Here is a 57,671-nt window from a genome sequence, read left to right as displayed (position 1 = left end):
AATTTGTCCAAATGATTAGCGGAAAAATATAGTTCCCAAACGGAATTATATATTGACTTAAAGTACTCAAATGAGTAAATGATGCTGTATTCTTTTCTGATGTTTTTTCCATGATGAGTGGTGTTGTTGTTTCCATGATTAAAAGTATATAGTAATTTCTTATGCAAATATATGTCTAAAAGACAGTATCTTGTTTTGCATAGTACCAAATATTAACAAAAAATTAACAATTTTAAACTTTTAAAATGCGGTTTAAATTGTTGAAAATCATCTCTAAGTATTGATTTTATTGAGGTTTTTTTCATATTTGAAGAATATATTGTGCGTGCATAGTTTTTTTGTATTTTTACATAAAAAATATATCACATGGCAGTTTCAGTTTCCAAACTCAACAAATTTGTATTATTCAAATTACCATCTGCATACATTTGTGGTGTACGTGTAAAAGCAATCGACAAAGACCGATGTGTGGTTAGTGTTAAGCACAGATGGATCAATCAGAATCCGTTTAATTCTATGTACTTTGCTGTTCAGGCAATGGCGGCAGAATTGACAACTGGAGCTTTGGTGATCTCACAGATTCAACAAAGTGGTAAAAAGATCTCGATGTTGGTGGCTAACAACAAAGGAAACTTCACAAAAAAAGCAACTGGCAGAATTACATTTGTCTGCAATGACGGACATTTAATTGCGGATGCCATTAAAAAAACAATTGAAACAGGAGAAGGGCAGACTTTCTGGATGAAATCTATTGGAACTAATGAAGAAGGAGTTCAAGTTTCTGAGATGGATTTTGAGTGGAGTGTAAGATTGAAATAGTTTTAAAACTTTGTCACGAATTTGCATGAATTATTTTTACAAATGCATTAAGCATTTCTAATTCGTGAAAATTCGTGGCGAAAGAAGACCATAAAAAAAGGCCTCAAATATTTGAGGCCTTTTTCTTTGAAATTGAGTTTCAATTATTTTTTCGCACAACAAGATTTTTTGTCTTTTTTATCTGTTGTTTTTTTACAGCACGATTCTTTTTTAGCTTTTTCTTTTGCTGCTGGTTTTGTTTCTTGAGCGGTTACTCCAATTGAAAATAAAGCAACAGTCAAAATTGTAATTACTTTTGTCATTTTGTTTAAAATGTTTATGTTAGAAAGATTATAATTGGTAAGTCAAATATAAATTGATTTTCTTCCTGTAAGAATAGTTTTAATGTTAATGTTTTTGTAAAATGAATACTAATCTTCAGAATAAAACTGAGAAACCCAATTATCAAAATCCGCTTTGTATTTTTCCTGCGCATTTTCTATAATAGATTCTGTTTCTTCTATTGCCTCAAGATTGAAGTTTTCTTTTAACCAGCTAATATACTCTTGTAGATTTTCGCTTTCTTCATAATCTTCATCTTTATAAAAGTAAGCTTCTTCGTGATCAACGCTGATTTCAGTATCAAAAGTTAGTAGTTGCATAAAATCAAAAATGTTTTTTGCAACAATATGATAACCGCCTTCGTCACCAAAAACCACTACAGGTAATTCGTTTAAAGATTTGTTCGAGTCATTATTCCATAAAACGTACATAGAACCCGATCCGTTTGCTTGTGCAAAAGGCATTAGTTTATCTAAAAAAGCTTCATCTTCAGACCAGCTTGAAATTCCAGATTTATCATCTTCATAAAGACCGAAACCTTGAGAATAATTTTCATATCCTAGTTCGTCGTTTATTTCGAAAAATAGTGCTAATTCGTTTGTAATTTGGTTGTTGAAATTCTTTTTGAAATCTTCTAAAGTCATAGTTGGTTTTTGTAGATTAATTTATGTTTATTAGCTGTTTTTATTTGAAAAAATCGTCATCAATTTTAATGTTTAACGATTTCATGATGATGCCTTTATAATTTTCTTTCAGCAAATGATTTATTGCACTTTGTGATTTATAAATGATTTTATAGTTATCATTTTCTATTTCAATGCTTCTTATAGATTTGCTGATTTCACTAATGTTTTCATCATTCCATCTTCCTCTTCCAAAATAAATATGTCCGACTCTTTCTTCTGGATTATGGTGAATTAAATTAAAAACAATTGAATCTCCTTTTTTCATTTCATCCAATTGCTCGTTTTTAACTTGTGGATTTATAATGAGTTTTACTTTTACATTGCTTTCACTTTTGTTAGTAAAAAGAATGCCTTGCGAAGGATCGCAGCTTGTTAAGAATATGCAACAGAAAAAGAGCAGTATAAAATATAGTTTTCTCATATGTTATATCCAAATTATTGATTTTTGAAAACGAAGATATAATTTATTTTATTGCTAAAATGCTTTAAATGAAGTTAAATAAATTACATGTTTTAAAATCAATAATTCAAATTAATCCCAAACCCAATTCCCATATCGCTGTCATAATGTGTTGTAATTCCGAAATTTCGGGCAACTATATATTTTAATCCAGCCATATATTCTTTATCCGTATTCCACATTAAATTCATTCGCAGTCTTTGCGAAAGTGGAATATCTTTTCGTTCAAATTGCAAACGAACATTTCCATCGGTATAAACTTCAACTTGTGCTTTTATAAGCATTGGCAGCGTATATTCTACACCCGCACTAAAAACCGAACGATTGTCTTTGGTGTTTTTTTGACCAAAAATATTTTGTTCCTGTTCGTCCATTCCCATTTTGCGATAACGCCAGTCAAAACCTATAAAAGGCATTAACCATTGATTCTTTCCAATGTAACGTCCAATATGTGTTTCAGTTTCATAACCATGTTTGTCGTTGTATCCTAATCTCCATTCCGTTCCGATGCTCCAACGTGTGTTACTGAACATCGCTTCACCATCATTTCCGTTACTGGCAAAATCATTTTCTGCCATAAAATGAAACATACGATCGTCCATTTTCAACATTTTGAAAGCCATTTCAGGATGATGAATCAACGGATTTGGTGCTGAATTTTCGTAACTGAAAATTCTACCCATTCCAGCCATCATATGATATAAAATATGACAGTGGAAAAACCAGTCACCATCAGCATTTGCCTGAAACTCGATTGTGTCGGTTTCCATCGGCATAATATCGATGACATTTTTTAGCGGTGAATAATCGCCATGTTCGTTCAATATTCTAAAATCATGTCCGTGTAAATGCATCGGGTGGCGCATCATCGAACCATTGTACAGCACAATTCGAACGTTTTCTCCTTTTTTAATTAAAATCTTATCCGTTTCAGAAACTACTTTATTATCCAAACTCCATACATAACGATTCATATTTCCAGAGAGCGTAAATCGTAATTCTTTTACTGGCGCATCTTTTGGTAGATTGGTTTTAAAAGGCGATTTCAGCATTCCGTAATTCAAAGTCACAATTTCGGAGGTTTCAGTGCTGTCACTTTTCATTTCCATCCCTTCCATATTATGACCAGAATGATTCATGGGTTTAGAATTTTCGTCTTCGCCCGAAATTTCGGGATACATTACGGCATTCATGTCCATTTTATTCAAAGACATATTCATACCCATATCGTTCATTTCACCGTTAATTTTCATCATATCATTCATCATTTTCATGCCTTCAAAATATTTAAGTTTTGAAAGATGATGAATGGGCTGTTTTTCTCCATTTCCTAAAAATAAAGAAGCAGATCCTGTTCGATCTTCGGCTGTAGCCAAAAAAGCAAAAGATTTATGATCTTCTGGAATTGTAACCACAACATCATAGGTTTCAGAAACGGCAATAATCAAACGATCGACTTGTACAGGTTCAACATCATTTCCGTCACTAGCGACAACGGTGATTTTTCCTCCACCATAAGTCAGCCAGAAATAACTGGAAGCGCCTCCATTGGCAATTCTTAAACGTACTTTTGAGCCGGGTTTAAAATCAGAAAGCTGTTGCTCGTTTTTACCATTAAGAAGAAACTTTTCATAATAAACATCGCTAACATCCATGGCATTCATTCTCTTCCATTCGTTGGTAACCTTGGTTGAAAAATGTCCTTGTTTTACCGCTTCGGCGTAACTTTGTGTTGTTCCTTTTTTGATAGCAAACCAATCGTTGGCATTGTGCAGCATTCGCTGAATATTTTCAGGTTTCAAATCCGACCACTCGCTTAAAATAACTGGAATTGTCGGTAAATCGTCGATTCCCTTTCTGATTGTTGAATCATCTTTTTTCTTATTGATAATAAAAAGTCCGTACAAACCAATTTGTTCCTGAAGACCAGAATGGCTGTGATACCAATAGGTTCCGTTCTGAATAATCGGAAATGTATATTTATGAGTTGTTCCAGGCTCAATCGGCATTTGAGTTAAATATGGAACACCATCTTCTTTATTGGGAAGAAATAACCCGTGCCAATGCATCGAAGTACTTTCTTTTTTGAGATCGTTATGAACATAAATTTCTGCAATATCACCTTCGGTAAAAGTTAGAGTTGGCATTGGAATTTGCCCGTTAACAGCAATCGCTCGTTTTTCTTTACCCGAAAAATTGACAATTGTATCGCGAACGTATAAATCGTATCGCACCACTTTTTGTGCTTTTAGCTGAAAAGCAATTAAAAAAAGTACAAGTATATATTTGATCTTACTCATAAATTATAATTTTAAATTTCTTAATCGCAGAGCATTTACGATTACCGAGACAGAACTCAAACTCATTGCAACCGCGGCTAACATTGGCGAAAGCAAAATCCCTAAAAATGGATATAAAATTCCTGCTGCAATTGGCACGCCCAAAGTGTTATATATAAAAGCAAAAAATAAATTCTGTTTGATGTTTGACATTACAGCATGACTGAGGTTTTTTGCTTTTACAATTCCGTTTAAATCGCCTTTTACTAAAGTAATTTTGGCACTTTCAATCGCAACATCAGTTCCTGTTCCCATCGCAATTCCAATGTTGGATTGCGCCAAAGCAGGAGCATCATTAATTCCGTCACCTGCCATTGCCACAATTTTTCCTTGTGCTTGAAGGCGTTCGATTTCTTTCAATTTATCTTCCGGAAGGCAATCGGCTTTAAAGGAACTTAAATGTAAATGTTCAGCAACGGCTTTTGCGGTATTGTGATTATCGCCCGTCATCATGATAACTTCAACACCTTGAGCGATTAATTCTTTAATTGCTTTTGCACTATTTTCTTTGATGGCATCGGTAATGGCAACATAGCCTAAAACTTCTTTTTCAATAGCAATATATGAAATGGTTTTTCCAAGATTTTGCTCGGCAGTTACTTTACTTTCTAAATCATCAGCAACAGAAGCGCCTATTTCTTCCATTAATTTTTTATTTCCTAAAGCGACTTTTTTGTTTTCGATCGTTCCAATAACTCCTTTTCCAGCAATGGTTTCAAAACCCTGAACTTCTTTTAGAGAACTGTTTTTTGCTTTCGCGAAAGAAACTACGGCCTGCGCCAAAGGATGTTCGCTATGTTGATTTAAAGAGGCAATATTTTGAAGCAGAAAATCTTCGTCATTATGAATTGCAAATATTTTTTCTACAGATGGTTTTCCTTCGGTAATGGTTCCTGTTTTATCGGTAATTAAAACATCAATTTTATTCATGTTTTCTAAGGCTTCGGCATTTTTGATTAAGATTCCGTTTTGAGCGCCTTTTCCAACACCAACCATAACCGACATTGGAGTTGCTAATCCGAGTGCACAAGGACAGGCAATAATTAAAACCGCAATGGCATTGATTAATCCGTAAACGTAAGCGGGTTCTGGACCAAATTTTGCCCATGCAAAAAAGGTTACAATCGAAATAATAACAACTGTAGGAACAAAATATTTAGAAACACGATCGGCTAATTTCTGAATGGGAGCGCGAGATCTGCTGGCATCATTTACCATTTGAATAATTTGCGACAACATGGTTTCTGATCCTACTTTTTCTGCAAGCATTACAAACGATTTTGTACCGTTTATAGTTCCAGAAATTACCGCATCGCCCGTTTTTTTATCTACTGGAATAGGTTCGCCAGTAATCATCGATTCGTCGATGCTGCTTTCGCCAGAAGTTATTTTTCCGTCAACCGGAATTTTTTCTCCAGGTTTCACACGAAGTAAATCGCCTTTTTTAATATTGTGAATAGAAATTACTTTATCATTTCCATTTTCGACTAAAGTGGCTTCGGTTGGCGCTAATTTCAATAATTCTTTTATGGCTCCATTAGTTTGTCCGTGTGCTTTGGCTTCTAATAATTGTCCCAATAAAACTAAAGTGATAATTACGGTCGCAGCTTCAAAATACAAATGAATCGTTCCGTGATGCGATTTGAACTCTGCTGGAAAAATATCTGGGAAAAGCATTCCAACAATACTAAAGATAAAAGCAACGCTGGTTCCTATTCCAATTAAAGTAAACATATTTAAGTTCCAAGTCACAATAGATTTGTAAGCGCGAACGAAAAACATCCATCCTGCATAAAACAAAACAGGAATCGAAAATAAAAGCTGAACCCAATTCCACTTTTCGATGGACATTATATTGTAAAGTGGATTATTCGGAATCATTTCTGACATAGAGATAATGAATATTGGAAGCGTAAACAAAATCGCAATTTTCATTTTTTTCAATAAATCAGAATAAGTTTTGTTTTCTTCACTTTCAGAAGCCTGCATCGGAACCAAATCCATTCCGCAGATCGGACAATCGCCAGGTTCGCTTGAAACAATTTCAGGATGCATTGGACAAGTAAATTGTGTTGCTGTTATGGCAACTTGTGGTACTAAATCCATTCCGCAGACTGGGCAGTCTCCGGGTTTATTATACGTTTTGTCGCCTTCGCAATGCATTGGACAGTAATAAATACCATTTGCACTGGGCTGATGTACTTTTTTTGTATGATCGTGATTTTCTTTTTTATGACCAGAACAGCAAGATTTAGCAGCTTCGCCATGATTTTTAGGAGAATCCATTTCAATAGTATAATTTCCCGCCGCAGTTAAAACTTCTTGGAATTTTTCGGTTGGAACATGTTTGTCCATTGTTATGGTTGCAGTTGGTGGATTCAGAGTTACTTCTGCCTGAACGCCTTCAACTTCATTTAAAGTTTTTTCTACTTTGGTTCGGCATCCATTGCAAGACATTCCTGAAATTATATATTGATGAGTCATTGTATTGGTTTTTAAGTATTACAATGCAAATTTCCAAACTATTGACGAGTTCGGTTTGTAAAATTTTGAGAATGATTTGTAATATTTACTAAATGCTGTTTTTTTAACGCAAAGAGCGCAAAGGTTTACGCAAAGCACGCGAAGGGTTATTTTTTTAAGATTTAAAAGTTCTCAAAGCTTTAGCTTTATGAACTTTGCGCATAAAAGTTAGCCACAGATTAAAAAGATTAACACAGATTTGAAAATCCTTTTAATCTTTTTAATCTGTGGCTAATAAACTTTGTGTAAACCTTTGCGCTCTTTGCGGTTAAATAACTACAAGTTCTCGATCTGGATACGCTTTTTATCTTTCAATTGTTTGAACGAAGTAGGAGTAAAGCCCGTAATTTTTTTGAATTGATTGCTCAAATGTGCCACATTACTGTAATTTAAAATATCAGCAATTTCACTGAGAGAAAGCTCATTGTAAATCAACAATTCTTTCACTTTTTCGATTTTCTGACTAATGAAATACTTTTCAATCGTCGTATTTTCAATTTCCGAAAATAAGTTGCTCAGCGAATTATAATCCTGATTTAGATTTTCGGCTAAATAATCGGACAAGTTGATTTTTAAATCATTGTTTTTATGATGAACCAAATCGATGATTAGATTTTTTATTCTTTCGACGGTTTTTGTTTTTTTATCGTCAATTAAATCAAAACCTAAAACTTGAAGGTTTTCTAATAGAACTTCTTTTTGCTCGTCGCTGATTTCTTTTTCCAGTTCGACTTCACCCAATTCAACAGCAATAGTTTGAAGTCCGAGTTTTTCGAACTCAGACTTCACAACCATTTTGCATCGGCTGCACACCATATTTTTGATGTAAAGCTTCATATTATTTAATCGTTTCTACCACATTTCCGCAAGTCAGCATAGAAGAACCATAATATGGGTTTTTAACTGCTTTTTCTTTGCTCAACCAATCAGCATCTGCCATTGGGCAGTATTGTTTGTAAATTGGCTGTTCTGGACTAGAAACTTTTATAAGGTCATATGTGTTTTTAGATAAAGATTTAAAAGTCTCACGTTGTTTTTTAAGATCTGTTGTTGCCGAAATATTTTTGGCATCAGCAGTAAGTTTTTTTACAACTTTCATCCAAACCGTGTGCTCATTACTTTTTAATTTATCCATTTTTACCGCAGTAATGGCATTTAGTAAATCTTTGGCTTTCGCCGAAGTTAATTTGCTGTCACTTTTTATAAGTGCATCCTTTACGGTAAAATAAGCGTCATACACATTTTGCAATTGAGAATCTACAGCTTCAATTGCTGTTATTTCAGATTTAGCTGTGTTAGCTTGAATGTTATTTGCAGAAAATAATAGAGTGACTGCTGCTGTGATAGCTATGATAGATTTTTTCATTGTTGTTATGTTTTAAAAAGGATTAAGAATGTCCATTTGTTAAAAATTCGTTTTAAAAAAGACCCAATATGGGCTGTCAAAAATAGAATAGTTATATTTTCGGCTTCAGCCAAATAGAAGTAAAGCCAGAAGAAATAGTTACTTCAGGATAAAATGAAAAAGTATTTTTTAGAGAAAAATTAAATACATCGTTAGGTAAATTAAAATCATTTGAATTTAAAATAATGTATTGTAATGCTGAGGTATTGCAGCCTGTGTGAGTGCATTTTCCGTTGCAATTGTGTTTTTCTTTTTTGGTGTTTTTGTTTTCACAGCATTTTTTAGAACAGATGTTTTCCTTTTTAGAAGTCATTTCCATGTTGTGACCACTATTGCATGCATAATTAAAACTCGGAGTTAAAAGGAAACTGAGTGTCATTAAAAACATGAATATGTGGATTTTTCTAGGCAAGGAAATTATTTTTTGAAATACAAATTTAACTAAAAATACTCGAGTAAATCATTTTTTAAGATTTTGATAACTAGAGTTTTTTAAAATCAGTTGGTTTCATGTTTTTGCGTTTTTTAAAATAATTAGTTAGATGACTTTCATCGGTAAAACCAAATTCATATGCAATTTGTTTGATCGGTAATTGATTGTTATGGAACCTTTTCTCGATTAAAGTTGTTCTCAGATTATGAATGTACTCGCGATAACTGATACTGAAAGTCCTTTTAAAATAAGCACTGAAATAAGTCTGGGCAATATTAAAATGATCTGCAATAACTTTTATCTGCACCAATTTGGGCTGGTAAATATTTTGATGAATATAATTGGCAATCTGTTCATTGTCTAAATGCGTCGACTTCATCTGCAGATTCATACCGCGAATCGTTTCTTTAATCAAACCAAAAATGGAAAGGATCTGGTAAAAAACAATCGGCGAAGAGGTGACATCTATATATTTACCATAGGTAACGATGTTTTCAACAGTATTTTTCAGGATAGTTTTACAGGGTTCGTCAAACTTCAAAACCGTTTCTTTGAGAATTTTATCCCGCATAAAACTTTCTGGTGTATTCACGAGGAATTCATCGCAGGTTAGATTTTGTTTGGAGTTGAAATAATTATCTGTGAATTTGATAAAAGTAAATTTGGTGCTCTTTTTAATATCAAAATAGTGTTTGTCGTCTGGCGAAATTACAAATAGATCTCCCGCTTTATAGGGTAGTAGGTTGTTATTTAGGTGATGAATTCCGCTTCCTTTTTTGATATAAATAATCTCATAATAGGTATGAGTATGCGGAGGCAGATGAAACTTTTCTTCCTCAAATTCATCCAGAACAAGGGTTTTAAATTGATTTAATTTTGGCATAACTTAAATATACAATTTTATATCACAAATATACAATTTCTATCACTGCTAATGATGTTAATTTTGCAAAGTAGAAATTTATTCCTTTCTACTTTTAATGAAATGAAAAAAAGTCTTATTGCACTCTCTTTAGGAGGGTTAACTATTGGAATCACAGAATTTGTAATGATGGGCTTGCTGCCTGATATTGCTTCGGATATGAAAGTTTCAATTCCGGTGGCAGGATATCTAATTTCCTCTTACGCTCTTGGAGTTGTTATTGGCGCTCCCTTATTAGTAATCGCAGGAAGAAATTATGCACCTAAAAAAATGCTTTTAATATTAGCTTTAATGCTGGCTGTTTTTAATGCTTTGTCTATTATTGCTCCAGATTATAATTTTCTATTTGCCTCTCGATTTCTTTCTGGTCTGCCGCACGGAGCATTTTTTGGAGTAGGAGCGGTAGTCGCAAGCCGTTTGGCAGATAAAGGAAAAGAAGCGCAGGCAATTTCTATCATGTTTGCCGGATTGACTATCGCGAATTTAATAGGTGTCCCAATCGGAACTTATATTGGTCATCACTTTATTTGGCGTTATACCTTTGTATTAATTGCTTTTGTTGGTTTGCTGACCTTTTTAGCTATTTATTTATGGATGCCGAATCTTGAAAAGGGTGAAAGTGTGAATATGAAAACACAACTCCAATTTTTTAAGAAAACAGAAGCATGGTTAATTATCGGAATTACAGCGATTGGTTTTGGCGGTTTATTTGCTTGGATCAGCTATATTGCCCCGCTATTAATTAATGTGTCAAAATTTTCGCCAGAAGATGTTTCTTATATTCTGATTTTAGCCGGATTAGGAATGGTAGTTGGAAATTTTGCAGGTGGTAAACTAGCAGATAGATTTTCTCCAGCGCCAACAACGCTAGCATTGCTTCTGGTTATGTCAGTTGACTTGGTTTTGGTTTACTTTTTCTCCTTTAACCAATATTTTTCATTATTTCTAACTTTCCTAACAGGAGCGATATCATTTTCGGTTATTGCGCCAATTCAAATGCTGATGATTCGTACTGCAAAAGGCGCAGAGATGATTGCTTCGGCATCGCTTCAAGGAAGTTTTAATATTGGAAATGCATTAGGAGCTTTTTTAGGCGGACTACCTTTGGCTGCAGGACTAAGTTATTCTTCTCCCAATTTAATTGGAGTAGGAATGTCAATTATCGGAATGATTATAACGTTCATTTTGATGAAGCTACATCGTAAGCAATTAGCTGTACAGCACATTTAATAAATCTTTATAATTTTTTAAAGCCCTTAACTTTTGTTTAAGGGCTTTTTTTTGCTTTAAACGCACTGGTCTTAAATGAGAATTTTATTTCTAACCCTTTTACAATGCGTTTAAGTCAGAAAATACATTTTAAATTCTAAAGGGTTTTCGATTAAAAATTAATTTTTTTTTCGCCTTAGGCTCAATTTTAAGTGTAAAAATAACACCTAATAATTTCATAATTAATATTCATGTAATCGATTGTTTTTTTTATAAAAATCGAATCAAATGAACGATTAATAATAATATATTTAATATTTTATATTGGTTAAAATTATATATACCACATAAAAAATCAATAAAATTTTTGATATGTAATTTTTTTTAGGAATTTTTTATGACTTTTTATTTTTCGTTTAAAAAAAATATCTATGTTTGTGTAATCGATTACAACAATTTTTTTTAAGATACGAAATCGATTAAGTAATAAAGGCTGAAAAAAGATAAACAGGACACTATTATTGAATATTAAAAAATTCTCCTTCAAAAAAAAATCTGTAATAAATAAAATAGAATGAATTGAACGTAACCACAAAAAACCACTTAAACTAAAACGAAAAAAAATTAATTAACTTAAACAATCAACCATGAACTTTAAAGAACTATTAAACAAAGGAGCAGATTTTTGCTTTAAACTTGTTTTCTTACTGTGCTTATTGATCGGCAGTCAACTACACGCGCAGGGCACAACGATAGAGGGAACCGTGAAAGATGCTGCAGGACTTTCTTTACCAGGCGTAAACGTTTTGGAGAAAGGAACTAAGAACGGAACTTCTACTGACTTTGACGGTCACTATAAAATAAAATTAACCAACCCAAAAGCTGTCTTAAGTTTTTCTTTTATAGGATTTAAAAGCATTGATGTTTCTACAGAAGGAAAATCTAAAGTAAATGCAACTTTGACTGAAGATTCTAATAACTTAAATGAGGTTGTTGTAATTGGATACGGAACATCTAAAAAATCTGATTTAACTGGAGCTGTTGCTACTTTTTCAGGAAGTGAAGTTAGAAAGATTCCAGTTCCAAACGTGGCAGAGGCTCTAACAGGCCGTATAGCTGGGGTTCAAGTAACTTCTTCTGAAGGATCGCCTGATTCTGAAGTTAGAATTAGAATTAGAGGAAACGGTTCTCTTACACAGGATGCATCTCCTTTGTATATAGTAGATGGTTTTCCAGTAAATAGTATAAATGATATTTCTTCTTCTGATATTGAGAATATGACAATATTAAAAGATGCTTCATCTACAGCGATTTATGGTTCAAGAGGTGCTTATGGGGTAATTATTATTACAACTAAAAAAGGTAAAGACGGAAAGATTGCTGTGAACTATAATATGTTTTATGGCATGAAAAAAATCGCAAATACTTTTGATGTTTTATCTCCGGAAGATTATGTTAAATGGAATTACGAATATGCTTTGCTTAAAGATAATACTGATTTAAGTTCTTATGAAAAATACTTTGGTAATTGGCAGGATTACGATATGTATAAAGGGATGAAAGGAAACAATTGGCAGAAACAAACTTTTGGACGTACTGGAGAGGTTCAAAGCCGTGATTTGTCTATAAGAGGGGGTACAGAAAAAATGAACTTCAATTTTAATTATGCTCATTATGACGAAGATGCTATAATGATTGGTTCAGGATATAAAAGAAACAATTTGTCTCTTTCGTTAAATTCTAAAGCTTCTGATAAAATTGATCTTTCTTTCACGGTACGTTATTCAGATACCGAGATTGATGGTGGAGGTTTAAACGAACAAAATGAAGTTTCTTCTGCAGATTCACGTTTAAAACATAGCGTGGGTTATGCGCCAATTCCACTTCCTGGTTTAACTACAGATGATACTGATGAAGCAGTTTCTGGTTATTTAGTCAATCCATTTGTAGCTATTGCAGATACAGATCGTCAGCAATTTAGAAAGAACTTTAATACTCTAGGTAGTTTTTCATGGAAGTTAACTGATAAACTGGTATTTAAAAGTGAGCTTGGTTTAGATAATTATAATTATCAAGATTATCGTTTTTTCGGACGCTCTACTTATTATGTTAATAATAATCCTGCAGCCGAAAGACAAGGTATGCCAGCCTTAATGATGGGAGATAGAAAAGATACTCGTTTCAGAAATGCTAATACATTAAATTACGACTTCAAAAAATCCCTCGGTGAAGATCATAGCTTGAGAATTCTATTAGGAGAAGAGTCTATTAATTACGAAAGAAATGATGTTAGTAGTGTTATACAAGGCTTTCCATTGTTCTTTAACTTTGATCAAGCTCAAAAGTTAACAACTCAAGGAACTCCAATATCTGTTGACAATTACTATGCACCAGATGATAAATTACTTTCTTTCTTTGGTCGTGTAAATTATGACATTAAAGATCGTTACCTTTTTACAGCAACTTATCGTGCAGATGGTTCTAGTAAATTCTTAGGTGACAATAAATGGGGATTCTTTCCTGCAGCAGCAGCAGCTTGGAAAATTTCTGGGGAAGAATTTATGAAAAATGCTTCGTGGGTTAATTTACTTAAATTGAGAGTAAGTTATGGTGAAGCAGGTAACAATAATATTCCAACTGGACAAATGGTGCAGAGTTTCTTTTCATCTACCTCAACTTGGATTAATGGAGTTGATAATTATTGGGCTGCTTCTAAAACAATGGCAAATCCTGATTTGAAATGGGAGACAACCGTAACGCAGAATTTAGGATTAGATTTTGACTTGTTTAAAAATAAGGTAACCGGATCTGTTGAGATCTATAAAAATATCACAAAAGATTTATTAATGAATTTTCCAACTCCAGGAAGCGGTTATGATTTTCAATACAGAAACATGGGAGAAATTCAAAATTCTGGTGTAGAGGCGACTTTAAACTTAAATCTTATAGAAAAACCAAAGTATGGATTAAGTCTATCTTTTAATGCTGGATTTAATAAAAACCGTATCAATTCTATTGGTGTAATGGATAATTATGGATTTCCTTCAGGTTGGGCCTCTACTGCAATTGGAAATGATTATTTAGTGAATGTTGGACAACCTGTCGGTATTATGTACGGATATAAAAGTGCAGGACGTTATGAAGTATCTGATTTTACATATGATGGAACAAAATACACTTTAAAACCGTATTTCTTGCCAGATGGTGTTACAAGAAATCCAGAAGGAGTTGCAAGCGCATCAACAGTTGTAGGGACAATAGCACCAGGTTCTATGAAATTACAAGATGTTAATAATGATGGTGTCGTTGATGTAAACGACCGCACAATTATTGGAAATGCAAATCCAAAAAGTACCGGAGGTATAGTTTTAAATGCAAATGCGTATGGATTTGATCTTTCGGCAGCATTCAATTGGAGTATTGGGAATGACGTTTACAACGCTAATAAAGTTGAATTTACTACTTCAAACCCGAATGGACAATATAGAAATTTAACTTCAGAAATGGCAGATGGACAAAGATGGACAAATTTAGATCCTGCAACAGGACAATTAGTAACAGATCCAGCAGCATTAACCGCGCTTAATGCTAATACAACCATGTGGTCTCCATATATGGCTAGATATGTTTTTAGTGACTGGGCAGTAGAAGATGGTTCATTCTTAAGATTAAATACATTGACTTTAGGATATACCTCTCCAAGTTCCTTAACTTCTGCATTAGGAATATCTAAATTGAGATTTTATTTTACTGCAAGTAATGTTTTCACTATTACGGGTTATTCTGGACCAGATCCAGAAGCTTCTACAAGAAGAAGTTCGGCTCTTACACCGGGTGTAGATTACTCTGCATACCCGAGAAGCAGACAATTGATTTTTGGTTTAAACCTTAATTTTTAATTAAACAAAATTTCACAAGATGAAACATAAAATATTTATAGCAGGATTAATTTTAGCAAGTATTTTTACTTCCTGTTCAGACGATTATTTAGATGGAGAGGCAAAATCAACATTAAATGAAGCTTTAATTTTTTCTACCCCTGGATTAGCTGAAGGTGCAATAGATGGAATTAAAATTCCATTTGCAGAAACTAACTCTTACAGAGGTCGTTTTCTTCCTTTTTATGGTTTAAATACAGATGTTGAATGGTATAACTCTTCTCAGACTGTTAGTGATGCATCAGATTTATGTACTTATGATCCAAAACCAGAGAATTCTCAAATGAATACCACAAATAATGCCTGGGCAATGATGTACTCGGGAATTGAGCGTGCTAATGTTTGTATTCGTGGTTTGCGTGCATATGGTGATCCTCGTCCAGGTACTGAGTTAGGGTATTTGCTGGGAGAAGCATTAACGTTAAGAGCGATCTATTACGCAGATTTAGTAAAAGCTTGGGGAGATGTTCCTGCTCGTTTTGAGCCTATTGAATCAGCAACGATTTATATTCCTAAATCTAGTCGTGATGTTGTTTATAAACAAATTATTGCCGATTTAGGAGAAGCATCAACTTTAGTTCCTTGGCCTGGAGAAACTCCAGCTACAAGTAGTGTAGAAAGAATTAATAAGGCATTTGTAAAAGGTTTTCGTGCACGTTTAGCACTAGCCGCTAGTGGTTATCAGCAATATCCAGACGGTATAAGAAGAAGTACAGATCCAGAATTATCTGTTGCAAATATGTATGCATTGGCTTTATCAGAAGCTCGTTCTGTTATTTCAAGTGGAAAGGCTCATTTAGAATCTTCATTTGAAACATTTTGGAAAAAATACAATCAAGAATATTTAGTAGCGGGAGGAGAATCTTTATGGGAACTTCCTTTTTCAGATGGTAGAGGCCGTATGTTATTTACTTTTGCTGTTCGTCACACCACAAACGATCAATTCCATGCTAATGGAGCTAATCGTGGAGGAACTGCAGGACCGCTTCCTACTGTATTTTATGATTACGATCAAGCAGATACAAGAAGAGACGTAACTTGTGTTCCGTACAAATATGGAACAGCTGTAAACAACATTGCTAAGCAAGAATTAGGAGCGCTAAACACTTGGTATTTTGGAAAATATCGTTACGAGTGGATGACTCGTTTTGTTACTTCAACAAACGATGATGGAGTGAATAAAATTTACATGCGTTATGCAGAAGTTCTTTTGATTGCCGCTGAAGCAGCAAACGAATTAGAAGGCCCAGGTGCAGCAGCTCCATACTTAAAGGAAATAAGAAGAAGAGCTTTTCCTGCTGCAGTTCAATCAGTAAAAGTTGATAATTATGTAGATCAATTGACCAGCAAAGAAGCAATGTTTAATGCGTTGGTTGAAGAAAATAAATTTGAATTTACAGGTGAAATGGAGCGTAAGCAAGCGCTTATTCGTTGGAATTTGTTAAAAGTAAAATTAGACGAAGCTAAAGTAAATATGAAAAATTTAGCTGATCGTACTGGACGATATGCTGATGTCCCTGCCACTCTTTATTATAGATATAAAGCAGATAATGTAAGCTTGGAGATTTATGGTCTTAATCGTGGTGAAAGTACTAACCCTGGTACAGGTTATTCATCTATTCCGTGGACTTGGACGGGCGCAACTGCAGATACTAAGATAAATACTTTGTATAAACCGGGTATGAATCCAAATGATAGACAATTCTGGCCAATCTGGCAGGTTTTTATTGAATCTAGTAATGGAAAATTAGTTAACGATTACAATTATACTAAGTAAATCTCAAGAAAGAGTATCATTAATTTATTAAGACATTATGTTTATGAAAACAAAATATATATTTAAAGGATTAATAGTTATGCTATTGCTGGCACTGTCTTTTTCAAGCTGTGAAAGTTATAACGAAGCTTTAATAAATGAATTGGATGTAAGCAGAGAATTTTCACCAATTGGACTGAAGGCTACAGTTAGAAATCAAACTACAGTAGAATTAAATTGGACTGTTAAAGAAGATGCAGATCATTATGTAGTAGAATTTAGCGCAGATGATCCAGATTTTAAAACGATTTTTAAAACAGTAAATGTTGCTCCAACAGAATTGCCTGTTAAAGTAGCGCTAGAAGGAGAAACAGTTTATTCTATTAGAGTGAAAGCAGTAAGTGCTGCAGGTTTAGAAGATTCTAAATGGTCTATTACTTCAGCGACGACTTTATCTGAACAGCTTTTCTTGGCTTCGATTGATGGTGATATTGAAGCAAAACAAGTTACTTTAAGATGGACACCAAACAGCAACGTTACACAAATTGTTGTTAACCCTGGAGCAATAACACATGTTATTACACCAGCTGAAAAAACTAGCGGTATAGCAGTAGTAACGGGATTAAGTGGAGAGACTTCTTATACAGCAGATTTGTTTAATGGCACTAAGAAAAGAGGAAATAAAACCTTTACAACTGCAATTGATATCGGAACTGGTATTTTAGTTAAGAAAACAGATGATTTAATGCAAAAAATTGCAGATGCAGCTTCTGGAGCAGTTCTAGTTTTAGAGCCAGGAGATTACACAGCCGATAATCAAACGGGAGCAATTACGTTAAATAAATCAATTACATTAAGAGGATTACGCTCTTATGACAAACCAAAACTTCATGTGAATTTCGTATTAACAAATGGTTCAGCTAATCTAAGTTTAATAGATTTAGATTTAAAAGGTGACAAAGGAGCTGCCGGTGCTGCTGTTTCAGTTGTTAAATACAATGATAACAATGTTACATATGGTGCGCTTTTAATAAGTGGCTGTAATATTCATGACTATGGAGTATCATTGATTAGTGCAAACTTAGCCGCTTCTAAAATTGCTTCTGTTATAGTAGAGAATACTTTTGTAACAAATGTTCTTACAACTGGGGGAGAATTTATTGATGTTAGAGGTTCGCAAGTAGCTCAGCTTACTCTTAAAAACAGTACGTTTAATAATTGCGCAACAGCGAGGTATTTTATTCGTATGGATGCAGGACTTACTGGTTTAACATCAAATGTGTTAATTGATGCTTGTACTATTTCTAATCCAAATATGCTTGCTACTAATGGTAACGCAATTTTATACACAAGATTTGTTACAACTGCGGGAATAATTGTACGCAATACATTGTTTGCAGCTACGCCGGCACCTTACACAAGAGAGGCAGCAACACCAAATCCGACATTTACAAATAACAACTATTTCAATTCACCAAACTTAAATAGTACGGTTAATGCACTTGCAAATAACAGACCAGATTTGTCTGCTTCTGCAACAGCATTAGATCCTCAATTTGTCAATGCCGCAAGTGGAGATTTTACACTTAAAAATCAAGCTTTAATTGATAGAAAAGTTGGAGATCCATATTGGTATGGTGGTAGATAACTAGAATTCATGGTTAATAAATAGGAAAAGCGGTATACAAGTAAAATTGTATATCGCTTTTTCGTTATTATTCTGATTTTCCAGATTTTGCTGTCACTGAAAACTGTCACTGAATACTAAAAAAAATATTCAATAACTAAATCAAACTTTTGCAATAAAATTTAGTTTCCATATTATCTGGTAAAAGATGTTGAAGGCGTTTTGATTTTTATTCTAATTCGATGCATTCAAAAATGCCATTGTTTAGAATTAGATTTGGAATATCAAGTTCACTGTCAACCCTTAAAATATTGTCGCAGTCTTCAAGATCAAAATTCCATAAAGTATTTGGCAATAATTCATGAAGCAGAACAGAAGCCGACTCAAATTTTGATGGACTGTCAACAGAAGTTTTAAATACATAAATCATAATTTGCGTTTTTGAACTGGCAAATTTCTGAAAAAAGTAAAGCTGTTTGTTAGGATTCTTTAATCAATAATTAGGACTTATCAATCATTTTTCGATAGCGAATTGGTGAAATTCCTTCTGCTTTTTTGAAAAAACGACTAAAGTAAGACTGGTCTTCAAATCCCACTTGCACTGCGATTTCACCTATAGAAAGTGAAGTTTGAAACAGTAAATATTTGGCTTCTAATAATATGTTGTCGTCAATCCATTTTACTGCCGATTTTCCAGTTACTGTTTTGACACATTTATTCAAATGGTTAGGTGTTACGTTTAGCAATGACGCATAATAATTAACTTGATGCTGTGTTTTTATTTGATCATGAATAAGTTCCTTAAATTTTCCTGTGATTACCTCAGCGGCCGAAATCCCTTTAGAAGTTTTAACAGCATTTTTATTCATTTCATAAAATAAAGTAATCAAATAAGACTGAACGATATTCAAATCTGTAAATGCAGTTTCTGAATATTCTTTTTTCAATCGATCCAAAATATTGGTAATAGGATTTATTTCTGGAGGAGTAAGTGTAATTTTAGGATTCCCAGATATTTTTAAAAAATCAAAATCATTCAGCAATTCACGACTGCCGTATTTTCGAATTAAAATATCGGGATGGAATTGACAGACATAGCCTTTGTGTATATTGTTAACATTGTCAAGCGAAAAAATCTGACCCGCAGGTATCATAATCATTTCATTATCAGTCGTTGTATATTCCTGATAACCCAGTTTCATGACATGTCTTCCTGATGAAATGAAAATTAAGGTATGACAAGAATGTTTAGAAGGCGGAACAGGATGCTGCATCTGCATTACTTCTTCAATCTCAAGACAAAAGAAATGATCAGAATTTGATTTGAAAAGCAAATGTATCGGATTGTCTTCTCCTAAAAATTTCTCCCGAAATCCTTTTGCTTCGTAGGTCTTTATTTTTTCGACTCCCTTTGTTTTCATGCTTAATAGTATAATCTAAAATCAAGCAGTTTGCACAAATTATAGTGTTTCATATAAAGATCTTCGACAACCTCAAAAAGATTATCGTTCTCTTGATACAAACTAAAGAATGCTTTGTCAATCGTACTGCAGCTCGCAATTTTATTATAAGTAGATCCGTAACCAGAAATAGCTCTTGCACCCGTAATGTCTAAAAAATATTGGGCTTCATCTTCATTTAAATCTAAAACTTTAAGATTCGCAAAATGAATAATTTTGCCTTTCATTTTTCCTTCAAACAGTTCGGCAATTTCTTCTAAACTGTAATAATAGTCATGAAGGCAGATGTTATTTTCTTGTCCCGGCATTGCCAGATAGATGATTTCATAATCCTTGAAATTATGGTCTTCATAAAGTAAAATATTCAAACTTTCTTCTAAACCTTCAATCGTGTCGCAAGTTTTATGAATGCTCGAAATGCCTTGATCGATCGCCAGTTCTTCCAGACATTTTACCACATGTGTTGGGCTAACGTCGTCTATATCTTTAACACCTTCAAGGCAGAAAATAAATTTTTCATTATCCATACAGTTGCGCTTTCTGATTTTTTAAGGATTGAAATTCTTTGTTTTTTGATTTTAACAAAAGTATTTTTTCTAACTTAAAATCTACCATAGAAAACAGAATTTAACGTGTTTTTTAGAAATTCACCAGAAGCTTTATTACGTAATCTTTTAACCGTATTTTTGTGGACTGAAAATTACCATTACGCATGATACAAATTAATCAAACGGCATCTTTTGCCATTGAAGACATATTATTCTCCTTTGCCCTAGAATCTGAAGCGGCCGAAGTTTTTAAAGGCCATAATACTTTAATTACAGGAATCGGAAAAGTAAATGCGGCTTACGAATTGACAAAAGCAATTCAAAAGAAAAAGCCTTCGATAATTGTAAATCTTGGATCGGCGGGAAGCAGTTGCTTTCAAAAAGGCGAAGTTATCTGTTGTACCAAATTTGTGCAGCGTGATATGGATGTTCGCGGATTAGGTTTTGCATTATACGAAACGCCATTATCTGGTTTGCCTCCAGTTCTAGAATATGGTTTGTTAATGGATAATTTAAATGAAGGAATCTGCGGAACCGGTGACAACTTCGAAATGGGTCATTGTTCAGATGCTTACCAAGTGGTCGATATGGAAGCTTATGCTTTAGCCATGATCGCCATGAAAGAGGATATTCCGTTTTTATGCCTTAAATATATTTCAGATGGCGCCGATGATAATGCAGCCGAAGATTGGACCGTTCAGGTGCATAAAGCCGCTATTGCTTATGGTAAAATTTTGGGATTGATAAAAGAATCAGAAGCCATTTCTTAGTTGAAATGTTTTTTTTGTTTAGATTGCATAAACAGAAACTCAGATATTTTGAAATAAATAATTATGGAAGATTTTATTAATGAGCTTTTAGGAGATGATCTTGAAATAGTTAAAAAAGTAGATTTTAATGATCTCATTTTTGTTTTTTTTAAACCCAAAGGCTATAGTAATCCATATAAGGATGAAAGACTAAATTTAGTATCAAGTTCAGGGCCGTTAAAAATAAATATTAAGACAAGGGAGTATGAATTTACTCACATATATGAGTTTTATTCAGAATATGGAGATAACGAAATAATTTTTCCGAAAAAGGATGAAGTTGCTCTTGATTGGGGCGAGGTTCTCTACAATATTAAAATGCGGGAACGTTTTAATTCGGAAGATTTTTTTTTACTATTAAAAAATTATAATCTACCTCTTGATAGTTTTGATATTTATAGCATTAATAGTCGAGATACTATTGAGATTGAAATAAAACATGATGAAGCTGTTAACTATTTAATAGAGTTTCTCGAGAAAATTAATGGTAATTATATAAAAAAACACACCAATCATTTTGTCATACAATTAAATCTCTAAGTTTTAAGTGATAATTAGATGAAGTAAAAAAAGCAACAGGAGTATTTCTAACTCCCAAGCTCTAAAAAATGTTCTTGAAATAACTTAAACACGCTGCGCAAATATCTCTGACTTTGAGTTTCTCAGTCGGAGTGAGCTCCAAATTTAAAAAATACTCTTAAAAATAACTCAATAAAGTACATCTACACCCCTTAAAAAGAAAAAACTGCCACCTCCTTTTTTTGCATAAGCTCTATTTTGCAAAGCATTCGATTGATTTTTTTCATAGGTTTATTGCAATTAAATTACTCGAGCTTTTATTAAATTTCGTTTATGAAAAACATTAAAAACGGCATCTTAAGTTTTATTCTATTTTTTGCAATTGCTGTGAGTTCGTATGCTCAAAGTTCAGATTTGTATTTTGATCATATTAATTATGATACCCGTTTTTCCCAAAGCATGATTTCGAGTATTCATCAAACCAAAAAAGGATTTATCTGGATAGGAACAGCGAATGGTTTGATTAGTTACGATGGCTATGATTTTCTGCGATATGTGTATAATAAAGATATTCTCAACAGCATCAGCAACAATCATGTTAATGTAATTTTAGAAGATAATAAAAGAGAAATTTGGGTAGGAACGAATAATGGCTTAAACCTTTTTAATAAAAACGAAAAGAGTTTTCTAAGAGTTGATGTTCAGAAAATCAAAGGTGGACGAAACTACATTTCATCCATAATTCAAGACGATCAAAACAGAATCTGGGTTGGGACTTTTGGCGGTATCAAACGTCTGGACAGGCAAAAATATGTATTGGAAGAAATCTCAAACGATCATAATTCGCCATTTAGGAAAAGCAGGGTTTTGTCTTTGTTTTACGATCGTAATTACGGGGTTTTAGTCGGCACTTCTAAAGGTTTAGAATGTTTTGATCCTAAAAATGGTTCTAAGAAAGCTTTGCCAAAAGTTTGGAGTGATAATACAGCTTTGTTAAAATCTAAAATCTGGAAGATTCTAAAAGAAAAAAATGGCGATGTATGGTTTGCTACCGAAGCCAATGGCGTGTTCCATTTTGATGCAAGTCAGAATTCAGTAACCAATTTTCTGTTGAACACCGGTAACAGAAAAAGTTTATCGTCAAATTGGGTAAATGATATTGTTGAGGTTGATGCCAATACAATCTGGTTTGCTACAAAAAACGGACTATGTGTTTACAAGAAAGACAGAAATGAATTTACGAAATACGGTCATAATGCGCTGGAGAGTTACAGTCTTTCAGACGATGATGTGAAATGTTTTCTTAAAGACCGCCATAATGATATTTGGATTGGAACAAACGGCGGCGGTGTCAACTTTTTTCAAAAAACCAACACCAATTTTACCAGCGTAAGAGAAGTTATAAAACCAAATTTCGGATTAAATACTGCTTTTGTAAATGCCGTTGCACGAGAAAATGACGGATCGGTTTGGGTGGGAACCAACGGCGGCGGTTTAAATTATCTTGATTTTAGAAACAATAAAAGTACTTCGTATGCTATTGAAAGTTATGATTTTGACAAAAGCGTAAATATGATAACCGCTTTGGTCAACCAAAACGAGCAGTATTTATTTTGCGGTACTTTCAACGGATTATTCAAGTTCAATAAAAACAGTAAAACGTTTCAGTTTATATCGCTTTCGCGAAAAGATTCTAAAGAACGAGAACGCCCAATTACCTCTCTTTTAATGGATAACGGCGATTTGTGGGTCGGTACGAATGGCAATGGATTAAAAAAAGTAATGCCAGATGGAACGGTTGAAATTTACATGGCAGATGGAACTTCCAATTCACTGAGCGATAATTTCATTACAGATATTGTCAACAGGAAAGACGGACTTTGGATTGCCACGCAATATGGCTTAAACTATTTTGATAAAAAATTAAAACAAGTTACCAAAGTATTTAAAACAGGTTCCAAAAACGGATTGTCGAACAACAGTTTAACCGTCATGTTTACCGATTCTAAAAATAGATTTTGGATTGGTGCCGAAAGCGGAGGCGTAAATTTATTTGACGAACGAAAAGGTCGTTTTTTCGAGATCAACCGCTCAATGGGTTTTACGGATGAAACTATAAAAAGTATTTCGGAAGATTCTGAGGGAAATATCTGGATTAGCGACAATAACCTGCTTTATAAAATAAAAACCAAAAAGCTAAGTCCTGCATTTAGAATTTCTGATTTTGAGATAACGTCGTATTCTTCCAAAGATGGTTTAAAAGTCAAACAGTTTTCAAACAACTGCAGTTTGCAGCTCAATGCAAAAGAATTGGTTTTTGGATGTTCGAATGGTTTGGTGCTTTTTAATCCTTCGAAATTAATCAAAACAGAAGATAAAGCGCCAATTGTCCTGACGAAGCTTATAGTAAATAACGAAGAAATTAAACCAGGAAATAAAGAAGTTACGCTGGAAAAACGAATTAGCGAAACTTCAGAAATCACTTTAAAACACGATCAAGGATACATCGGAATAGAATTTAGTGCGATGAATTTTATTTCGCCAGAAAAAAGCGAATATGCTTATAAATTAGAAAGTTCGTTTAATAAAGACGATTGGCATATTATCGGTTCGCAGCATTATATCAATTTAACGAATTTGAATTCTGGTACTTATCTGTTAAAAATAAAAACTTCAAATGGCGGCGGAGAATGGAATCCGACAATTAAAACCCTAAAAATTATTATGCTGCCGCCGTGGTGGAAAACGTGGTGGGCTTATGTTCTTTATCTTGGATTATTGGCCGGCGCCGCTGTTTTATTATTCCGTTTTTTACGAAACCGAGAATTATTAAAACAAACCTATTATTTGGATCAGGTCGAGAAAGAAAGACAGGAAGAATTGTATAAAATGAAACTCGATTTCTTTACGAATGTTTCGCACGAAATTAGAACGCCTCTTACGCTTATAAGCGGGCCGGTTGAAGAACTTTTGAGCGGTGCCGAAAAGAATTCGAATTTGGAGCATAAATTAAAAACCATTAAAAGTAATTCTGACCGCTTATTAAAATTGGTCAATGAATTAATGGATTTTAGAAAAGCCGAAAAAGGCAGTATGAAAATCTATTGCGAACAGCAGGATATTGTTTCGTTCTGTTTTGATATTTATGAATCTTTCCGCGGAATTGCCGTTGAGAAAAAGATTGATTACAAATTTGTACTTAATATTAATACCGCGCTGCTTTATTTCGATAAAAACCAGATGGAAAAAGTGATTTACAATCTTCTTTCGAATGCATTTAAATTCACTAGTAAAAATGGAAAAATCACTTTGGCTGTAGAGCAAAAAGAAGATTCTGATTCTATCGAAATAAAAGTAAAAGACAATGGAATTGGTATTCCAGAAAATAGAAAAAAGAAAATCTTCAAAAACTTTTTTCAGTTAGACGAACGCGGCAGCGCCAATTTAGGCAGCGGTATTGGTCTGGCTTTGAGTAAAAGTATTGTAGAACTCCATCACGGAGAAATTAAAGTACAAACAGAAGCCGATGCCAATTTCAATACGATTTTTACCATTACATTAAAGAAGGGGAAAGAGCATTTTAAAAAATCGCAGATTGTTGAAAACACAATTAAAATAGAAGAAAACGCCAATCCGATTTCTGATGTTAAAACCGAAATTGATATTTATGAACCGGAATATCTGGACGAACCTGAAAACAGTACAAAAAAGACAGTTCTCGTAATTGAGGACAACGAAGAAGTACTTTCGTTTATAAACGATATTTTATACAGCGATTATAAAGTGCTGCGATTTACAGATGCCATAAAAGCTTTGGAATATATGGAGAAAGAAATTCCAGATCTTATCCTGACAGATGTTATGATGCCCGAAATGGATGGTTTTGAATTGTGTAAAATTTTAAAAACGAGTCAAAATACCAATCATATTCCAGTGATACTTTTAACGGCAAAATCTTCGACTTTAAATAGAATTGAAGGACTTTCGACAGGCGCAGATGCTTATATTTCGAAACCTTTTAGTATTGAGGAATTAAAATTAACCATTGCCAATTTATTATCTGCCAAAGAAATAATGCGTCAAAAATACGGCGAAGGTTTTATTGCAGATGCTGAGCAGGAAAATGCAAGTACGCCGGAAGGTCAGTTTGTAAAAAAACTAACTCAGATCATCGAAGCCAATCTCGATAATACAGATTTTGATGTAAATGATTTAGTAAATGAAATTGGAATGAGCAGAACAGTTCTTTATAAAAAAGTACAAATGCTGACTAATCATTCTGTAGCAGGATTTATCAAAAACATGCGTTTAAAGAAAGCGGCAAGTCTTTTGTCCAATACCAGTTATTCCGTTTCCGAAGTAACATACATGGTTGGTTTTAATGATCGAAAACACTTTAGTAAAGAATTTAAAAAGTTCTACAATCTTTCTCCTACTGAATATAAAAGTTCGCAGGGACGTATCCAACCGTAAAGTTTTTTAGCCACAGATTTTTTGGATTAGCACAGATTTTTAAAATCATTTTAATTCTGAAAATCTGTGTCTAATTATATAAATGAGCTTTATGGATAATACTGCCTAATTAAACCATTGAGTTATTGCTTTTAAAAATTTCCCACAATTCATTTGTTTTTTCTTGATTAGGAATTCCGTCACTGCCACTTCTTTTGCAATTTTTATCTAGATAATTTAAAAACTTAGGATCTAAAGATGGTAATCTAAAATCTGTCTGTTTTTTAACTGAAAGAATTGAATCAATTGTAATTGTTCTAACGTCGGATTTACCAACACAATGACCTCTAAAGTAGAGTAGCTTTATGGGGTCATATGGGTTGGGTAATTTTCTAAATTCATCAAATACAGAATTATCTTTAAATAAATCCCAACAAAATACAGCATGAATAAGGCCAGGATCAAGACTTCTGGCACCATATAAATTGAAAGTATCGTCTTTTTGAAAATCGATTGTTCTAAAATCATTTAAAGAAATTACATTTTTTAAAAGATCAGGCTCTATTATGCCAACAATATTTAATAAATCGTGCTTATAACATATTAGGTTGATCCAGTTTTCATTAAAACCTATTGCTTTATTCCATTCTTCCATTCTCGATAGAAAATCTTTGAAAAGTAATACTCCAGAGGTATCTATAGTAGCCCTCTTTCCTCCAATAATTTTTCTTAATTCATTAAGTTCTTCTTGAAAATCTTTCATGTTTTATTTCTCATACAAATAGTGTGACAATGTACGTAAAATTTAAAAAGAGCTTTGCGGACTTTGCGGTTAAAATTTTAATTATAAAAACTTGAAATTAAGTACCTAGTAATTTTTTAAGGTTTTTATTACGAATACCGTTTTTTAAGGCTTTGTCGGGCATTAAATTCGCAAATAAACACATTAACGCCCCCAAATGCGAATGTTTTTCTCCCCTGTAAAATTCATTTATTAGTCACATTTGCAACATAAATCATGACTGATTTCTATCTAACTAACCAAAAAAATAACTTATGAAAAAAAACAAACATGTAAAGATGTTTTTTCTTGGAGGAAATTATCTAAAACTAGTTTTATTGCTTTTTATGTGTATTCTCTCAACCACAGTGAGTGCACAAGAAAGTTCGATTACAGGAAAAGTAGTCGACAATGCCGGACTCCCGCTTCCGGGTGTAAATGTACATGCTAAAGGAACTTCAAAAAGCACACAAACCGATTTCGATGGTAATTTTACAATCAGCGTCCCAGCAAAAAGTACGTTAGTTTTTTCCTTTATCGGAATGGATGAAGTTTCTGTTGATACCGAAAACAAGAAAAATTTAAAAGTAGTATTAAAAGAAAGTTCTCAAGCACTTGACGAAATTATCGTTGTAGGTTACGGCACGAAAAAGAAAAGTGACGTAATTAGTTCTGTTGCATCGGTAAAACCGGGAGACATGACCAAGGTAGCAACTTCTGATGTTGGTGAAATGCTTAGAGGTAAAGCAGCAGGAGTTCAGGTTAGTTTGGCCGATGGCGGACCGGGAAGTTCTTCTTCAATCCAAATTAGAGGAAAAAAATCTATTAACGGAAGCAACGAACCAATCGTAATCGCAGATGGAATCGTAATCGGAAATATTAATGATATTAATGCGAATGATATTGCTTCTTTAGAAATCTTAAAAGATGCGGCTGCACAATCTATTTATGGAGCAAGAGCATCCAACGGAGTTATTTTGATTACTACCAAAAGAGGAAAAACGGGAAAAGCAAAAATCGCCTATAACGGTTTTTCTGGCGTTCAAACTGTCAATAGAAACTTTGATGTTTACAGCGGAGAAGAATTTGCACAGCTAAAAAGAGAAGCGTACAGAACTAGTAATAATGGTGTTTACAGACCAGATAATCAGGTTTTCACTCCATTAGAATTAGAATCTGTTCAATCTGAAAAATATATTGATTGGGAAAAATTGGTTTTGAGAACAGGCGTGACCAATAACCATAGTTTGAGTATTTCATCTGGAACAGATAAAACAAGTATATTTTCGAGTATCAACTACATTAATACTTCAGGAGTAGTTCCAAATTCAGACTATGATAAAGTAGCTATGAGGGTAAATGTTGATCAAAGAGTTAGAGATTGGTTAAAAGTAGGGATGAATGTTTCGCTTCAATTCTCAGAATCAAATCGTCCTAATGTGGGTAACATTTTAAATAATGCTATAAATACATCGCCGTTAGGGCAGGTTTATAATCCAGACGGCTCTTTCCGTTATCTTCCGGGAGGAATTCAAGAAACACCAAATCCGCTTATTGATGTTTATGAAACCAACACAAATGAATTGAATAGAAATGATATCATGAATGTCTTTCTGGATATTAATCTGGCAAAAGGTTTTACCTATAAATTAAATGCAAGCCGCAGATCGTGGAATTATAAAGCATTGTCTTTTAATACCTCAAAATCGCTTTCTGGGATTGCTAACTCAGGGCAGGGAAGCGGCAGCATTACTTATAAAGACAATGTAGAATATCAGTTAAGTAATATTTTGCATTACAACTTCAATTTAGCCGAAAAAAATCATTTTAATGCAACTGGAGTTTATGAAATTACCTCATCGGAGTACAGTGATTTTAGTAATTCAGCAAGCAGAATTCCAAGTGATATTTTAGGAATTTATGGTTTAGAAAGCGCTTTCTTAAATACACCTTTAATTGGAGGAAACGAAAGATCTCTTATTTCGTTCGCAGGAAAATTAGAATATGATTTTGACAGCAAATATTATTTCACAGTTTCAGGAAGAGCCGATGGATCTTCAGTATTTGGAGCAAATAATAAATGGGGATTTTTCCCAGCAGTAAATGCAGCATGGAATGTTTCGAATGAAGAATTCATGAAAGAACACGTTCCAGTTATCAGCAACTTAAAATTAAGAGCAAGTTATGGTAAAGTAGGTAACCAGCCAAAAGATCCTTACCAAAGTATGGCAACTGCCGTTCAGAGAGATTATATTATTAATGGTGTAAAAGTTTCAGGATATGTGCCAGGTACGCAATTATCAAATCCCGATTTAAGATGGGAAACCTCAACACAGCTCAACCTTGCAGCCGATTTTGGTTTGTTCAAAAACAGATTAACAGGTACAGTTGAGGTTTATAATACCGATACTTCAGATTTGCTGATATATGAAACATTAAATGCCAATACGGGATATACTTTGAAACTTTCAAATATTGGAAAAGTAAACAATAAAGGTCTGGAGGTTACTCTGAACGGTGACTTAATTAAAAAGAAAGATTTCAGGTTAAATGTTGGAGCAACTTTCACTAAAAACAAAAACAGCATAGTAAGTATCTACGGAAAAGACGCAGATGGTGACGGAAGAGAAGATGATGCAGTTGGAAACTTATGGTTTATTGGGAAACCAATTGATGTTTATTACCGATACAAGGCAGTTGGAATTTATCAGGAAGGCGAAAATATTCCGCTCGTTACAGGAACAACTTTGTATCCTGGAGATATCAAATTATATGATGCAGATCCGTCAAATGGTGCCAATCCAAATCCGGATCAGGACAGAGTGATCACTTCCAAAATGCCCGATTGGTTTGGTACTTTCTCTTTGGCTTTAGAGTACAAACAATTTGATTTCTCAGCTGATATTTACACAGTTCAAGGCATTACAAGAGACAATCCATTTTTATATGATTATGTAAGGGGAGGATCTTTAAGAGGTGTGAAAAACGGTATCAAACAAGATTATTGGACACCAGAGAATCCGGGAGGAAACTGGCCGAGACCAAGAGATGGAAATGATCCGCCTTACATCAATACTTTAGGATTACAAGACGCTTCATACATTCGTCTTCAAAACGTTTCGGTTGGATTTAAATTTCCAGAAAGTACAATTAAATCTTTAGGATTAAGCAATATGAGACTTTATGTAACAGGAAGCAACTTGGTTACCATTACAGATTACCAGTCTTATAGTCCAGAAAAAGAAATATACGATTATCCTGAACCTGTTACTTGTGTTATTGGCTTACAGGTAGGTTTTTAACGCAGCTTAAGACATTCATAAAATAAAAAAATAACAAGATCATGAAAAATATAAATTTTCTATTTGTTTTGATATTCGGTCTTTCTTTAGGACTTACTTCGTGCGAAGATTTTCTAGAGGAAACGGTAAAAGATCAAGTTTCTGTAGATTATGTCTACAGTTCTCCAGCAGGATTAGAAGTTGGAGTTAATGCACTATACAACCAGATGCGTTTCTATAATCTGCCTTCTGGAGACAACAGTGATTTGTGGGCCAATGTATTCTTTATGGTGGCAACGGATTTAGGATTGCACAGAACGTGGAATACACCATACGGTACAGGTCATAATCCGCAGTCGTTCACAGGTTCAAAATGGATTCAGGGCTATAAGATTATCGACAGATGTTCGGCAATTATCACTGCAGCAAGATCAATTCAAATGGATGACGCAGCTAAGAAAAGATTAGTAGCGCAGGCAAGAGTTATTAGAGGTGAATTGTATTTGGATTTAAAACAAATGTATGGCGGTATTCTAATCGATACAATTCCAACAACACCTCAAAATATTAACGATCCAGTAGAATACAAAGTAGCAAGCGACGCAGATGTTTATAGATTAATCGATGCTGATTTGGATTATGCAATTGCCAATCTTCCTTTTAAAGTAGATCCAGGACGTTACGGACAAGGTGTTGCAAGACATATTCGTGGTAAAAGTGCTTTATGGCAGCAAGACTGGGCAGGAGCAGCGGCGCAGTTTGATGCTATTATCAATGACGGAACACACGGTTTAGTTGCTCTTGCAGATGTTTGGGGACAAAACGGAAATCATAAAGAATCTCTTTTTACCTATCAAAAAGACTTTTTATTAGGTCCTGATGATAATTTAGCCGGAGGCGGCGGTTCTTGGCTGAGCAGTGTTTTTACACACAGAACTTATGAATTAAATACCAGCGAATTGGTTCAAGATGTGGCGTACGGAGGTCAGGCTTTAGGCTGGTTTTACCCAAATAATTATTTGAAATCACTTTATGATCAAGCAAACGACTTGAGATTTAAAACCTATTATTATTCCGATAATTATCAGGATTATAAAATCAATGTTCCAGGAAATCCAAAGTTCGGACAGCCAATTACAAATCCGGCAATCGCGGCTCCAAATGGAAATTACAGAGCTTGGCACTGGAGTTTGAAAAAATACCACGATACGGAAAAACTGCCAATGACTTCAAACAGTTATAAAGATTATATGTATTACAGATTGGCAGAAACGTATTTATTAGCGTCTGAAGCTCATCACAATTTAGGAAACGATACTAAAGCCCTTGCGTATTTAAATAAAGTGAGAAGAAGAGGTTATACCGGAAATCCTGAAAGCACCGTAACAACTTTTGATTTAACAGCTTGGACTTTAAATAATTATTTGGATGAATCGGCTAGAGAATTAGCATTTGAAAACAACAGATGGTTTCTCTTAAAAAGACTTGGACTTTTGGTAGAAAGACAAAATTTATATTTCCGTTCAAGTCCGTCTGGAACTATTACTGGGGAAGTGCCACTGAAAATGACTCCTGCAATGATCAATATGCCAATTCCGCAAAGTCAAATCGATTTGATGGGAAAACCAGAAGGATTTAATGTAGGATACAATTAATATTTAGCACATAAAAACATAGATTGAACGCCTTTTTCAAGTTTGAAAAACGATGTTTTATATGTTTTCCAAAGAGTTAAGGTTAAAGTTAGTAATAACCCGATCCGGGAAACAAAGTAAAATTTGATTTCCGGATCAAACTAAAAAAAACACGATGATAAATAAACAATATATTTTAGGTCTATTAACTGTTTTGCTGTTTGCTTCTTGCAGCAACGACGAAAAAGTAGTTTTTATAAATGCAGATGAAGACGGCGGTACAGGCAATCCAAATCCGATTACTCAAACCTTGAAAGAAAAGGCAAAGTTTAAGATTGGAGCAGCGGTTAAAATGAAAGATTTACAAGGAGAAGCCAATTATAAAAATGCAGTTTTAAAACATTATAACCAGATTACGGCTGAGTTCGAAATGAAAATGGCTAGCATTTGGTCATCTTCAACAGCTTATAATTTTACAGCCGCCGATTATTTAGTTGGTTTTGCAAAAGACAATAATATGGAAGTGCACGGACATACTTTAGTCTGGTACGATTCCTTTCCAGAATGGTTTAAAAATGCAAAATACGATTCCATTGCATTCGAATCAAAAGTCAAAATTTACATTACAGATGTTGTAGGTCGTTACAAAGGCAGAGTAAAAAGCTGGGATGTTGTAAATGAAGTTTTTGCAGATGGCGGAGCTTTAAGAAATGAAACCGTAATAAAACCAATCTTTAATGACCCAATAGGCTTTTACGGCAGATGTTTTAAATATGCAAAAGCAGCAGATCCAGATGCTAAATTATTTTACAACGATTACAGCGTAGTTCTGGATGGTGGAAAAAGAGCTGCCATTAAAAAAATGGTAACTAGATTCAAAGCCAATGGAATTCCAATTGATGGTGTAGGAGATCAATTTCACTATTCAACAGATACAAACAGACAAACTATGAAAACTGGTTTTACCGATATGGCTTCAACAGGATTGTTAATTCACATTTCAGAATTAGACATCAAAGTAAACACAGCTAAATCGGATTCGTATGTTTTTACAGATGCCGAAGCACAAAAACAAGCTGAAACTTATAAATACATCACAACGATGTACGAAGAATTGCCTCAAGCCCAAAAATTCGCTATTTCTACTTGGGGCGTAACCGACAAATATACTTGGCTGACAAGTTTCTGGAATTCAAAAGAGTATCCGTTACTTCTAGATGCCGACTATAATAAGAAACCAGCATATCAAGGATTTTTAGATGGATTGAAATAGAGTTTTTAGAGTGTAGAATATAGAGTATAGAAAATAGAATATAGAGAATAGAGGCAAGAAGCAAGATCTGAGATTTAGAAAAATCTTTTCTCTATGTTCTATAATCTATATTCTGAAAAGAAGCAGATTTTGCTGAAAAGTCTTGCTTCTTGTCTCTTGCCTCTACCATCTACCACCTCTCAAAAAAAAATAACCAAAAAAACACAAAACCATGACTATAAAACTAAATCATATCTCTAAACTGAAATATTTCCTTTTAGTACTTTTTGTAAGTTTGTTTTCCTGTGAAGATGATGTACGCGAAGTATATCTTTATAAAAAAGGAGAATTAAAAGCAGAATCCACCAATACCTCTGTTAAAGCAGGAGAAACCATTACATATACCGATTCGTCAACAAAAGTACGTGCTGTAAAATGGACTTTTCAAGGCGGCTCTCCAGGTTCTTCTATCGAACCCAATGTTGAGGTAAAATATGCTAAAGGCGGTACTTTTACAACCACTTTAGAAATTACATTTGTTGACAATACCACCCAAAAGAAAACTTTTAATGTTGAAGTTGAAACACCTGCAACTCCGCCAATCGTTATTCCGGCTGATGCCCTTAAAATTTATTCTGAAAATCCTGATTTCACAAAAACAGCTCCTGTCTTAAACTGGGTTTCAAGCAATCAATTTGTAATTAAAGAAGTCGCTGCTGATGGTTATGAAGGAGCTTACAGAAATTTTTCTCTTCCAGCCACACCGCCTGCAGCAGAAGCTAAATGGGCAATGGCAATTCTATCGTTTGTAAATTTCACCGATATTTCTTCTTACACGCATATCAATATGGCGGTAAGAACTACCAGCACTGGAAAAATCAGATTTAGAATGAAGGATGCTTCAAACACTGGATATGTAGAATTTGATGCCACAAGTAATTTATACGGATTAAAAAGAGACGGCAGCTGGAACATGGTTAAAATTCCAATCGCTGATTATAAAAAACAAAATCCGTCATTAGACTTAACAAAAATCAAAGATATTTTAGTTTTAAGAAGTGTTGATCCAGAAGATGTTAGAGCATTAAATAACTACACTTTCGATTTCGATCATATCTATTTATCTAAATAAAATTTTTAAACACATAGAGACATAGGTTTTTTAGACTTGAGAGAGTTAAAGTAAACTAGTTTCTCATATAGCAAAATCTATGTGTATGTGAGCGCCTTTCTCAGCCCAAAATAGAATCTACGTTTCTATGTGTTAAACATATTAAAAAACAAATTTAATGAAGCATTCCATTTATGTATTGTTCTGTTTTATAAGCCTCATTACTGCAAATGCACAGAATAACATTACGTACCAAAAAGTAGAAGCCAGACAAAATGCATTAGATCCAAAATGGGTGGCTTACGATGCCAAAACAATTGATAAACTTCCTGGATTTAAGACTAAAAAAATGGCGCCGAGTTCGATTTACGGCTCTTCCAAAATGTGGCAGAAAGGAGCGACGGGATTTTTTAGAACAGAAAAAATAAACAACAGATGGTGGATTATTGATCCAGAAGGCTATCCGTTTATTTACAAAGGTGTTGCAGTTTTTAACGCAGGACGCTCTGTAAATCAGCAGAAAGCATTTGATAAAAAATACGGAAGTCCAGAAAATTGGTTAAAGCAAGAAACAAAATTACTTCGTGACAATGGATTTAATGGAGTAGGTGCGTGGTCGAATATTGATTTGGTTCGAAAAGCGGAAAATCCATTGGTTTATACCATAATTATTTCGCCAATGGGAATGTATCATTCCGATCATATTAAAAAATACGGAGGAAAATACAAAGAAGCCAGCTGGCAGAATTACCGTTTTGATCTCGTAATGGTTTTTGATAAAGAATTTGATGCCTACGTAGAAAAATCCGTAAAAGACGTTTCTCAATATAAAAATGATAAGTATTTGATGGGTTATTTTACTGATAATGAACTTCCTTGGTATAACGACGCATTAGATAAACATTTAACTTTATTGGCCAAAGATGAACAAGGATATATTGCAGCAAAAGATTGGCTGGACAAAAGAAAAGGTTTTAATGCTTCCATTTCTGATGTAAATCAGGAAGATAGAATGGCATTTACCGCTTTTTATTTTGAAACTTATATGAAGAAAGTCACAGAAGCACTTCGAAAAGCAGATCCGAACCATCTTTATTTAGGATGTCGTTTCAATCAGGATAAAGAACAGGAATTGACAAATCCTGAAATTTTTAAAGTGGCTGGAAAATACATGGATATCATTTCAATAAATCATTATAGAAAATGGGAGCCAAGTCAGGAATTAATGAACAATTGGGAAGAATGGTCTGGAAAACCTTTTTTAATTACAGAATGGTACACCAAAGGAGAAGATTCTGGACTGCCCAATAATACCGGCGCGGGCTGGCTGGTTCGAACGCAGAAAGAAAGAGGACTTTTCTATCAGAATTTCACTTTGGAATTACTTAAAAATAAAAATTCTGTTGGCTGGCATTGGTTCAAATATATGGATAACGATCCAGAAGATTTAACTACCGATTATTCCAACAGAGATTCCAATAAAGGAATTGTCAACAGCAAATTTGAACCGTATCAGCCTTTGTTAAAAGAAATGAAAATAATCAACGATAATGCTTACGAACTGACACGTTATTTTGATAAAAGATAATTTTTTAGCGAAATCGTAATCAATACAATCGCAAAATATTATTCGCAATATTGTCATTTCTATCCCGAGGCTTCGGGAGAGAAATCTTCGCAAGTAGCTCCTCAAAGGATTTCTACTCTTTGTCGATGCAGCAATGAAGATTTCTCTCCCGAAGCCTCGGGATAGAAATGACAAGATTGTGGTTTTCTTCGCGAAGAACAGATTTAATCTAGTGATGTGTTTAAATTAATTAGACCTATATAATTAAAAATAAAAACTATGAAAAAAATTGTAATGCTGTGCTGCACTTTTCTGCTGATGGGGAAAGCAATGGCGCAGGAAATTCCGTTAGTTTCCAACATTTCTGCCAGAAACAATAATACCTTAAACGGAAAATGGAGTTATATCGTAGACCCGCTCGAAAACGGGTATTACGATTACCGTTTAATGCCGTTTAAAAACAACGGATTCTTCGAAAATAAGACATGGAATACCACAGATTTAACCGAATATAATTTTGCGACTTCTGCCACGATGGATATTCCGTCTGACTGGAATAGTAAGGACGAAAGATTGTTTTTTTACGAAGGAACAGTTTGGTTTCAGAAAGACTTCAATTACCAAAAGAATTCTCAAAGCAAAGGTATTCTTCATTTTGGAGCAGTCAATTACGATGCTAAGGTTTATGTAAACGGAAAACTGGCAGGAACCCACGTTGGCGGTTATACACCATTCAATTTTGATGTAACCGATTTATTAGTGGACGGCAATAATTTTGTGGTAGTAAAAGTAGACAACAAACGCCATAAGGATAATGTCCCGACCGTAAATATGGATTGGTGGAATTACGGCGGTATTACAAGAGACGTGACTTTAGCGCAAGTCCCGAATACCTATATCGAAGATTATTTGGTACAATTGGATAAAAAAGAAAAAGGAAAAATTTCCGGCTGGATAAAACTAAATAGTGAAACAGCAAACCAATCTGTTTCGGTTTCGATTCCGGAATTAAAAATCAAAAAGAACGTTACGACTGATGCCAAAGGAATCGCATATTTTGAAATTAAAGCCAATCCTATTTTATGGACGCCAGAAAAACCAAAATTATATGAAGTAACGATTAGCAAAGCCGATGAAAATATTGCAGATCAAATTGGTTTTAGAACCATAGAAGCCAAAGGAAAAGAGATTCTGTTAAACGGAAAAAAAGTCTTTTTACGCGGTATTAGCATTCACGAAGAAGCTCCTTTCAGATCTGGAAGAGCTTGGTCAGAAGAAGATGCTGTTACGTTATTGACTTGGGCAAAAGAACTAGGTTGTAACTATGTTCGTCTCGCGCATTATCCGCATAACGAAAAAATGGTAAAAGAGGCTGAAAAAATGGGATTGATGATCTGGTCTGAAGTTCCAGTTTATTGGACGATTTCTTGGACGAATCCAGACACTTACGCGAATGCAGAACGTCAATTGCACGATATGATTTACAGAGATAAAAATCGCTGCGGCATTGTAATCTGGTCAATTGCAAATGAAACGCCGCATGGAGATGACAGAGATATTTTCTTAAGTAAGTTGGCCAAATATGCTCGTACACAAGATAATTCTCGTTTAATCAGTATGGCGATGGAAGTAACTAAAAGTCCGAACAATGTTAATACACTTCACGATAATATGAACGAATATGTAGACATTGTGAGTTTCAACCAATATTTAGGCTGGTACAGAGGAACAAACGAATCGTGCAAAGACATGCAATGGGTAATTCCGTATAACAAGCCCGTTATCATCAGCGAATTTGGCGGCGAAGCTTTACAAGGTCGTCACGGCGATAAGAAAGAACGCTGGAACGAAGAATATCAAGAAGAATTGTATATTCAAAATACGCAGATGTTCAATCGCATCGAAGGTTTAGCGGGAGTTTCACCTTGGATTTTAGTTGACTTTAGATCGCCAAGAAGACAATTGCCAAATATTCAGGATTTCTTTAATCGTAAAGGTTTAATCTCCGATCAAGGAATTAAAAAGAAAGCTTTTTATGTAATGAAAGATTGGTACGCTCAGAAAGAAGCCGAATATAAATAAGAGTTTTAGATAAAGTGAAAAACCTTCAAAGTCAATTTTTGATTTTGGAGGTTTTTTTGTTTTTTATTGAATTTTATTTTCACTTTTTTGAGCGGTTATCATCTGTGATAACCTGTATTCCAGAATAATAATTCAATTTTGACTTATCAAAAAACGTCAATTATAAATATGGAAACACAACAAAAAGCCGTAACAGAATTATTAGAAATAATGAATAAAGGAAACTATTTTAATAAACTCAAACCTAACAGTGATTCCTTTTCCGCAACACTAAATGTATCTTGTTATAGTGAATTGAATATTATCGTTACTGCCTTATTAAAAGCAAGTATTACAATGCTCCAAAGCGAAAATTCTACCAAACCTTTCTCAGATGCTATGATTTTGGTTGAAATGGCTTTGCAGCTTTTGCCTAATGATGAAATGGAGTTGTTGGATGAGGTTTTTAGAGTTGGTCTAGATATTGAAAAATAAGGCTTCAATATGATTATTTTTTACTTTAGGGTTTAGCGGTTTTAACGAGAGAGAGTTAGTGATAAAAAAGCATCGCTGTTGAGTTATCTTTGCGGATGAAGAGGTTTCGCTGATTATAATTCTGACTTAAATTTATCGAATGCCTTCCTCATATTTCTTGTAAGTCTATATTAAGTAATTTAAAAATTTGTATTTTATTATCTTTGTACACTTCTAATGCACGAGTTTCGAGTTCCTCAAGTCTCTTCTTAACTGTCTCATCCATCTCTATATTTTCTGCCTCTGTTCGAAATAACGTATTAAGTCTTAAATAAGAAAAATTATCAGGTTCTTGCCTGTCTATTCCATTCTTTAATAAACTTATTATATTTTCAACTTGTTGGGATTGCCCTTGCATAAATAACTCTATTATTCTTTTTCGCTTATTATTTATCCAGTACCAAATACCAAATTTATTTTCTCTGCTAGGCTCTAAAAATATTCTTTCGCCTGTACCAATAGATAACAAATTAATATTAATCAAATCTTTTTTAAAAGCTTTTTGAGCTTCAATTAACGCTATCAAACTAGGATTATTAGCCCAAACTCCACCATCAACCTTATTCTTAAACTGTAAGACATCTCCTTTCAGGTCTTTATACATATCTCCTGAGTAAGGGTCAAAGTAAGTGGGAGCGGATGAAGTTGATAAAGCAGCATCCAACAGAGGAAGATTTGGGTCACGTGTAAATCTATCGTGATAACGACTTTTTAGCACAGAGGGCTTTCCAATACTTAAATCGTAAATTGATACTCCCACAGCGACTTTACAATCTTTAAGTTTGGGAACAGAAGAGTTGTGAAATTTTTTAAATACTTCTTCCAATAAACTTTTAAGACTTGTTCTATCATGCGAAGAATGATGGATGCATTTAAAAAAACCTTTCTTATCACCAAAGATTTTTTTAGCATTATCAAAATAGAGATTTTTAATTTCTTCTGCCGGAATACCAAGTGATAAAGCTAAAGCTAGAATGCCACCAGTAGAAGTGCCGAAAATCAGATCTATATTCTGATATATTTGCCAATTCTCAATTTTTTTCGATTTAAGTTCCTTTTCTATTTCAGTTAAAATTACTGCTGGAAAAATACCGCGAATACCGCCACCATCTAAACTTAAGACCCTAAATTTCTTGTCAATCATAATATTCCTTATTAAAACTTTTTTTTAAATTTTCCTAGTTTGCTTTTTAGTCTTACTAAAAGATAGATAGACTCTTTGATTAATGCTGGTTTGATAAAAAACAATAAACGATTTGTTCAATGATATGTTAATTTATTCAGACAATGTAGTTTTCAATTTTGTTTCAAACCTCATTTGTAATAATATCTCTTTTAGTTTCACCATGCACAGTTCCCCCACCTAACCATTCTCCAGTAATTAGCCATAACTCATAATGATATAGCCATTCTATAGCCCATATCATTACAGTTTGTGAGATGGATTTTGCGCTATTCCATTCCTTGCAGTCAGGATAAAATAAACATAACCGTTGATTTTTATGATCGTAGACGTGAGGTAGATTCTTTTTACCTTTTGCTAGATTTAATGGAGAAGGGGACAATACCTGTACCTTAGGGCTTTTTCCAAATTCATAAGTAAGTTTTACTGTATATTTATCCCCAATAGGTGATGATTTTAAAGTTCCTATCCATTGAAGTTTTTTTCCATCGATAATTTTACTTTCTCCAAAACTAAAGTCTTTTCTAAGTCCTGCTAACTGGTTATAAATAGTAAGTTTTTTAGTTTTGTTCATTCCCGTGAAAATTATGAGCATTTACTTTAGCAACGTTTGTAAGTCCAGCAATTGCTGCACCAATTACTCCTGTTTTTCTATCTACATAATTTCCACCAGATTCTGTTAATAATCTACGTCGGTTACCTACGTCTGAAAATGTCTTTGTTACAGGTTCAGTTCCAAAAGATTTTTGTAAGGATTCATTTAAGTTCATTCTATTGAAGTTATCTCCTAATCCGTTAAATTCAGTTTTTAATTTGGTTAGCCAATCATAGAAGAATTGTTCTCGTTTTGAACCATCTACGGTCCATCTATCTGCAAAGTTTTCAGAATTATTTGTTGGATTCGAAATCCATTTTATATTTTTTCGAAGATTATCATCAAAACGTATTTCAATGTAATTTTCCATATTGTTAATAACATTAATAAATGCATCGTATATGTTATCTTCCCCATTATAAGCTTCAGCTGCCAGTGTTGTTATAATGCAAGAAATCGGTTTTTCTTTTTTATCAGTAATAGAGTAATCTTGAAACATTATGTCACGATGTCTTTTTAATAATTGAACGACTCTCTGTAAAGGCAGTCTTTCGCTTTGATATTTAGGCGTAGGGTTAACAGACTCATTTAAAGAAAACATTTTTGTTCTCTGGCCTTGAATATTATCTGCAATATTCATAAACCATTTAGCATAGCCAAAAGGATTGCTTTGTAGCCAATCTTTTGGTTCAGTAGATATTGAGTATTCAGGAATTCTTTCGTTATCTGTAATACTTAACACTAAATCTTCATAACTCTGATCTTTTAGATTTGAATATGCTTTTTCTAAAATAATTGAGTACCCATTTGTGTTTACTGCAGGAAGGATGTCCATATGATATTTTTCACTATGATTTCCATTTTCTCTGTATTTTAAAGTCCAACATCTTCTGCCTTCTTCATCTAAAATAGATTCATACTTTTTATGGTTGCGAAGTTGCTCACCGACTAATTCTTTAATATCCTTCTGCGTCCAATCTGGTCGCTTGCCATTCAGTTCACAAACTATATCCAGATCAATGTCGTCATCAGGATTTATTGATTGAATTGTAGTTCCAATAATGAAGGATCCTTGAGGACTAATTACAGGATCGTAACGTGCTAATTCAGAATCTTTACTGGTAAGCCAATTTCCAACTGCTTTATAGCTTTCTACGGCTGCGTTATGTTGAGTCTCGGTAATACTTAAATTTTCACCTAGTGTATCTAAAATTTCATCGATTTCTTGTTTTTGAGTAAAGTTTATCATGGCAAATGTTTTAGTTATAATGATTTGTTAGTTATTCAATGCAGATAGTGAGCTGGTTAGTTTTTTTGCTCTAAATATATCAATTATGGTTTTTAAGTAATTATGGTTTTCCGTAAACCTAATAAAAACTTTTTTTATATAATTTTTGTGCTTCTCAAGTCCTGAAGAGGTTTATGTTTTTAGCAGTTGATTATCGTGATAAAGAAAATGACTTCAATCTGAAACAAAAATGCTGATTAAGATATACAACAATTATTAAATCAATTTACAGAGATTCTGCCGCAAAACTTTTGTTTGATATTATTATTATTATTATTATTATTATTATTGAAATTAGTTAGTTAATGCTTATTTGTATATAATCGAAAATTAATTATATAATTTGTAAGATTTTTGATGCGATTATAAGCTGTAAAAGGGAATGAAGATTATGGTAATCCGTAAATCAAACTTTAATACAGCTACTGAATGATAGTATCAGCTAAATTTACACTTTCAATTTTTGCATTTTTAAGCTTATTACCAGCTCCTAAGGTGACCGACCATGTTACTTCAAATGTTATCTTTCCCTCAGCTACTTTTTCTTTAATGGGTGAAAATTGCTGTCGATATGAATTTCCCGTTGCCATCATGCCGTAACTTTCGGTATTTCTAAATACTGAATTTGCTGAAGTATCAATTCCTAAGCCCATCCCTAAATTAGTATTTGGTCTACTGATCGAATAATAGTCTTCTGCTGATCGGACTGGCATAGTTGCATAGGTAATTTTGTAATCACTGAAATCGACTGAAATTATAGTTTTCCAAGTGAGAAGCTGTTTGTTTTTTTTCTCAAACCCAGGTTTGGCAATCCACCATGTTCCAATTTCCCTTGTAAGTGCTCCATCCTGTATAGTATTTAATTCTTTAGGAAAATGCTCTGTAATATGTTTTCGCAGGTTTTGAGTATAATAGAGTGTGCTGTTCTGCCCTTTTTCGAAAAATAGTTTTTCGGCGTCTTCAATTATTGCATTGATTAGTACTTCTGTGATTTTTGAATCAATTATATTAATTAAGCTTACAAACTCGCTAGTACTAGAAAACACGTCAACATTCGCAAATTGTCTCGCCAATGTAGAAGCGGCTGCATTAAGAATATTGTCACCTGTTATAAAAGCAATACGGCAAATTGATTTTGTTTTAGGGGAGACAGCAATAACTTGTTTTAAGCCTTCAAGTATCAAGGCGTCTCTAAAACCTTTTTCTTTTTCATTGTCTTCAAAAGGGATCTGTCGAGTAAGAGAATTATTTATTATAAGGTTCCAATCTATTTTTGAAGTATCAAGTTTAATTGTTTGTATATCCAGAGAAACTAGCTGCTTTCCTATTATATTAAGAACTTTTTCCTCAATTATTTCTTTAGTAATGTTTAGCTTGTGGCCTAATAACTTTTCTAATTTTTGGATTGAAGGAAGGAGTTCATTTCCTCTTTTGTTCATTTGGAATATCCGTTCCTTTATCACTGTTTCTGGAATATACCATTCAATCTCTATATCACTTAAAGATTTATGGCTGTTGATTAATTCCACAATTTCATTTCGTAAAAGATCACTTGCGGATCCTGTGAAGATAACATTTGTATCAAAAATTACTTTTAATTTTAATTTATTCTTTTTTGCCATACTTAATAAAATAACTATTAATTATTGAGATTTTAACTATCGTTGAAGCTTAGATTTTAAATTAGAGCTTGGATTTGAAATCAATATCTGAAAAATTTATTTTTATGATGATAAAGTTGACGTAGTAATAGCGTTACTAATAATGATTACCTGCATCTATCATAATTCCTTATAAATATAAATTAAGTATATGATTTTAAGACACGTGTTTATACGTGATTTAGTGTGCAGTAAACAATATTATATCATTCTTTCTCATTATGTTTCAAAAGTGAAATTTCATATTGGTTCAGAAAATATCAGATCAGAAGTTGCAAAGTTGCGGAAGAAGTCTCTTATTGTGGCGATAAAACAAAATTGAACTCTGTTTATTAGATTGATAAAAAAGATTGGAAAACACAAAAGCCCTAAACATTCTCGTTTAAGGCTTTTGTATTTTTATGGATAACCATTTTACTTCACCAAATAATCAACCTGATCAGCTTCGCAAAGTCTAAAATAGCCCATTGCATAATTATTGGCATTGTTGGTATTGATTATATTCCCGCGAATGTTTCCAGGAGGGACAGAAAACGGATTTGAATTTGAAGCTTCTAAAATTAATTTCATGTAATTGAAAAAGTTTTTAGAAACACCTCTATGTGTAATTTTTACCGTATTTCCGGACTTCATATCTTCATCAGAAAACCTTGTACTGATTTGATTTCCATTATAAAATTCATCATTAGTAATTTCATATTCTGGAAAAATTAAAAACTCACTTTGATAATCGGTTAAATAAAAATTCACTTGATCTGCGGGATCAGTATAGTAAAAAGTCAGTTCGATTACATCTTCTCCGCCAAAATCGGGAACAATGGCTTGTTCCACTTTAGTAATTGGCGTTACAGAAGTTAGTTTTTCTGTTGCTGTAAAACTTTGTCCTTCGGCTTCAACAAATAATTTATAATCCATATCGATTACAGGAACAAAATTATTGCATTTGTAAACCCCTGCTTCAGATTCAGTAAAAGTAAAAACGTCGCCATTACTATTTTCCACACGCACTTGAGCTCCCGAAACTTTTGGTGTTGTATCGTTGTAATAAGGAGCTGTTTTACTTATTTTTATAGTTTGTTCATTCCCTGAAGTTCCTTTTTTCCAGATAATTTCAGCATCAATTACCAATCTTGTTTCGCCAGTTTCCAAATCAAGGTTTACAACATCTTCACAAGAAGTAAAAGACAAAGCCAGGAAAAGTGTTAATAATGCCAGCGCTTTGTTTATTGTACTATATTTTTTTAATCTGTTCATCGCATTAAAATTTAAAATTATAAGAAATTCCAGGTACAATTCCGAAGATCGAAAGTCTTCTGGTTTCATTCGCTCCTGTATCGTCATTAGTTGTAAAACTCATAGAAGCAGCATTTTTTCTGTTGTAAATATTATAAAGACTGAATACCCAATAGCTTTGCCATCCTTTCTTTTTATCTGGTTTTGGAGTGTAAGTTGCAGCAACATCCAAGTGATGGAAAAGAGGTAGTCTGTTTTCGTTTCTTAAAGAATAATTAGGAACATTAATGCCGCCAAATTCATAATATCCATTGGCATAAGTAACCGGCTGACCCGACTGTAAAGTGAAATTTCCATTAAAAGACCATTTCGGATTCAGTTCGTAACTTCCTACAACGCTTAAATTATGAAGTTTGTCATATCCAGATAAATACCAATCTCCATTTGCAATTCCTGGTTCTTCAGGCGTTCTTCCAACGGTTTTTTGTTCTGCTCTAGACAAAGTATAAGAAACCCATCCGGTGAAATTACCAGCGTTTTTTCTAAATAATAATTCCAGTCCGTACGATCTGGCTTTACCGTTCAGGATTACTTGTTCGATATTATTGTTGGCCAAAACATCGGCTCCATCAATATAATCAATACGGTTTTGAACTTTTTTATAGAATAATTCTCCTTCAAAAGAATAATCACCGTCTTTAAAATTTTGGAAATAACCCATTGCGTATTGGTCCAAAAGCTGAGGTTTAGTAAAAGGGCCGCTTGGAGTCCAGATGCTCATAGGCAGGGGAGACTGTGTGTTTGATAAAATATGAATGTACTGCGCCATTCTATTATAACTTGCTTTTACAGAACTTTCATCGTTAAAAGAATAAGACAAAGCAGCTCTTGGTTCAAAATTATTGAAAGTGCTTATGGCTTGTCCTTTTTTGTAACTTATTGTTCCCGTTGGAGTTCCTTCCTCATAAATTTTATAAAGCGGATTAAATACTACGGCCTGACCATTTTCATAAGTACTGATGTCTTCTCCGCCTAAACGGTAGAATGAGCTGTAACGAAGTCCGTAACGGAAATTCAGTTTTTCTGTAATTTGATTTTCAAAATCGATATAAGCAGAAGTTTCTAATGCATATTTTTTATCCAGCTGTTTGTAATTGAACTGAGAATCTGAACTTGTTGGCTGTACAACTCCTGGATTGAAGTTGTAATACAAACCATCAATTCCGTAATTGATTTTGAATTTTTCTGATGTTTGGTAATTCCAAGCATATTTTAGTCCGTAACTGCTGATGCTGCTGTCCCATTCGAAATTCTCTGTAGAAAGTCCTAAGTTGAATTTATAGTCACTATAAAAACCAGAAAGATTACTGTTTAAACGATCAGAAAATTTATGTTTCCAGCTTAAAATGCCCATTGTACTTCCGTAAGTACTCGAAAAACGTTCATTGATATCGAATAAATCATTTCCTAAATAACCAGAAAAAGAAAGCGTGTTATTAGGATTAAAACGGTAATTGAATTTAGCATTCAAATCATAAAACATGGCAGAGTTTTTATTATCTGCCAGTTTCATGAACAAATGCGCATACGAAGCACGTCCGGAAAGGATGAACGAACTTTTCTCTTTTTGTATTGGTCCTTGAACCAAAAGGCGGCTGGAAATAATTCCGATTCCTCCGTTAACTTTATAATTTTCAAAATCGCCGGTTTGCTGCGTAACGTCTAAAACAGAAGAAACACGACCTCCAAATTTCGATGGAATTCCGCCTTTATATAAATCTAAGCCATTGACAATGTCAGCATTAAAAATCGAGAAGAATCCAAACATATGCGAATCAGCATAAACAGGAGCGCCGTCTAAAAGAATCAAATTCTGATCGGCCGCACCACCGCGGACATTAAAACCCGAAGAAGCTTCTCCGGCATTCGTAACTCCGGGCAAAGTTAAGATCGATTTTAAAGGATCTGGTTCGCCCATTGCCACAGGAATCTTTTTGATTTCCTGCATCGAAAGTCTGTTTACACTCATTTGAGTAGTTTTAACATCAACCGCTTTATTATTCATTACAATTACTTCACCTAATTGCTGGCTGTCCGATTCTATATTGAAATTTAGGGTAGTATCATCATTAATATTTATCTGTCTTTCCTTATTCTGAAAACCAACATAACTAATCGAAACGGTATAAGTTCCATTCGGAACTTCGATGCTGTATTTTCCATTGACATCCGTTACAGTGCCAGTCTGTAATTCTGTGATATAAACATTGGCGCCAATAACAGGTTGTTTTTCATCATCAAGAATCTGACCTTTTAGCCTGCTTTTTTTTTTGGTCGTCGTTTTAGGACTTTGAGCTTTCTGTTTCACAAAAATATTATTGCCTGCTATAGAAAATTGTAAAGTGGCAGTTTTATTTAATTCTGCAATAAGTTTTTCAATAGTAGTCTGTTTAAAAGTATTTTTTTGAGTAAAATATTTTTTACCAGTATCGATTTGATCTGTAAAAGCAAATTTATAATCGGTTTGATTTTCAATTTGCTTGAAGAATTCTTTTAAAGTGACATTTTGATCTACAGTTATCGTAACGCTTTGAGCGGACATACATAAGCTGAATAAAAAAAAGCATGCTGAAATTATATGCTTCATGAAATTTTGTATTTTTGAATATTATTAAATGGAATAACTTCGTGTTATCCTGATTAAGAGGAGGATGTGTAGTTTCGCGGCTTACATCCTTTTTTGTTTATTATTGAAAAGTAATCTGTTTTAGATCTTCATTTATTTCAAAATTTAGGTTATACATTTCTGCTATTAATTGTACAATTGTATTTAAATCTTCTTTTTTGTTGATTCGAATGGTAATTTTTTGAGTAGAATATTCTTGAGGGATATTTACTTTGTAACCATAATTTTCTTCGATATAAGTTCCTAAAGCGCTTAACTTAGCATCGTCAAAATCTATAAAACGACTAAACTCGGCAACTGCAGCAATATGATTTCCGTAAGTAAATTTCTCGCCAGGTTTTAGAATCCATTTTTGGTTTTCACCGTTTACATTCATCTGGACACTTCCCTCGTACAATTCAACAGTAACTTCTTTTTGATTTGATTCTTTCACTATAAAAGAAGTTCCTAAAACCGTTGTTGTCGTTTCGTTACAAAAAACCTGAAAAGGATGCTGTTTGTCTTTTTTAACTTTAAAATAAGCTTCACCATCAATTTCGATTTTTCTGTTTAAAGCAAAATTGTCTCCATAAGAAATTTTAGAATTCGGACTTAATTCCACTTTTGAATTATCCGGCAGAACTACATATTTTATTTTCTTCGTAGTATTCTCAATTACATTTCCTGCCAGAACAGCTTTTTCTTTTAAAGAGTTATTGTTAAAGTAAATTCCAGTTCCTATAAGAACAAAAAGTAAAACAGATGCCGCTGCATAATAGCGCCAAGGTTTAATCTTTCGTTTTTTAGGAAAAGCTTTTGCTTGGAATTCTTCCCAAGAAGCTTCTTTTGTGCTTTCTGAATGAGAAGCTGGAGTTTCATTCCATAACTTTTTAAACTCTTCGTCTAAATTTTCCTTGTCCATTTTTTTTGGTGTTAGAGTTTCTGGCAATAAAATCCTTGTTTATTAAAAACACCATAAACCATTTCCTTAATGTCTCTGTTGGTTTCGATTCTTAGAATTCTCTCGCGATTTTTGAAATCAAAATATATAATACAATCGGAAATAATGAACTGCAAAAGCACCACAATTAAGCTGGCATCTTTTTTAGTTCTAACATTTGTTTTATACGCTTCAATGTGCATTTTTTGTTCTTGTTTTTATATATAACAAACGAGAACAGAAAAGTTCCTAATGGTTTTCGATTTTTTTTCGAATAAATTTACTGGCGAGATAAATATGATTGGCAATGGTCTTTTCAGAAAGATCCGTAATTGCTGCAATCTCCTTATAGCTAAGGTTTTCCAGTTTGTGTAAAGTAAATATTTTTTGCTGCTGCTCCGGAAGCTGATTAATGAAGCTTTGTAGTTTTTCTTGTCTTTCTTCAAAAATTCCAGAATCGGAATCTTGCTCTTCCAAGATATCAGCTTGAAAAGTGTCTAGCTGAACTATTTTATTTTCTCTATTAATGTGATTGAGAATAATGTTTTTGCAGATAGTGTACAATTGCTTGTCCAATAGAACATCTTCATTGAGCAGTTCTCTTTTATTGTAGAGTCGTAAAAAACTTTCTTGAACAAAGTCCTCGGGCGTAAGAACTGTCAGATTAAAACGCTTGGCAATATTTATCAGTTTATCGTAGTAAGTGAAGTAAACCTCTTTAAAAGCGGTTTCATTCCCTTTTTTCAAACTAAGAATAAACTTTTTATTGTCCATAACGAAAATATCGCGACTTGTTTAACTAATAACAACTCATTGGTCTTACTATTATTGCATTCAAAAAACACGAACTTGATATCAAGAATGTAATAAGTTACAAAGAACCGTAATTTAATTTTATATTTTGACGCTGTTATTGGAAAATGTTACAGAAAATCGAGTTCTTTTTTATTTCTAATAAAAAGTATTGGCAGCAAGTTATTGATTACCTATTTCTCAGCATCAATATCTTCGACAGCAGAAATTTGGTCCAGTATATTGGTCTGGTTAGGCGAAATGTAGTTTTTTACTTCAGCGGGAGTTTCTTTCTTAAAGAGAAGATCCAATGCATTGTAAAGTTTTAATAAAACATCTTTGTCTTCTTTTGCAATATCTAAGGCAGTATTAAAATTAAAAACATAATTATTCGAATTGCGTACTTCTACTTTGATTGTTTTAGATGTGATCTTAAATTTTACTATGTCCATATGTTATAAAATTACCTCTGCAAAATAACTATTTTAATGGCAGTTTTTATGGTTATTTTTTTGATTTTTTAATTACAAAGAATTTTTATTTTCTTGTTTTAATTTTAGCAATACTTCCATTGCTTTTAGAGCGTCATTTTTATCAATAAATATATGGTCGTGTAAATAGGCAGCAACTACATTGCAGCTAATATTGGCATTTCCTAGTGCCTGAGAAAATGCAGCGGTCAAACCTACAGCAGCTAAAGAAGAATGAACTTCTAAAGTAATCCAAGAAGCGATGTAGGAGAAAGTAAGATTAAGCTCTTCTGCAAAACGCTTTTCTAGGACAACAGTAATTCCTTCTTTCTCTTTAAATAGAAACAAAATTTTTGAAAAGGCGATATGGTCTATAGAATCTACTTTTGTAAAAACATATTCTCCTGCATTAAGAACAGGATTAAGATTCTCTAGAATAGTGTTTAAATTTATTTCGCCTTCCATAAAATTAAGACTCTTTTTTTTATAAAATAATAAAAAACCCTTAAACATTTCTGTTTAAGGGTTTTACCTTTTTTGTAGCGAGGACGGGAGTTGAACCCGTGACCTCAGGGTTATGAATCCTGCGCTCTAACCAACTGAGCTACCTCGCCTGGACTGCTATCATGAATTCCTGATTGCGGGTGCAAAGATAGAAATAATATTAAAGCGTACAAGAATAATTTGAAGAAAAAAAAATATTTTTAAAAACGCATTGTTTTTGGACATATATTCTTATATTTCGAAAAAATTAAAAGTAGCACATGGATTCAAAAATACGTTACGAAATCGAGTTTCCGATCAATTCTTCGCCGCAATTATTGTATCAATATATATCAACTCCGTCAGGTTTATCAGAATGGTTTGCTGACAATGTTAATTCAAGAGGTGAATTTTTTACTTTCATCTGGAATGATTCGCAGGAAAAAGCACGCTTGGCTTCAAAAAAAACAGGAGAAAAAGTTAAGTTTAAATGGGTAGATGAGAGCAGTAAGGATACTGAATACTTTTTCGAACTTCATATTTTAGTCGATGAATTGACTAAAGACGTTTCGCTCATGGTAGTTGATTTTGCTGATAAAGAAGAAATCGGCGAAGCTAAACAATTGTGGGAGAATCAAATCTCAGATCTAAAACATCTTATAGGATCTGTTTAGTAAAAGTCTATTTTATACCTTATATTTGCCCTGAACAAAATTCAGGGTTTTTTTATGATTAATTTTAACGGAAACATAGCGCAGGAAGATAGTAATATATTAACTCAAAATCGCGCTTTTCTATACGGTGACGGCATTTTTGAAACAGTAAAAATAATCAATGGAAAAATCTTGTTTCTTGAAGATCATTATTTTAGATTAATGGCTTCTATGCGCGTGGTTAGAATGATGATTCCAATGAATTTTACAATGGAATATTTCGAAGAGCAAATCCTTAATTTAGTAAAAGAGCAAGGTATTTCCTCTTCGGCTAGAGCTAGAATTACTGTTTTTAGAAATGACGGAGGTTTATATCTTCCTAAAACCAATGAAATTTCTTTTTTAATCAAAGCAGCGCCACTTGAAAACACTTCCTACGCAGTTAATACAAACGAATATGAAGTAGATTTATATAAAGATTTCTATGTAACGAAACAATTATTATCGTCTCTTAAAACGACTAATAAGATGATTCATATTACAGGAAGTATTTACGCCCACGAAAATGATCTTGCCAATTGCCTTTTGCTAAATGACAGCAAAAATGTGGTAGAAGCACTTCAAGGGAATATTTTTATGGTAACAGGAAAAAAACTAATAACGCCTCCAGTTTCAGAAGGTGCTTTAAACGGAATAATGCGTAAACAAATTTTGGCATTAGCCAAGAAAGTAGAAGGCATAGAAGTTTCTGAGGAAATAATTTCACCGTTTGATCTTCAAAAAGCAGATGAATTATTCCTGACAAATGTAATCATGGGAATACAGCCGATAACCAAATATCGAAAAAAGGAGTTTAAAACTAATCTGGCTCATTTATTAGTGCAGAAATTAAATGAATCCATTTCTGAAAATTAATTCAGATATGGATTTTCTGGTGCGTTAGACCAAATAAGGTAGTCGCCTCCAAGTTCTATAATCTGCTCTTTCCAAAAATGGGTAGTAGATTTACCGATAATTTTATTCTTGTAATTATTATCAGCAATAATCCAAGAGTTTCCCTGCATCTCATTTTCAAGCTGATTTTCGTCCCAGCCAGTATAGCCTAAGAAAAAACGAATATTATTTTTGCTAATAGATCCGTCATTTATTAAGTCTTTGGTTGACTCAAAATCACCTCCCCAATAAATTCCATTAGAAATCTCAACACTGTTTGGGATTAATTCTGGAATATTATGAATGAAATAAAGGTTGTCTTGCTCTACAGGGCCTCCGTTATATATCTTGAAGTTGGCTTCAATTTCAGGTATTAAATCATTAATAGTATATTTTAATGGTTTATTAATGATAAAACCTATTGATCCTTCTTTGTTATGGTCTGCTAATAAAATTACCGATCTGTTAAATGATAAATCTCCAATTATTGAAGGCTCGGCAATAAGCAGGTGTCCTTTTTTTAATTTTTCTGAAATCATACGGTTACAATTTTTATTAAATTTAATCATAAAAAAATTAAAATCACAAAAAAAATCGTTAAACCGCATAAAAAAACCTTCCACAAGGAAGGTTTTAATTATATTATAAGTTTAGAGAACTTTCTTACTTAGTTCACTGCACCTTCTAATTCAGCACCAGCTTTGAATTTTACAACATTTTTAGCTGCGATCTTGATAGTTTTTCCTGTTTGAGGGTTTCTACCGTCTCTAGCAGCTCTTGAAGATACTGACCATGATCCAAAACCTACTAATGAAACTCTTCCACCTTTTTTCAAAGTAGTTCCTACATTACCTAAAAAAGACTCTAAAGCTAATTTCGCCGCAGCTTTTGTGATTCCTGCATCAGCAGCGATAGCATCGATTAATTCTGATTTGTTCATAATAATTAGTTATTAATTGTTGGTTAAAAAAAATTGTTAATACACAAATTTAGTAGGAAATCCGTTGCGTGCAAGTGTTTTCTTTAATTTTAGCAAAAATTGTTGATAACTTGCTTTTTTTGTTCATAAAGAGTGTTGTTTATCGATCAAAAACAGGTGCAAACCCCTGTTTTACTGACCTTAATACACTTTTGCAACATCTGAAAAACTGACTCCATTTAATATTTCTGAAGCTAGCATTCTCTTTTTTCCTGGAAATTGTAGACTTAATAACTGAATAAAGCCATCTTTTATTGCAATCTTGATTTCTTTTTTAGTACTAATTAATTTTCCAGCCTCGTAAGAATGGGGTTCCGAAATCAATTTTGCCTCGTATATTTTAATGTTCAGCTCTTCATTTTGATCCTTTAAAAAACACCAAGAAGCAGGATACGGACTCAAGCCTCGAATTAGATTATTGATTTCTGCTCCAGATTTTGTCCAGTCTATTTTGCAGTTTTCTTTATTCAATTTATAAGCAGTTTTGATTTCTGCATTATCTTCTTGAATAGTAGTAGTTACATTTCCGTTTTCAATAACTTTCAAAGTATCAATTACGGTAGAACTTCCTAAATGCATTAATCTATCGTGTAATTGTCCTGCATTTTCTTCTGGCTCAATCGCGATTTCAGAATTTTAAAATCATGGCGCCAGTATCGATTTTGTCATCAATAAAGAAAGTTGTAACACCAGTTTTAGTTTCTCCATTAATAATCGCCCAGTTAATAGGAGCAGCACCACGATAATTTGGAAGTAAGGAAGCGTGAAGATTAAATGTTCCTAAGCTTGGCATTTCCCAAACTACTTTTGGCAGCATTCTAAACGCAACTACAATTTGTAAATTGGCATTTAAAGCTTTCAATTCTGCTAAGAAATTTTCGTCTTTTAAATTAGTTGGCTGTAATAAGTTCAAATTGTTGGCAAGCGCGTATTCTTTTACAGCCGAATATTTTATTTTTTGTCCGCGTCCTGCTGGTTTATCTGCAGCTGTTATTACGCCGACAACATCATAGTTGTTTTTTATAATGGTATCCAAAATGCCTACAGCAAATTCTGGAGTTCCCATAAATATAATTCTCAATTTCTCCATTATGATTTTAAAGTGTATTTATTATTCGCTTGTATGATAATATGATTGTTTTCGAGTAATTCCTGAAGAGCCGAAATAATGTCTTTGGTGTCCATTTTTATTTGGTTTTCAATTTCTCTCGAAGTCAAAGAAGCAGTTTTGAGTAAAGATAGAATCTTGTCAGCAATAGAATCGGCTTCTGTTATTTTTCCTTTTTGGGTAATGCAGTACGAACAAATACCGCAGTTTTCATTCGTTTCTTCACCAAAATAATCCAAAACCAATCTGTTTTTACAGGTTTTAGAATCTTTTATATAATGCAAAACAGACATAAGCTGTTCTTTTTTTACTTGATTTTGTTTTTCTAAATATTTCGAAACTCTATTTATAGTATGATCGTCTTCGCGGACTTCATTAAATAATATAGTAGCGTCGTTGTTTTTAGACTTGTATTCTATAATTTCTTTTTCTTTTAATTTTTCTAAAAGTGCTGTAACCTGCTCTTCAGAGCGATTCGATTTTTTAGCAATCAATCCCAGATTCAGGTTTGTTTTTACCTCATATACTCCTGGATAAGTTCGCAAAATTGCCAATATAATTTCCTCGTCATTAGGATTCAAACTCATGTATCGAATAACTTCTTTGGATTCAATCAAAAACTGAATATTGATTTTTTCCGAGAATTCCTGAGACATGGTAATAATTCCCTGCTGATTCAAAAATTGTAAAGCATTGTATGTTTTAAGGGTAGGGAAGTCGTACTTATTACAAAAATGATTCAGTTTAAACGAAAAAGAATCATCTAAACCTTCTCCGTAAGCAATTTGAAAATAGTTGCAAAGTTTGACATACATTGTTTTTAGAAACTTCTTGTCGGGAAGAATACTTAAAAACTGCTGCTCCGTTTGTGTTGCATCAGAATTATTGTAGAGTAAAACCGAAAAAGCTTTTTCGCCATTTCGTCCCGCTCTTCCAGATTCTTGGTAATAATTTTCTAAATTTTCTGGAAGCTGGGTATGTATAACGGTTTTAACATTGTCTTTGTCAATTCCCATTCCAAAAGCATTCGTAGCCACGATAACCTGCGCTTGCTCCGACATCCATAACTGCATGTTTTTGTCTTTTTCTTTAGACGAAAGTCCGCCGTGATAATACGTCGCCGTAAAACCTAGAGATTGCAATTGCGAAGAAATGTTCAAACAAGACTTGCGGTTTCTGACGTATATTATAGAGGGCTGCGGATTTTTTTTCAGAATTTGTTCCGTACGGTATAATTTATCTTCGACTTCAAAAACCATGTAAGCAATATTTTTTCGCTCAAAAGATTGTTGAAAATGTCTCGGATTTTTTAATTCTAACTGCGTTCTAATATCTTCAATAACTCTCGGAGTTGCTGTTGCGGTCAAAGCTAAAAAAGGAATTTTAGGAAAGAATTTCTTCAATTCCGAAATTTTAAGATATGCCGGCCTAAAATCGTGACCCCACTGCGAAACACAATGTGCCTCATCAATAGCGATTAAATTTATAGGAAGATTTTTGATTCGCTCCAAAATCCAATCCGATTGTAAACGCTCTGGCGAAAGATAAAGGAATTTATAATTACCAAACTGGCAGTTGTCCAAAAGATCTATGATTTCTTCAGTATGAATACCTCCTGTAAGAGCAATCGCTTTAATTTCCCGCTTCTGCAAATTCATTACCTGATCTTTCATCAAGGCAATAAGAGGAGAAATTACCAAGCAGATTCCTTCCTGCATCATCGCGGGCACCTGAAAACAAATTGATTTTCCGCCCCCGGTCGGAAGTACGGCAAAAGTATCCTGTCCTTCAAGAACAGAATCGATAATTTCTTTTTGCAACGGTCTAAAACTGTCGTGTTTCCAGTATTTTAGAAGAATATCCTGTGCTCCGAGCATTGCTTTAGTTTTAAAGTTAAAAATTCAGAAAACAGGTTCTAGTTTTACAGCTAAAAACGCGTCGCTAAATTTTATCTAAGATATAAAGAATTCTGTTTTCAACCGTATCTTTTGGAACTTCAATCAATTCGTAACCATATTTTTTATAGGTTTCAATAAGATGTTCCTGAATTTTAACCGCTTGTTCAAAATTTTCGTAACGCTCTGTATCACTTTGGTAAATTTCTTCCCAAGGCGGCAGAATAAAAGTTTTAGAATATTTATAATCCTCACAAGCCTTTGTAAAACGCTCTGGATATTCATCTCCAATATAATCCATGTAGGCTACAACATCGGGAATTCCTCTGTCTATAAAAACTACATTATCAGGTTCTTCAAGAGCATTTTGGTATTGTTCGATGCGGCCTTCCAGAAGCATTTCGCTAAACAAAAGCGGTTGTTCTAAAAACAGTTGTTCGATACCTTCCTGCTGCGCTTTCATGGTTACCTGTCTAGAGATTTCAGGATAGCAGCAAAAGCCACGAGCTACCAATTCGTTAATAAGTGTTGATTTTCCAGTACCAGGACCGCCAAGTAAGACTATGATTTCTTTTTGCACTATTCTAAAAATAAAGCGCAAATTTACCTAAACTTATTCGTAATTAAAAAGAATATTTATCAGAAACGAAAGATTTGATATTTTGATAAATAAAAGTTCTTATTTTTAAAGTCCCCATAGTGACGATATATTTATAGAAAATATACACTATAAATATAAAGCTCCAGCGGAGCGACATAATTTTAATAGTTTAGATGTCGCTCCGCTGGAGCTTTTGATTGGTGTGAGAATTGAATTTGCTATACATATTTTGCTCCGCTGGAGCAATTTTTAGAAAGGGGGCTTAAAACTGCTTTATCCTCTTCCTGAGATGTTTAAATCTGAATAATTGTGTTTTGTTAAGTTGATTTTTAAACTAATATTGCAATTTCCGCCGTCACTCATATCTATTAAATCATATTGGAATGTTTTATTCAAATCATAATCTTTACAATAACAATTAATTCGAATTTCCTTTTCTTGTTTTTCATTTAAAACAACAATGCATTGTTTTAGATATTGATCTATTTTTTTAAGTTTTGCACTGTTTTCTAAAAAGCATTTTTTTAAAATTTCATCCAATTCAATTAATTCCTTTTCATTTAAATCTGAAGGCTTTAGTCTTTTTGATTTTTCGAAGTATCTTTCATGAAATTTTTGTTCAAAACTAAAAAAAGAGTAATCACTGTACTTTTTTAGGTTTAAATTGCTTTTTGTTTGAAAGAGATTTTTTTTGATTTCAATTTTTAGAGGGAAATCACCATCAATAAATTCAATAAAATTGTTTTTTATAACTGCTTTTTTACTTCCATTATATCTAAAACGTGTATGGCTGAAATAAATGGTGTCATTTTTTGCATAACAAAAGTCATCGAATTTTTCAAATTTTTGATGATTTAGATCTTTTTCTTCTATAGTAAAAACATAAGAACTGTCAGAGAAGAATTGGAATTTAAAACTAGACTTTTTAATATGATCAAATTTGTTTACAGCAGAGATTTGTTCAATTTTGCTAGCGTCTTTTTTGGGATGGCCTACATTGTTTTTACATCCAAAATTTAATGCTAAAATAAACGACGCCAATATAATTTTTAAGCTCATAAATTTTTGTTATTACTCACAAAACAAATATCCGCCAGAACCTTTTCCTTTTTTAGAAGGCACAATCAAATGCGATTGAAACTTTTTACCGTTTAAAACATCATTCACAAAATCAAGAACATACTGCTGTCCTTCATGGAAAAGATAGCCGGAGAATTCGTGTCCGCCCTCACAAAAAGTAATTAGTTCAACATCTTTATGTAAATCCTGCATATGATTGTAAACGGCATAAGAACCAAAAAGAATCAGCCAGCCCGAAGCATTTGTCGGGCACGAGCGATGCGAACCAGCATTATACGGAACCGTATCGTCATTACTTCCATGCGCTAATAACATGGGAATTGCTTTTTCTTTTGTAATTAAATTAATATCCTGAATTGCTCCCGAGCCTCCAATAAAACCTTTGTATTTAAAATTTTCAGGCAGATTGTTTTTATATAAATTCATTAATTTATAATCCCAGAAAGAAGCATGAAATCCAATTTCTGCACCCGCGCTGATTCCAGAAATAAATATTTTAGAAGTATCCAGATTGTATTTATCGGCATTTTCGATTAAATAACCAGTCGCCTGCCACATATCGCTCACGCCAATTTGGATTGCTTTTATTTTTTCGGTTAAAGTTCCTTTACATCCAAAATCTTTTCCTTTCATATATAAACTGTACGAAATGCTGGCAACGGCAT

The 57,671-nt window shown here is 33.4% G+C and carries 48 protein-coding genes, 1 tRNA gene and 1 pseudogene (2 of these 50 only partly in view); 17 read left to right on the top strand and 33 right to left on the bottom strand.

What is annotated here, in order from left to right; genetic code table 11:
• Positions 1-136, bottom strand: the 5' portion of a protein-coding gene (locus tag QE431_RS18390) for a DUF4870 domain-containing protein (RefSeq protein ID WP_307298936.1). Its footprint begins 344 nt before the window's first position; only the first 136 of its 480 coding nucleotides appear in the window; the start codon lies at positions 134-136; the stop codon falls past the left edge of the window.
• A gap of 230 nt (positions 137-366) precedes the next feature.
• Here QE431_RS18390 and QE431_RS18385 point away from each other — a divergent pair, with 230 nt between their 5' ends.
• The gene (locus tag QE431_RS18385; protein WP_307298933.1) at positions 367-819 is read left to right on the top strand and encodes a DUF4442 domain-containing protein; all 453 of its coding nucleotides are present in this window, start codon (positions 367-369) and stop codon (positions 817-819) included.
• A gap of 143 nt (positions 820-962) precedes the next feature.
• Here the strand turns inward: QE431_RS18385 and QE431_RS18380 are convergent, their stop codons facing one another.
• The 9 genes from QE431_RS18380 to QE431_RS18340 all read right to left on the bottom strand — a co-directional run bounded on the left by QE431_RS18380 (position 963) and on the right by QE431_RS18340 (position 9,869).
• Positions 963-1,121: a hypothetical protein gene (locus QE431_RS18380; RefSeq protein ID WP_281866607.1), complete on the bottom strand. Its 159-nt coding sequence runs from the start codon at positions 1,119-1,121 to the stop codon at positions 963-965.
• Positions 1,122-1,229: 108 nt separating this feature from the next.
• A complete protein-coding gene (locus QE431_RS18375) occupies positions 1,230-1,784 on the bottom strand; it encodes a hypothetical protein (protein WP_307298931.1) in 555 nt (184 codons plus the stop codon).
• Positions 1,785-1,824: 40 nt separating this feature from the next.
• Positions 1,825-2,247: a hypothetical protein gene (locus QE431_RS18370; protein ID WP_307298929.1), complete on the bottom strand. Its 423-nt coding sequence runs from the start codon at positions 2,245-2,247 to the stop codon at positions 1,825-1,827.
• Between the two features lie 98 nt (positions 2,248-2,345).
• Positions 2,346-4,586 (bottom strand): multicopper oxidase domain-containing protein, encoded by a 2,241-nt coding sequence (locus QE431_RS18365; RefSeq protein ID WP_307298926.1) that lies wholly within the window; start codon positions 4,584-4,586, stop codon positions 2,346-2,348.
• A gap of 3 nt (positions 4,587-4,589) precedes the next feature.
• Entirely contained in the window at positions 4,590-7,109 is a 2,520-nt protein-coding gene (locus tag QE431_RS18360; protein ID WP_307298923.1) for a heavy metal translocating P-type ATPase, read from the bottom strand.
• A gap of 315 nt (positions 7,110-7,424) precedes the next feature.
• The gene (locus QE431_RS18355) at positions 7,425-7,985 is read right to left on the bottom strand and encodes an AraC family transcriptional regulator (RefSeq protein WP_281866603.1); all 561 of its coding nucleotides are present in this window, start codon (positions 7,983-7,985) and stop codon (positions 7,425-7,427) included.
• A 1-nt stretch (position 7,986) separates the two neighbouring features.
• On the bottom strand, positions 7,987-8,514 hold the full coding sequence (locus tag QE431_RS18350; RefSeq protein WP_281866602.1) for a DUF3347 domain-containing protein: 528 nt from the start codon (positions 8,512-8,514) through the stop codon (positions 7,987-7,989).
• Positions 8,515-8,605: 91 nt separating this feature from the next.
• A complete protein-coding gene (locus QE431_RS18345) occupies positions 8,606-8,932 on the bottom strand; it encodes a hypothetical protein (RefSeq protein ID WP_281866601.1) in 327 nt (108 codons plus the stop codon).
• A gap of 103 nt (positions 8,933-9,035) precedes the next feature.
• Positions 9,036-9,869 carry an AraC family transcriptional regulator gene (locus QE431_RS18340; protein WP_057117704.1) on the bottom strand — a complete coding sequence of 278 codons (834 nt, stop codon included), beginning with the start codon at positions 9,867-9,869 and terminating at the stop codon, positions 9,036-9,038.
• Positions 9,870-9,971: 102 nt separating this feature from the next.
• Between QE431_RS18340 and QE431_RS18335 the strand changes: the two genes are divergently transcribed.
• From QE431_RS18335 to QE431_RS18320, 4 genes are all read left to right on the top strand, one after another.
• Positions 9,972-11,138, top strand: coding sequence for an MFS transporter (locus QE431_RS18335; RefSeq protein ID WP_134142428.1), 1,167 nt, complete (start codon positions 9,972-9,974; stop codon positions 11,136-11,138).
• A 626-nt stretch (positions 11,139-11,764) separates the two neighbouring features.
• Complete coding sequence (locus QE431_RS18330; protein WP_307298917.1) at positions 11,765-15,016, top strand: TonB-dependent receptor; 3,252 nt, start codon at positions 11,765-11,767, stop codon at positions 15,014-15,016.
• 19 nt (positions 15,017-15,035) lie between these two features.
• Positions 15,036-16,832 (top strand): RagB/SusD family nutrient uptake outer membrane protein, encoded by a 1,797-nt coding sequence (locus tag QE431_RS18325; RefSeq protein ID WP_057117707.1) that lies wholly within the window; start codon positions 15,036-15,038, stop codon positions 16,830-16,832.
• 43 nt (positions 16,833-16,875) lie between these two features.
• Positions 16,876-18,459, top strand: a complete 1,584-nt coding sequence (locus QE431_RS18320; protein WP_307298915.1) for a DUF4957 domain-containing protein — start codon at positions 16,876-16,878, stop codon at positions 18,457-18,459.
• A 208-nt stretch (positions 18,460-18,667) separates the two neighbouring features.
• On the opposite strand, the gene QE431_RS18315 is transcribed toward QE431_RS18320, so the two are convergent.
• From QE431_RS18315 to QE431_RS18305, 3 genes are all read right to left on the bottom strand, one after another.
• Entirely contained in the window at positions 18,668-18,868 is a 201-nt protein-coding gene (locus tag QE431_RS18315; RefSeq protein WP_057117709.1) for a hypothetical protein, read from the bottom strand.
• A gap of 70 nt (positions 18,869-18,938) precedes the next feature.
• Positions 18,939-19,859 (bottom strand): AraC family transcriptional regulator, encoded by a 921-nt coding sequence (locus QE431_RS18310; protein WP_281866597.1) that lies wholly within the window; start codon positions 19,857-19,859, stop codon positions 18,939-18,941.
• Positions 19,860-19,861: 2 nt separating this feature from the next.
• On the bottom strand, positions 19,862-20,425 hold the full coding sequence (locus QE431_RS18305) for a DUF6642 family protein (protein ID WP_057117710.1): 564 nt from the start codon (positions 20,423-20,425) through the stop codon (positions 19,862-19,864).
• Between the two features lie 185 nt (positions 20,426-20,610).
• On the opposite strand from QE431_RS18305, the gene QE431_RS18300 reads away from it, so the two are divergent.
• The 3 genes from QE431_RS18300 (at position 20,611) to QE431_RS18290 (ending at position 26,247) form a co-directional block, all read left to right on the top strand.
• Positions 20,611-21,216, top strand: a complete 606-nt coding sequence (locus QE431_RS18300) for a nucleosidase (protein ID WP_307298911.1) — start codon at positions 20,611-20,613, stop codon at positions 21,214-21,216.
• Between the two features lie 63 nt (positions 21,217-21,279).
• Entirely contained in the window at positions 21,280-21,795 is a 516-nt protein-coding gene (locus tag QE431_RS18295; RefSeq protein ID WP_307298909.1) for a hypothetical protein, read from the top strand.
• 312 nt (positions 21,796-22,107) lie between these two features.
• Positions 22,108-26,247 (top strand): hybrid sensor histidine kinase/response regulator transcription factor, encoded by a 4,140-nt coding sequence (locus QE431_RS18290; RefSeq protein ID WP_307298908.1) that lies wholly within the window; start codon positions 22,108-22,110, stop codon positions 26,245-26,247.
• 109 nt (positions 26,248-26,356) lie between these two features.
• Here QE431_RS18290 and QE431_RS18285 read toward each other — a convergent pair whose 3' ends face one another.
• Positions 26,357-26,989 carry a hypothetical protein gene (locus tag QE431_RS18285; RefSeq protein WP_307298905.1) on the bottom strand — a complete coding sequence of 211 codons (633 nt, stop codon included), beginning with the start codon at positions 26,987-26,989 and terminating at the stop codon, positions 26,357-26,359.
• Between the two features lie 293 nt (positions 26,990-27,282).
• Between QE431_RS18285 and QE431_RS18280 the strand changes: the two genes are divergently transcribed.
• From QE431_RS18280 to QE431_RS18250, 7 genes are all read left to right on the top strand, one after another.
• Positions 27,283-30,309 carry a TonB-dependent receptor gene (locus tag QE431_RS18280; protein ID WP_307298902.1) on the top strand — a complete coding sequence of 1,009 codons (3,027 nt, stop codon included), beginning with the start codon at positions 27,283-27,285 and terminating at the stop codon, positions 30,307-30,309.
• 41 nt (positions 30,310-30,350) lie between these two features.
• On the top strand, positions 30,351-31,943 hold the full coding sequence (locus QE431_RS18275; protein WP_307298899.1) for a RagB/SusD family nutrient uptake outer membrane protein: 1,593 nt from the start codon (positions 30,351-30,353) through the stop codon (positions 31,941-31,943).
• A gap of 154 nt (positions 31,944-32,097) precedes the next feature.
• Positions 32,098-33,195: an endo-1,4-beta-xylanase gene (locus tag QE431_RS18270; RefSeq protein ID WP_307298896.1), complete on the top strand. Its 1,098-nt coding sequence runs from the start codon at positions 32,098-32,100 to the stop codon at positions 33,193-33,195.
• Positions 33,196-33,406: 211 nt separating this feature from the next.
• The gene (locus tag QE431_RS18265) at positions 33,407-34,306 is read left to right on the top strand and encodes a hypothetical protein (protein WP_307298893.1); all 900 of its coding nucleotides are present in this window, start codon (positions 33,407-33,409) and stop codon (positions 34,304-34,306) included.
• A 157-nt stretch (positions 34,307-34,463) separates the two neighbouring features.
• Positions 34,464-35,873: a hypothetical protein gene (locus QE431_RS18260; RefSeq protein WP_307298890.1), complete on the top strand. Its 1,410-nt coding sequence runs from the start codon at positions 34,464-34,466 to the stop codon at positions 35,871-35,873.
• A 258-nt stretch (positions 35,874-36,131) separates the two neighbouring features.
• On the top strand, positions 36,132-37,934 hold the full coding sequence (locus QE431_RS18255) for a glycoside hydrolase family 2 protein (protein ID WP_307298888.1): 1,803 nt from the start codon (positions 36,132-36,134) through the stop codon (positions 37,932-37,934).
• Positions 37,935-38,102: 168 nt separating this feature from the next.
• Positions 38,103-38,408 (top strand): hypothetical protein, encoded by a 306-nt coding sequence (locus QE431_RS18250; RefSeq protein WP_307298886.1) that lies wholly within the window; start codon positions 38,103-38,105, stop codon positions 38,406-38,408.
• A gap of 148 nt (positions 38,409-38,556) precedes the next feature.
• Here QE431_RS18250 and QE431_RS18245 read toward each other — a convergent pair whose 3' ends face one another.
• From QE431_RS18245 to QE431_RS18190, 12 genes are all read right to left on the bottom strand, one after another.
• Positions 38,557-39,591: a CBASS cGAMP-activated phospholipase gene (locus QE431_RS18245; RefSeq protein WP_307298883.1), complete on the bottom strand. Its 1,035-nt coding sequence runs from the start codon at positions 39,589-39,591 to the stop codon at positions 38,557-38,559.
• Positions 39,592-39,754: 163 nt separating this feature from the next.
• The gene (locus QE431_RS18240; RefSeq protein ID WP_307298881.1) at positions 39,755-40,204 is read right to left on the bottom strand and encodes a hypothetical protein; all 450 of its coding nucleotides are present in this window, start codon (positions 40,202-40,204) and stop codon (positions 39,755-39,757) included.
• Positions 40,191-41,474, bottom strand: coding sequence for a nucleotidyltransferase (locus tag QE431_RS18235; RefSeq protein WP_307298878.1), 1,284 nt, complete (start codon positions 41,472-41,474; stop codon positions 40,191-40,193). Before QE431_RS18235 ends, QE431_RS18240 begins: the two co-directional genes overlap by 14 nt.
• Before the next feature lie 461 nt (positions 41,475-41,935).
• A complete protein-coding gene (locus QE431_RS18230) occupies positions 41,936-43,135 on the bottom strand; it encodes a PIN domain-containing protein (protein ID WP_307298876.1) in 1,200 nt (399 codons plus the stop codon).
• A gap of 453 nt (positions 43,136-43,588) precedes the next feature.
• Entirely contained in the window at positions 43,589-44,428 is an 840-nt protein-coding gene (locus QE431_RS18225) for a DUF4249 family protein (RefSeq protein ID WP_307298873.1), read from the bottom strand.
• 4 nt (positions 44,429-44,432) lie between these two features.
• Positions 44,433-47,054 carry a carboxypeptidase-like regulatory domain-containing protein gene (locus tag QE431_RS18220; protein WP_307298872.1) on the bottom strand — a complete coding sequence of 874 codons (2,622 nt, stop codon included), beginning with the start codon at positions 47,052-47,054 and terminating at the stop codon, positions 44,433-44,435.
• Positions 47,055-47,154: 100 nt separating this feature from the next.
• On the bottom strand, positions 47,155-47,994 hold the full coding sequence (locus QE431_RS18215) for a FecR family protein (RefSeq protein WP_307298869.1): 840 nt from the start codon (positions 47,992-47,994) through the stop codon (positions 47,155-47,157).
• An 11-nt stretch (positions 47,995-48,005) separates the two neighbouring features.
• Positions 48,006-48,215 (bottom strand): hypothetical protein, encoded by a 210-nt coding sequence (locus QE431_RS18210; protein WP_057117728.1) that lies wholly within the window; start codon positions 48,213-48,215, stop codon positions 48,006-48,008.
• 46 nt (positions 48,216-48,261) lie between these two features.
• Positions 48,262-48,786, bottom strand: a complete 525-nt coding sequence (locus QE431_RS18205) for an RNA polymerase sigma factor (RefSeq protein WP_307298864.1) — start codon at positions 48,784-48,786, stop codon at positions 48,262-48,264.
• A gap of 212 nt (positions 48,787-48,998) precedes the next feature.
• Complete coding sequence (locus tag QE431_RS18200; protein WP_307298862.1) at positions 48,999-49,256, bottom strand: hypothetical protein; 258 nt, start codon at positions 49,254-49,256, stop codon at positions 48,999-49,001.
• A gap of 72 nt (positions 49,257-49,328) precedes the next feature.
• Positions 49,329-49,739 (bottom strand): ACT domain-containing protein, encoded by a 411-nt coding sequence (locus QE431_RS18195; protein ID WP_281866573.1) that lies wholly within the window; start codon positions 49,737-49,739, stop codon positions 49,329-49,331.
• Positions 49,740-49,814: 75 nt separating this feature from the next.
• Positions 49,815-49,888: transfer RNA gene (locus QE431_RS18190), tRNA-Met, on the bottom strand.
• Between the two features lie 150 nt (positions 49,889-50,038).
• Here QE431_RS18190 and QE431_RS18185 point away from each other — a divergent pair.
• Positions 50,039-50,431, top strand: a complete 393-nt coding sequence (locus QE431_RS18185; protein ID WP_057117732.1) for an START-like domain-containing protein — start codon at positions 50,039-50,041, stop codon at positions 50,429-50,431.
• 54 nt (positions 50,432-50,485) lie between these two features.
• The gene (locus QE431_RS18180) at positions 50,486-51,325 is read left to right on the top strand and encodes an aminotransferase class IV (protein ID WP_057117733.1); all 840 of its coding nucleotides are present in this window, start codon (positions 50,486-50,488) and stop codon (positions 51,323-51,325) included.
• Here QE431_RS18180 and QE431_RS18175 read toward each other — a convergent pair.
• From QE431_RS18175 to QE431_RS18145, 7 genes and pseudogenes are all read right to left on the bottom strand, one after another.
• On the bottom strand, positions 51,322-51,882 hold the full coding sequence (locus QE431_RS18175) for a YqgE/AlgH family protein (protein ID WP_057117838.1): 561 nt from the start codon (positions 51,880-51,882) through the stop codon (positions 51,322-51,324). The genes QE431_RS18180 and QE431_RS18175 overlap by 4 nt on opposite strands.
• Before the next feature lie 128 nt (positions 51,883-52,010).
• On the bottom strand, positions 52,011-52,283 hold the full coding sequence (locus QE431_RS18170) for an HU family DNA-binding protein (protein WP_008464760.1): 273 nt from the start codon (positions 52,281-52,283) through the stop codon (positions 52,011-52,013).
• Positions 52,284-52,463: 180 nt separating this feature from the next.
• A pseudogene (gene fmt / locus QE431_RS18165) lies at positions 52,464-53,412 on the bottom strand (methionyl-tRNA formyltransferase).
• The gene (locus QE431_RS18160; RefSeq protein ID WP_307298851.1) at positions 53,412-55,307 is read right to left on the bottom strand and encodes an ATP-dependent DNA helicase RecQ; all 1,896 of its coding nucleotides are present in this window, start codon (positions 55,305-55,307) and stop codon (positions 53,412-53,414) included. Before QE431_RS18160 ends, fmt begins: the two are co-directional and overlap by 1 nt.
• 64 nt (positions 55,308-55,371) lie before the next feature.
• Complete coding sequence (locus QE431_RS18155; protein WP_057117736.1) at positions 55,372-55,905, bottom strand: AAA family ATPase; 534 nt, start codon at positions 55,903-55,905, stop codon at positions 55,372-55,374.
• A 294-nt stretch (positions 55,906-56,199) separates the two neighbouring features.
• Positions 56,200-56,985, bottom strand: coding sequence for a hypothetical protein (locus QE431_RS18150; RefSeq protein ID WP_307298848.1), 786 nt, complete (start codon positions 56,983-56,985; stop codon positions 56,200-56,202).
• Positions 56,986-56,997: 12 nt separating this feature from the next.
• Positions 56,998-57,671, bottom strand: partial view of a S9 family peptidase gene (locus QE431_RS18145; protein ID WP_307298845.1) — the 3' portion only. The gene runs 241 nt beyond the window's last position; 674 of the gene's 915 nt are visible here — the last part of the coding sequence; the start codon falls outside the window, past its right edge; its stop codon occupies positions 56,998-57,000.

The organism is Flavobacterium sp. SORGH_AS_0622 (genome assembly GCF_030818825.1).
GTDB lineage: Bacteria > Bacteroidota > Bacteroidia > Flavobacteriales > Flavobacteriaceae > Flavobacterium.
Note: the sequence above shows the minus strand (reverse complement) of the source record. Positions and strands in the feature narration are given on the sequence as shown.

Coding starts and splice junctions, on each gene's coding strand:
- QE431_RS18235 (WP_307298878.1), bottom strand. CDS start 41,474: ATGATAAACTTTACTCAAAAACAAGAAATCGATGAAATTTTAGATACA.
- QE431_RS18285 (WP_307298905.1), bottom strand. CDS start 26,989: ATGAAAGATTTTCAAGAAGAACTTAATGAATTAAGAAAAATTATTGGA.
- QE431_RS18320 (WP_307298915.1), top strand. CDS start 16,876: ATGAAAACAAAATATATATTTAAAGGATTAATAGTTATGCTATTGCTG.
- QE431_RS18220 (WP_307298872.1), bottom strand. CDS start 47,054: ATGAAGCATATAATTTCAGCATGCTTTTTTTTATTCAGCTTATGTATG.
- QE431_RS18150 (WP_307298848.1), bottom strand. CDS start 56,985: ATGAGCTTAAAAATTATATTGGCGTCGTTTATTTTAGCATTAAATTTT.
- QE431_RS18365 (WP_307298926.1), bottom strand. CDS start 4,586: ATGAGTAAGATCAAATATATACTTGTACTTTTTTTAATTGCTTTTCAG.
- QE431_RS18355 (WP_281866603.1), bottom strand. CDS start 7,985: ATGAAGCTTTACATCAAAAATATGGTGTGCAGCCGATGCAAAATGGTT.
- QE431_RS18300 (WP_307298911.1), top strand. CDS start 20,611: ATGATACAAATTAATCAAACGGCATCTTTTGCCATTGAAGACATATTA.
- QE431_RS18335 (WP_134142428.1), top strand. CDS start 9,972: ATGAAAAAAAGTCTTATTGCACTCTCTTTAGGAGGGTTAACTATTGGA.
- QE431_RS18205 (WP_307298864.1), bottom strand. CDS start 48,786: ATGGACAATAAAAAGTTTATTCTTAGTTTGAAAAAAGGGAATGAAACC.
- QE431_RS18310 (WP_281866597.1), bottom strand. CDS start 19,859: ATGAAAACAAAGGGAGTCGAAAAAATAAAGACCTACGAAGCAAAAGGA.
- QE431_RS18240 (WP_307298881.1), bottom strand. CDS start 40,204: ATGAACAAAACTAAAAAACTTACTATTTATAACCAGTTAGCAGGACTT.
- QE431_RS18225 (WP_307298873.1), bottom strand. CDS start 44,428: ATGAACAGATTAAAAAAATATAGTACAATAAACAAAGCGCTGGCATTA.
- QE431_RS18215 (WP_307298869.1), bottom strand. CDS start 47,994: ATGGACAAGGAAAATTTAGACGAAGAGTTTAAAAAGTTATGGAATGAA.
- QE431_RS18245 (WP_307298883.1), bottom strand. CDS start 39,591: ATGATTGACAAGAAATTTAGGGTCTTAAGTTTAGATGGTGGCGGTATT.
- QE431_RS18385 (WP_307298933.1), top strand. CDS start 367: ATGGCAGTTTCAGTTTCCAAACTCAACAAATTTGTATTATTCAAATTA.
- QE431_RS18195 (WP_281866573.1), bottom strand. CDS start 49,739: ATGGAAGGCGAAATAAATTTAAACACTATTCTAGAGAATCTTAATCCT.
- QE431_RS18255 (WP_307298888.1), top strand. CDS start 36,132: ATGAAAAAAATTGTAATGCTGTGCTGCACTTTTCTGCTGATGGGGAAA.
- QE431_RS18375 (WP_307298931.1), bottom strand. CDS start 1,784: ATGACTTTAGAAGATTTCAAAAAGAATTTCAACAACCAAATTACAAAC.
- QE431_RS18270 (WP_307298896.1), top strand. CDS start 32,098: ATGATAAATAAACAATATATTTTAGGTCTATTAACTGTTTTGCTGTTT.
- QE431_RS18340 (WP_057117704.1), bottom strand. CDS start 9,869: ATGCCAAAATTAAATCAATTTAAAACCCTTGTTCTGGATGAATTTGAG.
- QE431_RS18275 (WP_307298899.1), top strand. CDS start 30,351: ATGAAAAATATAAATTTTCTATTTGTTTTGATATTCGGTCTTTCTTTA.
- QE431_RS18305 (WP_057117710.1), bottom strand. CDS start 20,425: ATGGATAATGAAAAATTTATTTTCTGCCTTGAAGGTGTTAAAGATATA.
- QE431_RS18370 (WP_307298929.1), bottom strand. CDS start 2,247: ATGAGAAAACTATATTTTATACTGCTCTTTTTCTGTTGCATATTCTTA.
- QE431_RS18380 (WP_281866607.1), bottom strand. CDS start 1,121: ATGACAAAAGTAATTACAATTTTGACTGTTGCTTTATTTTCAATTGGA.
- QE431_RS18160 (WP_307298851.1), bottom strand. CDS start 55,307: ATGCTCGGAGCACAGGATATTCTTCTAAAATACTGGAAACACGACAGT.
- QE431_RS18170 (WP_008464760.1), bottom strand. CDS start 52,283: ATGAACAAATCAGAATTAATCGATGCTATCGCTGCTGATGCAGGAATC.
- QE431_RS18325 (WP_057117707.1), top strand. CDS start 15,036: ATGAAACATAAAATATTTATAGCAGGATTAATTTTAGCAAGTATTTTT.
- QE431_RS18260 (WP_307298890.1), top strand. CDS start 34,464: ATGAAGCATTCCATTTATGTATTGTTCTGTTTTATAAGCCTCATTACT.
- QE431_RS18200 (WP_307298862.1), bottom strand. CDS start 49,256: ATGGACATAGTAAAATTTAAGATCACATCTAAAACAATCAAAGTAGAA.
- QE431_RS18210 (WP_057117728.1), bottom strand. CDS start 48,215: ATGCACATTGAAGCGTATAAAACAAATGTTAGAACTAAAAAAGATGCC.
- QE431_RS18330 (WP_307298917.1), top strand. CDS start 11,765: ATGAACTTTAAAGAACTATTAAACAAAGGAGCAGATTTTTGCTTTAAA.
- QE431_RS18230 (WP_307298876.1), bottom strand. CDS start 43,135: ATGGCAAAAAAGAATAAATTAAAATTAAAAGTAATTTTTGATACAAAT.
- QE431_RS18350 (WP_281866602.1), bottom strand. CDS start 8,514: ATGAAAAAATCTATCATAGCTATCACAGCAGCAGTCACTCTATTATTT.
- QE431_RS18265 (WP_307298893.1), top strand. CDS start 33,407: ATGACTATAAAACTAAATCATATCTCTAAACTGAAATATTTCCTTTTA.
- QE431_RS18295 (WP_307298909.1), top strand. CDS start 21,280: ATGGAAGATTTTATTAATGAGCTTTTAGGAGATGATCTTGAAATAGTT.
- QE431_RS18345 (WP_281866601.1), bottom strand. CDS start 8,932: ATGACACTCAGTTTCCTTTTAACTCCGAGTTTTAATTATGCATGCAAT.
- QE431_RS18360 (WP_307298923.1), bottom strand. CDS start 7,109: ATGACTCATCAATATATAATTTCAGGAATGTCTTGCAATGGATGCCGA.
- QE431_RS18315 (WP_057117709.1), bottom strand. CDS start 18,868: ATGATTTATGTATTTAAAACTTCTGTTGACAGTCCATCAAAATTTGAG.
- QE431_RS18185 (WP_057117732.1), top strand. CDS start 50,039: ATGGATTCAAAAATACGTTACGAAATCGAGTTTCCGATCAATTCTTCG.
- QE431_RS18290 (WP_307298908.1), top strand. CDS start 22,108: ATGAAAAACATTAAAAACGGCATCTTAAGTTTTATTCTATTTTTTGCA.
- QE431_RS18175 (WP_057117838.1), bottom strand. CDS start 51,882: ATGATTTCAGAAAAATTAAAAAAAGGACACCTGCTTATTGCCGAGCCT.
- QE431_RS18250 (WP_307298886.1), top strand. CDS start 38,103: ATGGAAACACAACAAAAAGCCGTAACAGAATTATTAGAAATAATGAAT.
- QE431_RS18280 (WP_307298902.1), top strand. CDS start 27,283: ATGAAAAAAAACAAACATGTAAAGATGTTTTTTCTTGGAGGAAATTAT.
- QE431_RS18180 (WP_057117733.1), top strand. CDS start 50,486: ATGATTAATTTTAACGGAAACATAGCGCAGGAAGATAGTAATATATTA.